Consider the following 54,934-nt stretch of genomic DNA (forward strand, 5'->3'; position numbering starts at 1 on the left):
CGGTAAATCCTCGCTCGTCAACGATGTCACCAACGCCCGCGGCGAGACCGCATCCTATCCCTTCACCACGAAGGGGATCGGGCTCGGCCACTTCGAGCGCGATCACATCCGCTACCAGATCGTCGACACCCCCGGGCTGCTCGACCGCCCGCCGCAGGATCGCAACGAGATCGAATCGCAGGCGGTCAGCGCCATCGAACACCTCGCCGACTGCATGCTCGTGATGGTCGACCCCACCGGAGAGTGCGGCTATCCGATCGGCTCGCAACTCGAGCTCCGGGACGCGATCGCGACCCGGTTCGACGACGTGCCGGTGCTGACGGTCGCGAACAAGGCCGACCGCTTCGAGGCGGACGAGCTAGACGAAGCCGTCGCGGCCGATTACACCATGAGCGTCGAGACGGGTGCGAACGTCGAAGCCGTGATCGCGGCCGCCGTCGAGGCGATCGATCACGAGCCCGAGTTGCCGTTCGAGGGGTGACGGCCGTCGATCGGCGGCCGTCGCGAAGCCGCTTTTCGCTCGCTCTCGCACGGACGCGGCCGATCCCGGTCGAAAACCGGCCGCCGTACCACCGACGGTTGCACTCGAGGGGGTAGCGAGCGACGTTTGCACGCCTATTAGTGCAGTGGGAGTGAGTAGCAAGCATAGATGCTCGAGAAGCCAGATCTGAACGGCCAGACCGCGTTTATTACGGGAACGACTCGAGGAATCGGGAAGCAACTCGCGCTCGCGCTCGCTGAACAGGGATGTAACATCGTCTCGACGGGAAAGACGGTCGACGATTCGGACTCCGACCTCGACGGGACGATCCACAAGACGGCCGACGCGTGCGCCGAGAAAGGCGTCGAAACGCACGCGATCCAGCTGGACGTCCGCGACGAGGAGAACATCGACGCGGCCATCGACGAGGCGATCGACGAAATGGGCGAGATCAACATCGTCATCAACAACGCCTCGGCCATCCAGACGGAGTCCGTCGAGGAGATGCCGGCGAACCGATTCGACCTGATGAACGAGGTCAACGTGCGCGGAACCTACCTCGTCTCTCGAGGCTTCATCGACCACCTCAGAGAAGTCGAGGAAGACACCTGGATTCTGACCAACGCCCCGCCGGTCGCGATGGACCGCGCGCCGGGGCGGGCCGCCTACGCCTGGTCGAAGATGGGGATGTCCTTCATCACGCTGTCGCTGGCCGACGAGCTGGCGGACGACGAGATCGGCTGTAACTCCTTCTGGCCCGTTACCGCGATCGACACGCGCGCGACCCGCTACTTCGGAATGGGGACCGAAGACGACTGGCGCACACCCGAGATCGTCTCGGACACGGTGCTGGAGATACTCGACCGCGACCCGGCCGAGTTCACCGGAAACTACGTCTACGACGAAGACTTCCTCCGGGAGGCCGGCGTCGAGGACTTCTCGCAGTACAATCTCACCGACGGCGATCCGGCCCCGATGTCGGCGCAGATCTTCGATCCCGACTACTCGCGGCCCGAGAGCGGCGACGGGACCTAGGGGCGTACAACCGCCTTCGAACCGACGCGGATCAGTTCACGCAGCGTTGAACACCAGTCGATCCTGGGCGCCGTGAATCGTCACGACAGCGCGATGCTCGCCGGTCACGAGCGACCGATCGATCGTCACCTCGAGCACCGTTCCGACCCGCCACTCGTCGCCGGATTCGAGGACGCGTCTCGAGCGCTCACCCGATTCCACGTAGCTCCCGTCGAGCAGTATCTCCAGTGCAGCAGGCTCGAGTGTCTCGCCGCCGACGTTCTTGACGTACAGTGTGATCTGCCCGTCGGTGTCGTCGTACGTCGCACCCGCTTCGGGATCGTTGATAACGGCGATTTCCGCGTCGATCGTCGCGACCGCCCGGTCGGCCTCCGCCGCGGTCGATTGAGCGAACAGCGACGACTGCGTGACGACCGTGCCGGCGAACGTAGCCGCGATGCTCACCGCGGCGATGAACAACAGCGCCTGGGCGACGGCGGCTCGAACCATCCTCCGTGTTCGAAAGCCAGCGTCGGGGAACGGCATATGCCTGCCGGCCGGTCGGACGGCGGCACACCGACGGGCTGTACGCGCACGGCCGCCGCTCAGTCGAGGACGGTGACGTACCTGACCTCGACTTCCACGGACGCGTCGGCGTGGCGGTTGACTCGCTCGCTGAGGGTCTCGGCCAGTTCGGGGACTGACCCGTTCGGCGGTCCGCCGATCGTCACGACGACCTTCTCGGGGCTCCGGAACGGGTAGTCGTCGCCCATCATCACCTCGAGTTCGAGCAACTGGAACGCCTCGTACTGTTCCTGCGAGAGGGTCGATTCGACCGCTTCGCGGGCGTCCTGTTCGAAGTTGCCCGCTTCGTAGGAGGCGTACGTGATGCCGCCGAGGAACACCGCGAAGACGAGGACGATGACGACGAGGCCGACGATTCGCTGGCGAAGGCGCTGTTCCGTCTCCCCCATCCGGAACAGGTTCTCCGGTCGGTAGCCCGCGTACCACAGCGTCAGGAGGCCGGCGAGGTTCACCGACAGCAGGTTGACGAGGACGAGAACCGTCGCGCCGATGGCGGCCGCGGGCTGGCCCCACGCGAGAGCGATCCCCGCGACGCCCGCGGGCGGGATCAACGCCGCCGCGATCATCACGCCGACGAGCGCGACGGAAGTTCCCGTCGCGATGCTCACGACGCCCGCGACGCCAGCACCGAGCGCGATCGCCAGCGAGAGCAGATCGGGAGCGAGCCGCTCCGAGATCTCGCCGACGTTCGACAGGACGAGCCCAGGCGGCACGATGTTCGTCATTCTGGCGAGCAGGGCGAACACCGCGGCAGCACCGATCGCGAGAACGACGCCGATGATCTGGTAGGTAACGCTCTCGGTGAACAGTTCCTCGTCGTCGATCACCGTCCCGACGCTGGCACCCAGCGCCGGCCCGATCAGCGGCGTGATCACCATCGACCCGACGACGACCGCCGGCGAGTCCAGCAGCAGCCCCGCCGTCGCGACGATCGCGCTGATGATCGTCATCACCGCGTAGACCGGAAACGTCGGCGTCAGATCGTCCGCTTCGGCCTGCAACTCCTGACGCGAGATGCGGTCGGACTCCACGTCGCCGTCCTCGTACTCCTCGCGCAGCGCCTGGAACCGCCGTGAGACGACCGTCTCCGCGTCGACGACGACCGTGTACGCGTCCTCGTCGACCCCTACTTCCTGTAGCTCGTCGAGCACCGGCTCCACGGCCGCATCGGGCAGCGGAAAGTAGACGACCGCCGTGTACTCCCGACTGCTGTCCTCGTCAGTCAGGACGTAATCGATCCTGCGCTCGTCGAGCGTCTCGAGGATCGTCTCCCGCTTGCCCGTTGGGACCGTTAACTGTACGAGACGCACGGTCCGATCTGAAACACCCCGGGGTCATAACTCCGGGGCATTCAGTCCCACGCAACGGGGTCACGGTCCGGCTCCCGCCCCCTCCGTGGCTCGAGGGCGAATCAGACCGATAGCCGTCTCGGTGGGTATTAACCCGCGACGCGCCTACACCAGGGTATGTTCGATACCCGCCCGAATCGGGAGGCCGAAGTCGCCCTCGTCGGCCGCTCGAACGTGGGCAAATCCACGCTCATGCGCGAGCTGACCGGCCACAGCTTCGACACCGGGGGCAAACCCGGCGTCACCCGCTCGCCCAACCACTACGACTGGGCACCGGAGGACTTCGTCATCACCGACCTCCCCGGCTTCGGGTTCATGAGCGGCGTCGACGAAGACCACCGCGAGCAGATCAAGACCGAGATCGTCCGCTATCTCGAGGAGTACGCCGACAACGTCCTCGTGGCGATCCTCGTCGTCGACGGCAAGAGCGTCATCGACATCATCGACCGCCACTCCGGCCCCGACGAGATCCCCTACGACGTCGAGATGTTCCACTTCCTGCGCGATCTCGGCATCCCCACCGTCGTCGCCGTCAACAAGATGGACAAGGTCGACGACCGCGACGAGCGGCTGAACGAACTCTGCGACCGCCTCGGCCTCTACCCGCCGTGGAAACAGTGGCAGGAGACCATCGCCCCGATCACCGCAAAGAACGGGCAGATCACCGCCCTCAACGAGGCCGTCCGCGGCCACCTCCACGAGCAGAATCGGGACGACCTGTTCAAATTCTTCTAACGAAATTTTGCCCTGCGTTCTGAGCGGACGGGTGCCCTGACAGCGCACCCGTCCGCTCGTCACTCGGCAAAATTTCGATGAAAAGCACTCCTCCTTCCCCTCCACGCGAGCGCGGCGCGAACCGCCGCGCTCGCGTTTCGGGTCAGTCGTCGGCCCGCTCGCTCACCCTTCGGGTTCGCTCGCGGTGAATGCCGGTGAGCGCCTGCCCTCCCCCGGGTTGCACGGCTCTCGTGGTACTCGAGCCGCGCGCCCGGCCATCGACCCGTGACCGACCGGCTCAGACGACCCTGTTTTTCAGTTCGTCGTCGCGCTCGAGCCGATCGACGTTCTCGCGGACGATCTCGCCCACGTCCCGGAAGTAATCCCGCGTGTAGGCCGCGCAGTGGGGAGAAACGATGACCTCGTCCATCCCCCAGAGCGGCGACTCATCGGGCAGGGGCTCCTCCTCGAAGACGTCCAGCGCCGCGCCCCGGATGTCGCCGCCCTCGAGCGCGTCGATCAGCGCCGACTCGTCGACGACCGGCCCCCGGGCGACGTTCACGAAATAGGCGTCGTCGCGCATGGCTGCGAACACCTCGGCGTCGAAGAGGTGGCGCGTCTCGTCGGTCAGCGGGACGGTGACGATCACGAACTCGACGTCGGAGACGGCCTCGAGTAGCCGGTCGTTCGCGGAGACCTCGTCGAAGCCGGGGACGGGGTCACCCGAGCGCCGGACGCCAGTCACGCGGGCCCCGAGCGCGCCCAGCGTCTCCGCGACGCCCCGGCCGAGCGTGCCGGTACCGACGATACAGGCCGTCGACCCCGGGAGGGTGAACGCTTCGTCCCACTCGGGACGGTCCCACCGACGCCGTTGCTGGTTCGCGACGTGGTCGTGGAGCCGGCGGGCGAACATGAGCAGGTAGCCCGCGACCGTCTCCCCGACGGTCCGATCGTGGATTCCCGTACTGTTCGTGAGGACGACGCCGCGGTCCGCGAGCGCGTCGAACGGGAACCGGTCGACGCCGGCCTGAATCGAGTGGATCCAGTCCAGATCGAGGAACGCCGCGCGGTGCTCGAGGGTGACGACCGCGTCGCAGGCGGCGATTCCGTCGTCGCCGATCACCGCAACCTCGACCGGCAGGTCGGCGAGAAAGTCCGCGAGTTCCGCCGGCGGAAACACGTCGTCGACGGATTCGTGAATCCCGAGTCGCTCGAGTTCGAACTGCATAGCGGGCGGTACGCTCGAGTCGCGGTTCAAGGTTTGGGCGACGCCGATGCCAGAGGGCGCTCCAGGTATCAGAACGGTGGCTCGGTGAAGGCTATCATCACAAGGGGCTAAGCGGGGGTAACTTTCGTCATCGCCACCGTCTCGGCGTACGAGCGACCGACGCAAAAAACCCCACGAACCGGCCGACACCCGAACCGCTCGGCCATCCCGAGCACCGGTTGTGATTTTATCAGCTTCGGAGACGTCTGTACGAACGATGGCGAAGACAGATATCGAGCGGTATCCGGGCGGCGAATCGGTCGGCCGATGACGGACGGTCGCACGGACGCCGATCGCGGCGGTGACGGGCGTGGTCGCCGATTGCCGTACGGAGACGACGAAACCGCCGTGTTCGTCCGGGATGTCGTGAGCGTCGTCGCGATCGTCGCGGCCGTCGCGCTCGTTCTCTTCGCGGTCAGCGGCATCTGGCCGCCGTTCGTCGCCGTCGAAAGCGGGAGCATGGAACCGAACGTCCACACGGGAGACCTGGTCTTCGTCGTCCAAGAGGAGCGGTTCGTCGGCGACGATCCGGTCGCGGAGACGGGGATCGTCCCGATCGAAAACAGCCGAGGCGGCGACGAACGGCTCGGACGGGCCGGCGACGTGATCGTGTTCCAGCCCAACGGAAACCCGTCGAAAACGCCGGTCATCCATCGGGCCTACTTCTGGGTCGAGGACGGCGAGAACTGGATCCGGACCAGTGCCAACCCGGCCTACACGTACAACCGCCCCTGTGCGGAGATCGAGAGCTGTCCGGCACCCCACGACGGATTCATTACGAAGGGCGACGCGAGCGGCGTCTACGATCAGATCGGCGGCAACGAGCCGAAAACGACCGTCGTTCGCCCCGGCTGGATCGTCGGAAAAGCGATGGTCCGAATCCCCTGGCTCGGAAACGTCCGACTCCTGCTCGAGTCGCTGCTCGGTCTCAGCGTCGTCGGCCCGGTCGCGATGACGACGCTCAGGTGATCGGCAGACCGTTTGTCCTGCTACCCCTGTGGCCAGTCCTCGAGTCGGCCGACTCAACCGACGGCGTCGATCACGGTCGGCGGTCGGTGAAACGGGCGTCTGGTAACAAGTATAAGAAATAGCCACTCACGTTCCGAAATCGTTCGTGCATTTATTCGGGTCCGGTCAGAAGGAGTAGCGAATGGCTGCAATCGAAAACGCATCTTCGTTCGACGAGTTCGACGCCGACGCGATCCTCGAGAAGATACTCGAAATCTGTGGCGATCAGGTGCACTCGTTCGCCGAGTACGATGCCGAGACGTACAATATCATATATATGAGCGAGCAGATGGCCGACCAGTTCGATGGCGAGGACGACATAGCGGAACTCTCCGATCGAATCCACAGCGACTATCGACTCGATTTCACTGAAAAGGAGATGTACGAGGACGTCTACGGCGAACTCGGCGAAGTTCGCGCGTTCAGCGTCTTCTTCGATCAGAACGCTATCTTTCGATTCGTCGGTGAACGGACCGGCCTATACGTCTCGTTGGCTCCAGACGCGCCCTTCAACCAGGTAATCGAAGCGGTGTACGACCTCATCGGGGAGGGGTCGTGGTGATGCGTACCGAAGACGAACAGCGATTGGCGCGGGCCTCAAGCGTCTTGCTTCTCGGGTCGATGCTCGACCGTCCGACGAAACAGTCCCACGAAACGCTGCTGTCGGAGGGGGCCGACGAGCCGACCGACATCCTGGCACTGACGTTCCAATCCCCGGACCAGTGGCTGCGATCGTGGTCGGGTGATTCGGAGACGCACGACGGCCGGATCGGGATCATCACGCTCGACGAGTCGCCCGCTCGGATGCAACGGCAAGCCGACGGGGTGACCTCGATTACGGTCAATCCGGCGGATCTGACCGGGATCGGGATGAAACTGAGCGACTACCTGTCGAGTCAGGTCGAAACGGGCACCGAAACGGCGATCTGCTTCGATTCGGTCACCGGCCTGCTCCAGTACACGAACCAGAAGTCCGTGTTCCGATTTTTGCGGGTGATCACCCGCCGTATCGAGCAAATCGACGGAATCGCTCACTTCCACCTGGACCCGGGCGCACACGACCGCAAAACGATCAATACGCTCAAGTCGCCCTTCGACGCGATCGTCGAGGTAGACGATTCGAACGAGGACGTCTCCGTCTCGACGCGTTACTGAGGCGAGACCGGACGAGTTGCCGAGACGACAACGGCAGTTCGAAACTCCGCCGCCACAGGGAACTCGCGGGGGTACCGCTTCGTCACGGCCGTCGTCGGCTGCTATTCGCCCGAGGGGTCGCGGTCCGTCGTCTCCCGCCCTGCCGAGGCACCGCCGTCGCGCCACTCCTCGAGGCCACGCAATTCCTCGGCCACGGCCTCGATATCGGCCGGCTCGAGCGCGCCCCGTTCAGTGACGACCTCGGTCACGCAGTCGGCGGACGTCACGTCGAACGTCGGGTTCAGGACGTCGATCGGCGCGTCGCCGTCGTACACCGCTGATCGGTCGCCGGACTCGAGGTTCACGTCCTCGCGGGACGAGACCTTGTCCGTGGCCGCGACGACCGAAACCGGAACCCCCTCGCGGTCGGCGGCGATCGCCAGCGCCCGCGTTCCGGTCTTGTTCACGACGGAGCCGTCGGAAAGGACGGTGTCCGCACCGACGACGATGCGATCGACCGACTCGCTCGCGAGGATGTGCGCGATTGCCGCGTCGGTGTGGACCGTCACCGCGCCGTCGATCGCCTCGGCCAGTTCCTCCGCGACGGCGATTCCCTCACGGGCCGGCCGCGATTCGGCGACGAAAACGCGGGCGGGCGCGCCCTCGCGGAGCGCCTCGAGGACGGTCCCCGATCGCGAGAGCGTGGCGACGCTCCCCGAGAGACGCTCGGCGGCGTTTCGAGCGGCGTCCGCGTCGGCCGACAGCGCGCGGTCGATCCCCCTCAGCGCGGCCTCGAGAGCCGCAGGTGCACCCGTCTCCGCTCCGTCATCTCCGTCAGCCTCGGCCATCGCTCGGTTCACCCGATTCCGGAGGACCGCCATCGACGGTCGCGCCTCGAGCAACCGACCGGCGAGTTCCGCGAGTTCGTCCCGCTCGCCGTCCGGGTCGGCGCCGAACTCGCGACGCTCGGCGACGAGCAGCCCCGCCCGATCGCGCAGCACCTCGAGCGCGCGCACCGAGAGATACGCTGCGCCGTGGTCACCGTCGGCGGCGATCGATCGAACGGTGGGCGCGACGCGTTCGTAGGCCGTCCACAGTTCCGGTACCGTCTCGCGGTCGTCGCCGACGCCCTCGAGCAGTTCGGTGGGGGATACCCACTCGAACTCGTCGTGTTCCTCGCTCAGTTCGATCGCACGAGTTTCGCAGTCGAACAGGTAGGGGTGGACGACCCACTCGCGTGCGAGGTCGGGATCCTCGAACTCGACCGGTCGCCCGGAGCGGACGAGCGAGACGGCATCGGCCTCGAGGCCCGTCTCCTCGCGGATCTCGGTGAGAACCTGTTCGTCAGGCTGACCTTCCGCGAAGCCGGAGACGCCGCCCCACTGTCCCGCGTAGGTGCCGACGGCGTCGCTGCGGCGCAAGCAGAGAACGTCACTCCGATGGCGGAGGAACGCGGTGACGACGTGAGCCGACTCGTCGCGCGTGGTGTCGGTGTCCGGGCACATACGATGGCCCACGGCGACCGGGAACGTGTCGCTTTCGAACGCGCCGTTGCGGACCACGAGGCGCTCGACCCGAGACCGTCCTCGAGTGAGCGAAACGGACGACCGGGGATCGTCCGCTGACCAACGCTTTTCTGAACTGGCGGACGAACGCACGGCTATGACGCGTATCGCGATCGTTTCCGATACCCACGTGCCCACTCGAGAGCCGGAGCTTCCCGCGTGGGTCGTCACCGAGATCGAGGCGGCCGACCACACCATACACGCCGGCGACTTCGAGTCGTTCGGAGCGTACGAGCGGGTCGTCGACCTCACGGGTGGCGAGCTGACGGCCGTTCGAGGCAACGTTGATCCGGCGACGCTCGACGTGCCGACGACGGCCACCCTCGAGATCGACGGCGTGACGTTCGTCGTCACCCACGGCGACGGATCGTCGGGCAACTGGCGGGAACGAGTCGTCGAGACGGCCCGCGAGGAAGCGGGCGCGGACGCCGAAACGACGCTCGTCGCCGTCGCCGGTCACACCCACGCGGTGGTCGACGAGACCGTCACGTTCGACGAGTTCCGCCCGGCAGACGAGGGCCGCGCAGCCGGTCGCGTCCGGATACTCAATCCGGGGAGCGCCACCGGGGCTGCACCCACGACTCACGTGACGATGTACGTCGCGACCGTCGACGACGGCGATCTCACCGTCGAGTTACGGACCGACTGACCGTCGGCGGGCGGCCGCGACGGCGCGAATATACTCGCGAGGCGAGTGCGTGAACTATACCTACCTCGGCTACCCCTGTCTGACCATGACACAGCACGTGACGGGATTGCTCGACGGCGAATCGGCCGCGGGCCAGGAGGGGAGAAGGATCGATGACGGGAGGTGAGCCGAGAGCGGACGGAGGCGCGACCGGCGACGGCGAGACGCGGATCGGCGTCGACGTCGGCGGGACGTTCACCGACGTGGCGCTCTCCGTCGACGATCAGCTCGTCACCGCGAAAGTACCGACGACCGACGACCAGCACGTCGGCGTCCTCGAGGGAATCGAGAAGGCCTGCGACCGCGCCGGTGTCGCCCCGAGCGAGATCGACGGCTTCGCCCACGCGATGACCGTCTCGGTCAACGCCCTGCTGGAACGCGACGGCGCGGAGACCGCGCTCGTGACGACCGAGGGCTTTCGCGACGTGATCGAGATCGGCCGCCAGGACCGGCCGGCGCTGTACGACCTCGAGGCCGAGAAGCCCGCGCCGCTGGTCCCCCGCGACCTGCGGTTCGAAATCGACGAGCGGGCGACGGTCGAGGGCGTCGAGCGTCCCGTCGATCCCGAGACGGTCCGGGACCTCGCGGCGACCCTGCGCGAGCGCGAGGTCGAGGCGGTGGCGGTCTGCCTGCTGCACGCCTACGCCGACCCCGAGAACGAGCGCGTCGTCGCGGAGACGCTGCGCGAAGAACTGGACGTGCCCGTCTCGGCCTCCCACGAGGTACTCGCGGAGTTCCGCGAGTTCGAGCGCACGTCGACCACCGCGGTCGACGCCTACCTCCGGCCGGCGATCGACGACTACGTCGGTCGGCTGGTCGACGAGGCCGACGACGCGGGCATCCCCGAACCGTGGATCATGCAGGCAAACGGCGGCATCGCCGACGCCGAGACGGTCCGCGAACAGGCGGTGACGACCACGCTGTCGGGACCCGCTGCGGGCGTCGTCGGCGCGGCGGCCACCGTCGACGAGCCCGACGTAAACGGGCTCGTCACCTTCGATATGGGGGGCACCTCGAGCGACGTGAGCCTCGTTCGCGACGGGCGGGCCGAGCGGACGACCGACGCCGAGATCGACGGACTGCCGATCCGGACGCCGATGGTCGACGTGAACACGGTCGGCGCGGGCGGCGGCTCGATCGCCTGGGTCGACTCGGGCGGTGCGCTCCGCGTCGGTCCGCAGTCGGCGGGAGCCGACCCCGGTCCGGCCTGCTACGGCAACGGTGGCACGAAGCCGACGGTCACCGACGCCAACGTCGTGCTCGGCTACATCGGCCCGGAGACCGCGCTGGGCGGTGAGCTGACCCTCGACGTCGACGCGGCGCAGAAGGCCCTCGAGCGACTCGCCGACGAGGCCGGGCTCGAGGGGGCGCTCGAGGCGGCCCGCGGCGTCTACCGCGTGGCCAACGCGACGATGACCCGTGCGATCCGGTCCGTGACGGTCGAGCGGGGCCACGACCCCCGCGGGTTCGCGCTGGTCGCGTTCGGCGGCGCGGGGCCGATGCACGCCACGGCGCTGGCCGATTCGCTCTCGATCGACCGCGTCGTCGTGCCGCGGCCGAGCGGCGTCCTCTCCGCGTTCGGCCTGCTCGCGGCCGACGAGAGCTACGACGCCGCTCGAACCGTGGGGGCCGACCTCGAGACGGCGGAGCCGGACGCGCTCGAGGCAGTCTACGACGACCTCGTGGCGGACGTGCTCGCGGACGCGTCCGATCCGGACGCGGCGCGAGTCGAGCGGGCGGCGGACTGCCGGTACGACGGCCAGAGCTTCGAGTTGACCGTACCCGTCGGCGATGCGTTCGATGCCGAAACGGTCGCAGCGCGGTTTCGAGAGACCCACGAACAGGCGTACGGCTACGCGATGGACGAAGCGATCGAAGTCGTCACCCTCCGCGCGACGGCGACGGTGCCCGGGTCCGAGCCGGCGGTCCGCCACGAAGGGACGGGAGGCGACATGATCGGCACCCGCCGCGCGCACTTCCCCGGCGTCGGTCCGCGCACGGCGACCGTCTTCGATCGGGATCGGGTCGCGCCCGGTGCGACGATCTCGAGCCCGGCGATTCTCGAACAGGACGAGAGCACGACCGTCGTTCCGCCCGCGTGGACGGGCGACGTGCTCGCGGACGGGACGCTGGTGCTGACCAAAGAGAGCGACACGACGGAGGGAGACCGATGACCGAACATACTGACGGAACGGACGACAGCGGCGGAACCGACGTGGCCGATATCGATCCGGTCACCCTCGAGGTGCTGCGCAACCAACTCGAGAGCGTCGCCGAGGAGATGGGCCAGACGCTGATCCAGGGGGCCTACTCGCCGAACATCAAGGAGCGACGGGACTGCTCGACGGCACTGTTCGACGCCGACGGTCGGATGGTCGCCCAGGCCGAGCACATCCCGGTCCACCTCGGCGCGATGCCCGCCGCGGTCGACGCCGTGCGGGAGCGCGATCCGGAGCCGGGGGACGTGTTCGTTCTCAACGACCCGTTTACGGGCGGGACGCACCTGCCGGACGTGACGATGGTGTCGCCGCTGGCACCCGGAGACGACGGGAGCGGCGACCGCGAGATCGTCGGCTACGCCGTCTCGCGGGCCCACCACGCCGACGTCGGCGGGGCGACCCCCGGCAGCATGCCGGCCAACTCGCAGGAGATCTATCAGGAGGGGTTGCGGCTCCCGCCGACCCGCTTGGTCGGGGGCGGCCGGCTCAGGGAGGAGATCCGGTCGCTCCTCCTCGCGAACGTGCGCAACCCTCGCGAGCGCCGAGCCGACCTCCGCGCACAGCGGGCAGCGAACGAACGCGCCGAAGACCGGCTCGCTTCTCTCTTCGACGAACACGGTCGGGAGACGGTGCTCGAGGCGTTCGACGCCGTGATCGACTACTCGCGCGAGCGCCTCGAAAGCGAGATCGCAGGGCTATCCGACGGCACCTACGAGGCGACCGACGTGCTCGAGGGCGACGGCGTCACCAACGACGACATCGAAATCGCCGTCACGGTGACGATCGACGGCGAGGCGATCGACGTGGACTTCGCGGGAACCGCCGACCAGGTCGCGGGGAACCTGAACGCGCCGCTCGCGGTCGCGAAGAGCGCCGTCTACTTCGTCGTTCGCTGTCTCACGAATCCCGAGATCCCGCCGAATCACGGCTGTTACGAGCCGGTGACGATCAGTGCGCCCGCAGGTTCGCTGCTCGATCCGACCCCGCCGGCGGCGGTCGTCGGCGGCAACGTCGAGACCAGCCAGCGAGTCACCGACGTGGTCTTCACCGCCCTCGCCGAGGCGGCCCCGGACCGCGTCCCCGCCCAGGGCCAGGGGACGATGAACAACCTCACGATCGGCGCGCGGGACGGCTCCGTTACCTACTACGAGACGATCGGCGGCGGCTTCGGCGCGCGTCCCGACCGCGACGGGATGGACGGCGTTCAGGTCGGCATGACCAACACGCTGAACACGCCGATCGAGGCCCTCGAGACCGAGTACCCGCTCCGCGTCGAGCGCTACGCGCTCCGCGAGGGCAGCGGCGGTCGCGGCCGGTATCGCGGCGGCGAGGGCCTCGAGCGCGCGGTGACCGTCGAGACGCCGGCGACGGTGTCGCTGCTGACCGAGCGCCGTCGCCACGCGCCGAAGGGCGTCGCCGGCGGCGAAGATGGCGCGACCGGCGAGAACCTGATCGACGGCGAGGACGTACCCGCGAAGACGACCGTCGACGTGGACGCCGGAACGACCGTCACCGTCAGAACGCCCGGCGGCGGCGGGCACGGTGAGCCGGACGAGGGAGAGTGAGGGGCGCGGTCGTTCACGCCTATTCTCCGGTGACGGTGCCCTTTTGACGCCGCTGCCCCACCCTCCGGTATGGAACTCAACGGCGTGGCGGACCTGCCCGAGATCCGCCCCGGCGACGACATCGCCGCCCTCGTCGCGGATCGGGCCGCCCTCGAGCCGGGCGACGTGCTCACCGTCGCGAGCACGATCGTCTCGAAGGCCGAGGGTCGGACGGCGGACCTCGAGGACTACCCCGTCAGCGGCCGAGCGCAGGAGATCGCCGACCGGATCGAAGAAGTCGCGGACGAGGAGAAGGACCCACGATTCGCGCAGGCGATTCTCGAGGAGAGTGCAGAGCTGTTGATCGACGCCCCGTTCCTGCTGGCAGAGACACGCTTCGGCCACATCTGTCCGAACGCGGGGATCGACCGCTCGAACGTACCGGGCCACGACCTGCTGCTCCTGCCGAAGCGACCCGACGAGAGCGCCGAGCGGATCCGATCGGGCCTCGCCGAGCGCGGTATCGAGGACGTGGCCGTAATCGTCACGGACACCTGCGGGCGGCCGTTCCGCCACGGGCAGACCGGGGTAGCGATCGGCTGGGCAGGGATGCCCGCGAGCCGGGACTGGCGCGGCGAACTGGATCGGGACGGCCACGAACTCGGCGTCACCGTCCAGTCCGTGGTCGACGAACTCGCCGCCGCGGCGAACCTCGTGACGGGCGAGGGGGCCGGGGGCACGCCCGCGGTCGTCGTCCGCGACTGGGAGTTCGGGAACCACGAGGGCAGTAACGAACTCTTTCGGTCCGTCGAGGACGACCTCGTGCGACAGGCGCTGCGGGAGTGGAGGTTCGACGAGCAATGAGCGACGAAGCGTCCTCGAGCGAGCAGACACCGCTCGAGAACGACGTGCCGACCCGGGCCATCGAACTCACTCCCGAACACCCGCCCGATCGGATCGCCGACCTCGCGGCGCTGGCCGAGGACGAAGGGTTCGACGTCGCGTTCACGAGCAGCCACTACTTCAACCGCGACCCGTTCGTCGTGCTGTCGCGGATGGCCGACGCGACCGACGACCTGCGGCTGGGGCCGGGCGTCGTCAATCCGTACGAGACGCATCCCGTGAAACTGGCCGCGCAGACGGCGACGATCGACGAGGTGAGCGACGGTCGCGCGGTCTTCGGCGTCGGCGCGGGCGACCGCTCCTCGCTGTCGAACCTGGGGATCGAGCGCGACCGACCGCTGCGGCGCGTCCTCGAGACGTTCGACTTCGCCCGCGATCTCTGGGCCGGGGAGACGGTCACCCACGAGGGTACCTTCGCCGCGCGGGACGCCTCGCTCAACCTCGAGCCCCCGTCGGAGCGGATCCCGGTCTACGTCGGCGCGCAGGGCCCGCACATGCTCCGGATGAGCGCGAAACACGCCGACGGCGTGCTGATAAACGCCGCCCACCCGCGGGACCTCGAGTGGGCGGCGGGGCAACTCGAGCAGGGGCTGGCAGAACGGCCCGATGAGCAGGGGCCGTTCGAGTCGCTGGCGTTCGCGAGCGTCAGCGTCGCGGGCGACGAGACGGAAGCGCGCGAGGCGGCCCGGCCGCCGGTCGCGTTCATCGTCGGTGGGGCCGCGGAACCGGTCCTCGAGCGCCACGATATCGACCGCGGGGCGGCGACCGCGGTGAGCGACGCGTTAGAGCAAGGGAATCTTACCGAAGCCTTCGGTCACGTTACGCCGGCGATGATCGACGCGTTCTGCATCGCGGGGACGACGGAAACCGTCGCGGAGCGGTTCGAAGCGGCACTCTCCCACGTCGACGGAATCGTCGTCGGCTCGCCGCTGGGACCGGACCTCGAGGACGCGGTCGAACGGGCGAGCGAGGCGCTCGAGCGTGCGATCGAGGAGTAAACGGACGAGAAAAAGCGCGTCAGTTCGACGTAAAGAGGCTGCCGACAGCACCTAGGGTGAGAACGCCGAAGACGGCCATCGAGAAGGCGACGAGAAGCGCACCCATGAGAACGAGCAGCGGTGCGAGCCCCGCACCCGTCGCCACGTCGCCGAAGAGGCTGGTCATTTCGGTGAGATTCTCCACGATAATGTTCAGCGGTGTCACGGTGTTCATAATCGGGGGTTGTAACCGGTCCTACTTGGCCGTGCCGGTCCCGCGGCGGAGCGATTAAGCCGCCGCCGTGCGTATCCTCATCCGTGACCGACGACGCGACGCTCTCGGACTTCGTGTCGGCCGACGGTGAGGAGACGAGCGAGACAGACGACGCCGACGCCCCCCTCGAGTCGACGACGCCCGCCGATTCCGGCTTCTCGACGTACGCGTGGGGTGCGTACACGTGCGGCCGGTGCGAGGAGACGACGACCCGCGTCTGGCGGAACGACGGCGACCTCGTCTGCCCGAACTGCAAGACGTGGTAAACCGTGACTGACAGGGGTAATACCGGGATTCTCGGACCATCCCGGCGAGTGCGCTCCCGAAGCTTTATATTTTCGTCGTGGCTTTATTGACCTGCAATGGCGAAAGGTACGGTCGCATTCTTCAACGACACTGGCGGCTACGGATTCATCGAGACCGACGACGCGGACGAGGACGTGTTCTTCCACATGGAGGACATCGGCGGCCCTGACTTAGAGGAGGGTCAGGAACTGGAGTTCGAAATCGTCGAGGCCGAGAAGGGGCCACGCGCGACCAACGTCGAGCGGCTCTAGGCAGGCGATTCCGCAGGAGGCATCGTTTTCCGATCGTTACGCGGGGAGCGACGGCTCTCGAGCGCGCGGGGCCCGACTCCGCGGCCGATTCACTCTCGAACAGTCTCGACAGGCGCGACAAAGCGTATTTCTCGCGTAACTGGTAGTTCATGTGACACAAAACATATGTTCCGCAGCGACGGATATCTTCGTACCGACTGGGTCGTCCGAGTCCCCCGCAGATACCTTTGAGAGTATGACCAACGCCAATCCGACAGCGGAGACAGGTACCGATCCGACGACCGACGGTGACGCCCTCCCGATAGCTACGGTCGAGCGGCTCTGTGCCGACATCGAATCGAACGTCTCGCGCGTGATCGTCGGCCACGAGGACGTGATCGAACACGTCGTCACCGCCGTCCTCGCCCGGGGACACGTCCTCCTGGACGACGTTCCCGGCGTCGGCAAGACGATGCTCGCCCGATCGATCGCCAAGTCCGTCGACTGCACGTTCAGCCGCGTCCAGTTCACGCCCGATCTGCTCCCGACCGACGTCACCGGCGTCAACGTCTTCAACCAGAAGACCCGCGAGTTCGAATTCCAGTCTGGCCCCGTCTTCGGCAACATCGTGCTGGGCGACGAGATCAACCGCGCACCGCCGAAAACGCAGGCCGCGCTGCTCGAGGCCATGGAGGAGGGACAGGTCACCGTCGACGGAACGACGCGCGAGCTCCCCGCGCCGTTTACCGTCATCGCGACCCAGAACGCCGTCGAGCCGAACCGAACCTACGACCTGCCCTTCGCCGAGATCGACCGGTTCATGAAGAAACTCCACCTGGGCTATCCCGACCCCGACGAGGAGGCCGAACTGCTCGGCCGGACGGTCGGCGATCACCCCATCGAATCGCTCGAGTCGGTGACCGATCGCGAAACGCTCGTCGCCGCCCGCGAGACCGTCTCGACGGTGCAGGTCGCCGAGCCGGTCCGGAAGTACGCAACGCGGCTGGCGGCTTACACCCGAGAGAACGCTCACATCGGCGTCAGCCCCCGCGGGACGATATCGCTGCTCCGGGCCGCGCAGGCCCGCGCCGTCACCGACGGCCGCGAGTACGTGATCCCGGACGACATTCAGATCGAGGCGCCCGTCGTCATGGGCCACCGGATCAAGACGACCGGGCGGGATCGGGACGGTGCGGCGGTCGTCGAGGACGCCCTCGAGCGCGTGTCCGTCGAATGAACGCGCGATTCACGCTTCGGGGCTGGACCGCCGTCGGCGTGATCGCTCTCGCCGTCGCGATGAGCTGGTGGGCCGGCCCACGGGCGCTCAACGCCGTCGTCGTCCCGCTGGCCGTCGTTTTGCTCGCCGGCGTTCTCGCGATCGTCCGGGCCGACCGACCGCGGGTCGACCGTCACCCCGTCAGCGAGGGGTTCATCGGCGAACGGCGGCAGGTCGAAACCGCGATCGAAACCGACGGAACCGTCGCCGCGACCGTCCGCGATACGGTCGGCGACGGGCTCTCGCCGGTCGAGGAGCCGATCGCCGAGACCACCCTCGAGGACGAGGAGACGTTCGTATACGACGTGCGACTCCAGGATCGGGGCGACCGCCGGATCGGACCGCTGTCGGTCGCGGTCAGCGACGTGCTCGGGCTCGTCGAACGCCGGTTCGAGTACGAAGCGACGACGTCCGTCCTCGTGTATCCACGCGTTCGGGACCTGAGCGAGGGTCCGACGGCCGACCTCCAGACGCTCGCCAGCGTCGCGGATCGGCGCGACGCCGAGGAGTTCGACCACCTCCGGGAGTACCGCCGCGGCGACGCCCTGCGCGACGTCCACTGGAAGAGCGCCGCCAAGCGCCCCGACGACGAACTGGCCGTCGTGGAGTACGCCGACGAGGCGGACGCGGGGGCCGTCACGGTCGCCGCCGAGTGCGTTACCGACCGCGACGACGAGATGGCGTCGGCCGCCGCCAGCGTCGCGACCACGCTACTCGAGCTGGGCGCGACGGTCGGCGTCACCGTCCCCGACGGGACGCACCCGCCCGGATCGGGACGTTCCCACCACCGCGACCTGCTGGGGCTGCTCGCTGTCGCCGAGCCCGGCGAGCTTCCGGAGCGAACCCGTCAGGACGCGGACGTGCTGGTCCGAACCGACGCGGACGGGACGACGATCACGGTCGACGGCCGCGAGATTCCCTTCGAGCGGCTCCACGGCGGGTATGACAGCGAACTCGAGGCGCATCGAAATCGATCCGGTCGAGACGGGCGACCCGGCCGCGACGCCGAGAGCGAGACGGAGGTGCACGCGTGAGCACGGATTCGTCGACGCACGCCGGCGACCGGGCGATATCGGTCGGCGAGGGCGGCCCCCTCGAGAGCGACGCGCTCCGCCGCCTGGCTCTCGCCTGCGTGCTCGCCCTGACGGCTTCGTACGTGAGCGTCCTCTATGGCGTAACGCGGGTCGTCGGCGGGAGCACAGCGCTGCTCGCGATCGTCGCCGGGATGCTCATCGGCGCGACGGTGGTCGCGCGAGCGGTTCGCCCGCGGACTGCCGTCGCCATCGCGCTGGTGGCCGCCTGGTTCGGCTTCGCCCACTACCTCACGTCGGCCGGCGTCGAACTCGGCGTCGTCTTCACGTCGACCGACGCCATCGTCTCCGACATCATCGCGCTCGCGACCGGCCTGCCGTTGCTCCGGATGGTCCAGGCCGGGATCTGGACGCTCGGGTTCGCGCCCGCCCCCGTCTTCCTCTCGTGGTACCTCGCTCTCCGAGGCTACTACGGCTCGAGCGCGCTCCTTGGCGGCGGAGCGCTCGGCTTTCTCGTCCTGACCGGCGACGCCGGCACGTTCGCCACGTTAGCCGGCACCCTCGCCGGCATCGGGGCCGTCGCCGTCGGCGAACTCGAGAAACGGGACGGCTCGATCGCACAGGCCGACCTGCTGGCCGCCCTCTTCGCGCTGGCTATCGTCCTCTCGCTGACGGTCACGGTCGTCCCCGGCGACCCGGCCGGGCCAACCCAGCTCGTCCAGGGGAAAGATGGCACGCTCGAGGCGACGCTCGACACCGCACCCGAGCGGTCGGGAATCTCCGGACAGGTCGACCTCTCGCCGGAGGTTCGCTTTACCGTTGAGTCCGAGGAGCCGTCGTACTGGCGGACCGGCGTCTACGACCGGTTCACCGGCGACGAATGGGTTCGGACCGGCCAGAGCAGCCGGTACGACGGCAGCGGGATTGCCTCGCCGCCCGGAAACTACGAGACCGTCGAGTACACCGTCACCGCCGAGACGAAACTGGGCATCATGCCCGTCGCACCGCAGCCGGTGTCGCTCGGTGACAACGCTGCCAAGCGCGCGCTACTCTCCACGCACGGCCAGCCGCGGCCGAACGCGCCGCTCGAGAAGGGCGACAGCTACGGTGCGGAGAGCGCGATCGTCGACCCCGAGCCGGCCGAACTGCGGGCCGCCGGAACCGACTACCCCGACGAGATCACCGATCACTACCTGCAGACGCCGGCGGGGACCTCGAACGAGTTCCGCCAGCGCACCGCCGAGATCACGGCCGGCGCGGAGACGCCGTACGACGCCGCGGTCGCGATCGAATCCCACCTCGAGTCGACGAAGACGTACTCGCTGGACGTCTCCCAGCCCCCCGATAACGTCGCCGAGGGGTTCTTGTTCGAGATGGACGCGGGCTACTGCGTCTACTTCGCGACGACGATGACACAGATGCTCCGCGAAGAGGGGATTCCGGCCCGCTACGTCACCGGCTACACGAGCGGCCAGCAGATCGACGACGACGAGTACCTCGTCCGGGGGCTCGACGCCCACTCCTGGGTCGAAGTCTACTTCCCCGACCACGGCTGGGTCCGGTTCGATCCGACGCCCGGGGAGTCCAGAAGCGAGGTCCACACCGAGCGACTGCAGCAGGCTCGCACGAACGGCAACGAGGCGGCCGACATCGAGGAAAGCGAAGACGTGCCGATCCGCGACGACCCCGACGAGACGCCGAACGAGACCCCCGGCACGGATCCCGGGACGCCGAACGAGTCCCCGTCCGACCCCGGAACGCCGAACGAGACCCCCGGCACGGATCCCGGGACGCCGAACGAGTCCCCGTCCGACTCCGGAACGCCGAACGAGAGCGACGGCGACGACCGGGAGTCGTGGCTCACTCGGATCGCCACGGTCACGCGCGAGACGGCCGCGCTCGGGCTCGTCGTCCTCGTCGGCCTCGCCGCGGGTGCGCGCCGAACCGGCGCGACGGGACGCGCTCGTCGCGAACTCGGCATCTACTGGCACGGCTCCCGCGGCGATCCCGATCGGGACGCCGAGCGCGCGTTCCACCGACTCGAGCGACTCCTGGCCCGTCAGTACCGACCGCGACGTCGCTCGGAGTCGGCTCGCGCGTACCTGACGGCGCTCTCGGAAGCGGCCGACGGGGACGACGACCCGCTCGATCCACGAACCGAGCAGGTGCTCGAATGCTACGAACGGGCGGTTTACGGCGGCGGCGTGGACCGAGCGGACGCGGATACTGCGATCTCGATCGTCGACGAGCTCGCTCGCGACCGACTGCCGGTCGTCCGCCGTCTTCACTGAGCCGGCGATCGATCGGTCGACGAACGTCGGGAACGGGCGCTCGGCGTCGATCACCTACTTCTATCCACCGCCGATCGGCCTGCACACTCAAAAAGAACCACGCGAGGGCATGCGGGTCCCGATAGTGTTTAATATGCCCGTTTCATAGCTACGAACGTAATGTCGGAAGTCTGCTCGACGTGCGGGCTGCCCCAGGAACTCTGCGTCTGCGAGGACGTGGCCAAGGGCCAACAGCAACTCAACATCCGCATTGACGAGCGCAGATACGGTAAAGAGGTAACGATCGTCGAAGGATTCGATCCGAAGGACGTCGATCTCGACAGTCTCTCGTCGGATCTCAAGTCCAAGTTCGCCTGTGGTGGCACCGTCGAGGACGACCACATCGAACTCCAGGGTAACCACACCGGCCGCATCGAGGAGTTCCTTCGGGACCGCGGCTTCAACGTCGCATAATGCCCGCGATGCTCTGAGACGACTTCCGAACCCACGACCGCGCCGTGTGATCACCATCTTTTCGATGCCGATACCGTCCAGTCGCGTCGCCGCCGCTCGAGTTCAGAACGGAGACTCGCGCTCGGCCGATTCGCCGCTCGCCGACTCGTCGCCGTCTTCGCGAACCAGCCCGAACTTCATGCCGTACTTCTCGAGGCCGCCGTCCATACTTTCGACGCGGGCGTCGGCGGTCCCCTCGTAGGAGCCGATGAGCTGGGCCGCCTGGACGCTCGCCTTGCCGTGGGGGCAGACGGTGACGATGCGGTCGGCGTCCTCGAGTTCGTCGATCCGGTTCGTCAGTTCGTGGAAGGGGATGTTCTCGCTGCCGGGGATGTGGCTGTGCGCGAAGTTGCGCTCGTCGCGGATGTCGACGATGCGCACGTCGGCATCGTCCTCGAGGAGTTCCTTGACCTCGTCGGTGGAGATTTCGCCGTCCATTACCGGCGCGTTAGGCCGCGCACCGAATAAGGGTACGGGTCCGGGAGCGGCCGCCGTGGGTCAGAGAGAGGGGCGCTCCCACCGGGACGGGCTACAGGAGGCCGTCTTCTTTCGCCAGCAACAGCCCCGACAGCGTCGCGTCGTTCGTCGGCCCCTCGCGGACCCGCTCGAGCGCGTCGTCGACCGGCACCGTCGTTACGTCCAGAAATTCGTTGTTGTCGAGTTCGCGTTCCCCCAGTTCGAGTCCCTCGGCGTAGACGATGGCGCGGTCGTGGCGCAAGACGCCGGTCGCGACGGCGTACTCCTGGAGAAGCGCCGTGCTCGTCGGCCGAAAGCCGGTCTCCTCCTCGAGTTCGCGCGCCGCGGCCTGCGTGTACGATTCGCCGTCCTCGACGATCCCCGCGGGGAGCTCGAGGTGGGTCTCGCGGATCGTCGGTCGGTACTGTTCGACGAATAGGAGGCGGTCACCGTCCGCGGATTCGTCACCGCCGTCGGCCGCCGCGAGGACGTCGGCATCGATTCGCGCGACCACGACGACCGCGGGCGGCAGTTCGGCCCAGTAGTATCGCTTCTCGCTCCCGTCGGGCTGCTCGAGCAGGTCGTAGCCGCCGTCGTACCAGCCGGTCTCGTACTCGGTGCGCTCCTCGAGGAGGTTCCACTCGTCGGGAACAGTCATAGCGTATCGTGGGTCCGCGAGCGGATAATAGGTGGCGTTTCGACCGGCGTCGACGCGGAGCGCGGTGCCCGTGGGGCTGACGGACGGTACCGCGATATCGTGACTCGCTGGACACTCGAGAAGAGCCGACCCGTCGACGCCTCGGTCGAGCCCCCTACGACCGGTCGACAAGCGGCCGGTACAGCCGTCCGAACGCCTGCCGCCGGAGCGTCGCGATCGCCGCGTCCTCCTCGTTCTGGAACGTCGCCGCGACGGCCTCGCCCTCGGGACCCGCGTGCCAGACGACCCGATCGACGTTCTCGCTGCCGACCGTCGTCACCTCGCCGTCGTAGGACTCCCGCCACTCCTCGAACTCGTCGCGGCTCCCGACGCGGACCTCGAGCAGGCCCGCGAAAAGTGCGTCTCGAGCGGTTTCGACGACCTCGCCGGTGACGCGCTCGTCGTACTCCTCGCGGTCGAACGCCATCGCCTTCGCGACCTCGCGGACGACCGTCTGTGCCGCGGGCCCGACCTCCTCGTACCGCTCGCGCGCCGCTTCGGCCGACGACGGCGAGAGCGTCCCAACCGTGTGCATACCCGTACGGTGGACCGACGGGCAGTTACGCGTTTTCGTTCGTCTCGGCGTCGCCGTCCGAGTTCCCACCCTCGTCCGCGTCATCCTCGGTCGCGCCCTGCATCTCTCGGGTCAACTCGGCCGCCTCCCGCAGGACGTCCTCGGTTTCGGCGGTCATCGAGCCGCGCCCCGGCTGTCGACTCTGTCGGGCGATCCCGCCCTCGAGCGAATCCGGACGGCCGGGACCGTGGCCGTGCTGGTGACCGGCCGTATCGAAATCCGGTGTATCGATCTCTTCGGCGTGTGGACTGACGATCTCGCCGAGTTCTTCGGGACTGCAGTCGCTCCAGTCGGGTGCGTGTTCCTCGAGCCACGCGCGGTGCTCTTCGCGACCGAGCGAAGCAGTGATCGCGAGGTGGTTCGCGAGGTGTTCCGCGTCTGCTTCCTCGGCGTCACAGACCGGACAGGCGTATCCCATAGGTGTGCCTACGGGTCCAGCCGGTAAAACGTCCCGCCAGCGTCTACCCGAGTTTCCGAATCATCACGATCGCGTCCTCGTCGTTCCCGTAGTAGCCGGACACCCGGCGGAGCGGCTCGAACCCGAACTCGCGGTAGAGCCGTTTCGCCCCGTCGTTCGATCGTCGGACCTCGAGTTTGACGGTCTCGGCCCCACGGGCGGCGAGAACACCGAGCGAGCGCGAGAGGAGCGCGGAACCGACACCCGCACCGCGGTGGTCCGCGTGGACGGCGATGTCCTTGACGTGACCGAGCGTGCGGCCGATCTGTTGGGTGACGTCGGCGACGACGTAGCCCGCGATCTCGCCGTCCGTCTGGGCGACGAGAAACCCCGGTTCGCCGAGAAATCGTTCGAACGCGTCGTACGGCCAGGGCTGGGAGAAGGAGTCGTTCTCGATGCGAACGACCGCGAGGAGATCCGCACGCTCTGCGGGTCTGATCGACACCTCGTCGCCGTCCTCGTGAGCGCGCGTCGTCACACGAGAGAGTAACGCACCGAACGATAAAAGCCGTACCGTCCCGGCACCGCTCGCCTTCGGACCGCAGCGCTCTCTCAGTCGGTGCGGGGGGTCGTATGCGGGCGTCTACTCGTCCTCGTCGTTTTCGTCGTCTTCGTCGAGGTCGGTCGTCGGCTCCTCGTCCTGGGTCCCGCCGTACTGCGTCTGGTCGTCTTCGTCGTCCTCGGTATCGTGGTCGTCGGACACGGTGATCACTCGGCCGGAATCGCGTCCATCCCGAACTGTTCGGTCAGCTCCTTCAGTTCGTCGAGAGCGTCCTGTTCTTCCCGGAGGTTCTGCTCGAGGAGGTCGGCAGCCTCGTCCATCCCGAGCTGGTCGGCGAGCGGAATCAGGTTTCCGTAGGCGGCGATCTCGTAGTGTTCGGTCTTCTCGGCGGCCGCCATGTTGTGATAGTCCATCACCTCCTGGGACGGATCCATCGACGTGAACTCCTCGTACTCCTCGAGGATCCCCTCGATTCCCTCACACTCTTCTTTCTCCGGCGGCTCGCCGAACTCGTCGAAGACCCGCTCGAGCCGTTCGATCTGTTCCTGGGTCTCCTCGCGGTGCTCCGCGAACGCCCCCGCAATCTCCTCGCGATCGGTGTTGTGCTCGAGTTCCTCGAGCGCGTCGAGGAGCTGGTGCTCGGCGTGGTAGATGTCCTCGAGGCCGTGTTCGAACAGATCCTGAATTGTGTCCATGCTCATGGTGTGACCGCTCGGTCGTTCAGCTGCCGAGCGAAAAAGCCACGAGCCTGCGACGGCAGGGTTCAGTACGGTCGTCGAGCCGCTACTCAGACGTCTTCTCCACTCGATTGGCGTGTTTCTCGAGGTCCGCCGCCAGCTCACGAGCCTGCGACGGCGTCAGTTCGAGTTCCTGCATGTGCTTCGGCAGGAACTCCTCCGAGAGGTTGTCCAGTTCGAGTTGGAGGCGAACGCTGTCGGGGTCCTCACGGTCCGCGGTCGCGTTCACGACGGCGACCGACTCCCACTCGAACGTCTCGCCGACCGCTTTTCCCTCGACGTAATCCAGCGTCGTGTACGCGTTGACCGTCATCAGTCGATCGGACATGCTACCTCGAGTCTCATGGCGCGATCACTTATACTGCGGCTCTCCCGGACGACGCGACTCGAGGTCAGCCGCTTTTCCCGTGCGGACACGGAACACACAGTCCGTTACGAGCGCACTTTGTAGCGGCAACTGTTGCTGGATTCGGGCCGCAGTTGCTCGACCGTGGTGTCGGGTACGGCGAAATCGGAACCCATCGATCAACTCTGTTCGACGCGACACCGGCTGTGACGAATCGAACCGCCGATACAGACCACCGACGGGCCTGAAGAAGGGCATCCAGGACAGCACGACCGATCGGTCGCTCGCTCGAATAGTCGCCGGTAGCTCCGCCTCGAGCAGCCTACGGCCCATTCGACGGCTTCCTCATCGGCGAATAGAGACGGAGAGAGTGACTGTACGAGCAGTTAGTCGCTCAATTCGACGGGTCCACGACGCTCGAACGGAGATTTCTGTCAGAGATAGCGGCAGAATCAACCCGAATGACTGAACAGAGGTATCGCTTGCGGCCGAAGCGGTACTTATGACGACAGGGTTCGAACGGGTGTCCATGACAGATGCAGCCGAATGTACGCCGGAGCCGGTCGAGCAGGAAGCGGAGGAGCGCGACGACGCTCACCTCGACGATATCGAAGAAGGAGCCGGCTGTACGGAGATCTGGGAGCACCTCGCCGAAAAGCGCGAGGAGTAACACGTATATTCCATCTTGGCAACGATCTTTTTACGGAACGCCGTCTACTGGTATTCATGACCGATAACCGGCCCGGCGACCGTTCGAACCGCCGCGGCGAGAACGGTCGATCGATCCCGACGGACCGCGAATCGCCCGTCGGCGCACCCGTGATCCGGGGCGACGAATCGGTCGCCGGTACTCGCGCCCGCGAGGCCGTCCAGTTCGATCCCGACGACCCTGAGAGTCTCGCAGATGCCGCCGAAACCGTCCGGCAGTTCGCCGGCGGCGAAAGCGGCGACGACCACCTCTACATGCTCCGCGGCGCGGCCGCCTGTGCCGCCCTCGTCCGCGGGGAAGGGTCCTACAAAGCCGCCGCCGAACGCGCCGGCGGTGACGCCACCGTCTCGTTCATCCGAAAATGGGCTCGCGTTCACGACCTCCCCCGATCAGTCCGCAAACAGGTTGCACTCGGCCAGATCGCCCCAACTGCCGCCAAACACATCGCCCGCGTCGCCGGCGAATCTCGGCTCCTCCTCGCATGGGCCACCCTCGACGGCAACCTCACCGTCCGCGACGTCCGCAGCGTCGCCAGCGCCGTCAACGACGACGTCCCCCTCGATCAGGCCCTCGCAGACCACGGCATCACCCTCGGCCAACTCGAGGTCATCCTCTCGCCGAGTACCTACCGCGACCTGCGGCGGCGCGCGTCCATCGACGGCGTCGACCCCGGCCAAATCGTCACCGACGCTCTCGAACAGTACCTCGAGTGAGCCACCCGGCAGCGGAGAAAGAAACGTTTAACCGCTACTCACCGAAAAGGGAAACTACGGGGCCGGTAGCTCAGTCTGGCAGAGCGTCTGGCTTTTAACCAGACGGTCGCGTGTTCAAATCGCGCCCGGCCCGCTTTCCTGTCGCGAACAACTCCGTGAGCGACAGGTAACGGAACCGGCGGGGTCTGAATGCAGGGAGAGTGCAGTCTCACGAGCGAAGCGAATGAGGAAGCGATCGACCGTGTGTTCAATTCGCGCTCGGCCTGCCACCCTGCTGCGAGCGTATTCTTGGAGAGCCACAGCTACGGGATGAAACGCAGGAAAACAAGTCCTACGAGCGTATACGAAAGCAATCGAACGTGTGCCCCCAGTCGCTTCTTTGAACGAAATCTCGTCGTGACAGCACAACTCCGAAATGAAGCGTTCACACAGAGCACGACGGGGAGCTGACCCGAAAGCCAATCCGCTACAGTTCGAGAGAGCAACGGCTTAGAAACGAATTGTCGTGAAGGAAAGCCAAGGGCCGGCTTCTAGGCAGAACCTTACAAGCCATTAGCCCGTCTGCCACAGTATGGCAGGGGCCGACCCGCGCGCAGAAGTTGACGATCTCCGGGATCAGTTACGGGGGCGGGGTGCCGACCAGCGCTACGTGCAATACGACGCGGACCGAGACCACCTCCTGAAGATGTCGGACAACATCCGGCTGGTCCCGTCGAAGATCGGGGAACACCGGCACCTGAAACTGTTGCGGCACACGAGCCGGATGGCAGCGCTCGCCCCACCGCCGACGATCGAGGACTTCAGGGATAACGGCGAGGCTGCTGCAGCCGACATCGCAGACGCGGATGACGTCGAGGCAGTCCTCGAGGAGCACGGGCTGCTGGGTGCCGCGCTCGACTACCGGGCCGCCGCCGAAGCGATCGTCCGCTGGATTAACGACGAGTACGCCAACGAACATACGAACCAGGACTACCGGACCGCCCTGCGGTCGTTCGGCCGGTACCGGTTGAAACAGGATGAGCCCCCGGCCGTCTTGAGCTGGATCCCGACGGGGACCAGCAACGACTTCAATCCGGTGCCCTCTGAACGCGATCTCCTCCTGTGGGAGGATGACGTGGTGCCGATGATCGATGCCGCGCACAACTCGCGAGACAAGGCATTGTTCGCGGTCCAGTTCGAGGCCGGGCTCCGAAGCGGGGAACTCTTCGACCTGCGCGTCGACGACGTGTTCGACGCCAAACATACCGTCGGCGTGCACGTCGACGGGAAACGCGGGGAGCGGCCGGTCCATCTCATCATGGCGGTGCCCTACCTGCAGAAGTGGCTCGACGACCACCCGGGCGACGGGAGTGACTACCTGTGGACAAAGCTCAGCATCCCCGATCGGCCGTCATACAACACGTGGCGGGACTACTTCCGGGACGCCGCCGACCGCGCCGGGGTCACAAAGGACGTGACCCCGACGAACTTCCGTAAAGCGAACACCCGCTGGCTGGTGATGCTCGGCTATGCCCAGCCACGGATCGAGGACCGGCAGGGCCGGAAACGCGGCAGTGAGCATACCGCCCGGTATATGGCCCGGTTCGGTGAGGAGAGCAACGAACGCGTGTACGCGCGCCTCCACGGTATCGAGGTCGAACCGGAAGAGGACACGGAGATCGGACCGGTCGAATGCCCGCGATGCCACCGGGACACTCCGCAGCACGAGGAGTTCTGTGTGTGGTGTCACTTCGCCTTGACGCCCGACGCCACCGACCAAATAGAGGCACAGGACGATCGGATCTTTGCATCCGCCGCTCAGGCACCGCGCACCGGTGACATGACTGATGACGAGGAGGTGACGACCGAAGACGTGATGGAAGCCCGCCAGTTGATACGGGAACATCCGGCCCTCCGCCGGCTTCTTCTTCCTGATCGGTAACTTCGTAAATAGGAGTACTCCGATGAGGGAAACGGGAACGCGTCAGGATTGATCCCGGGTTCGTCAATCTCGCCGTTCACAAGATAGCGGAATGTTTCAACCGTATTCTGACCGCTCCCCGTCGCCGCGACAAACCGGTGGCGACCCCGTTCGGCAGTGAGGTACTCCTGCTTCAGCAGCGGTCTAGGCTCTATTGAAATTATCTCCTTTATATACCTAACCTAGTGAAAATACTGTCCCACTGACCTAGTTCAGTCTCCCTCATACAAATGAAAACATCCTATCTTGCTGAAAACACCTTCTGTATCATGCACGCACCTCCTGCCAACTGCTGGGGAGATTGAACAAGCCGTGCAAGATACATGGCGCAAATTCAGCAGAGCCGGCTGATGCGAGTGATCGGTCGGCTACTTACTCGATGAACCCCCGTCAGTCGGGAGCCGTCGGGCTATCGACATTCACTACGAGCGGGCCCGAACCAACAAAGTTGATGATACTTACCTGCTCTGTATCGGCGGGATTGATATCACGGTGGACGATTCCAGGCGGAATCTGCGCAAATAGAGGAGCGGTTCCTTCGAGTCGCTGGTCGCCGTCGGGACCGTGCTCGAGAACTACGCTCCCTTCGACCAAATAGATGTAGACGTGGCGGTCTCCATGGTGGTGCCAGTCGGTTGCTGTGTTTCCGGCGACGCGCGATTGCACCATCACGTTATTCTCGGTCTCGAAGGCCATTCTTCTGTCAACACCCGGCGTCTCGGCAGCCGATTGGAGATCGGCAGGCGTGACGAACTCGGGGCTCGCCGATCCCCCATCAGGGACAAGGCCCCCATCTCTGATCACTGGCGAATTATCGACCATATGTGCCACACGTTAACAAATCGAGTGGCGGCCTGAAAAATCTACCTCCCGGGTAGCTACTGACGCGACATACGGCAGCGGGTTTCCACCGTGTACACTGCTGATGGCCTGTCCTGATGAATATACGCCCTATATATTCCACATCGTTTCTAGCAGAATCCCTATATTTAGTGGAGTCGATACAAGATACAAGGCGCGAATGTGGCACGATATTCGGCACGGTTTGCGAAGGTGGTGATCGCTCAGTACAGAGTAAAGATGGAGCGCGGGTATCTCGTGGAAAGTTACTTTCCCCGGTACGATTACTCATACGTATGAGCGAAGGTCCACTTGACGACCTTGACCGGCGTATCGTCCATAGTCTTCAACAAAACGCTCGGAAAACATCGGCAAGCGAGATTGCAGAACAAGCAGGTGTCTCGGCCAGCACAGTCCGTAATCGCATACAAAATTTGGAGGCAGCAGGCATCCTCACTGGCTACCGCCCTGAGGTAAACTATGAGGCAGCCAGCTATCAACTACAGACGCTCATCGTCTGCACTGCGCCGGTTCCCGAACGAGAAGTGCTCGCGAAGAAGGCCTTAGAGGTGCCAGGCGTCGTCGCCGTTAGGGAGATTATGACCGGAACCGAGAACGTCCACGTCGAAGCGATTGGATCGGACGGCGATGACCTCAGTCGAATCGGCCGCGATCTGGATGAGATCGGCCTCGAAGTCGTTGACGAGGACCTTATACGGAACGAATACGAGTGCGCATTCCATGGGTTCGACGTTAAGGACGTGTAGGCGTACTTATGACATGTTCAGTATCGAAAGCAGTTCGTACTCCTCCCTACCGGTCAGTCCAGGCAGCTCACAACGGTAATCTAGGACAGGTGAGCAATATATATGGGGAAATATTCTCGGTTCCGCAATTAGACCGGCTAGTTTATGCTGATCCGGGACGGATGCAGCCATATGGACGCACTCATGAACCGACAGTTCACTACGATTTATTTCGATCCCGTCGGCAACGCACAGTTTTTGAGTCACATCCCGAAGTTCATCGTCGCGAGGGACCATGGCTAACTCGACGGTCCGCCTCGAGCGCTCCACTCCGATTCTTCAGCGGGCGTATATCGTCATCGACGACAGCGTTGGTCTCTTCCTCGCAGAGAGACTGGCTTCACACGTCGAAACGATAGTCGTCAACGCAGATGACAAGACGGCGGCGAGCGCAGAGCGTGTCGATCTCGAGACCCGGCAAGCCGACGTAACGGATTCGCGCTCGCTCGCCCTCGCTGGCCTCTCGGACGCGGAATTGGTGATCGTCGCGTCCGAATCGGATGCGCGGAACATTCTCGTCGCGCAGATATGCCGGACGACGTTCGGCGTCACTGACATCGCCGTTCGCCTCTCCGATCCGCGCAACGCGAACGCGTTCAAAGATATCGACGTCGAGACGGTCTGCATAGCCTCAACGTTAACCGATGCGATCGTAACGCAATTGGGAATTTAATCAATGCCGAAAGAACTCGAGCGAGATCTCGGCCTATTCGCGGTAGTCGCTATTAGTATCGGCGCGATGATCGGCAGTGGTATCTTCATTCTCCCCGGGCTGGCGCTGAAGACGGCCGGGCCGGCGGTTATCCTCGCATACCTGCTTGCGGGCGTCCTCGTGGTGCCGGCCGCCCTGAGCAAGGCGGAGATGGCGACGGCGATGCCGGAAGCAGGTGGGACGTACATCTTCATCGAGCGTGGCATGGGGCCGCTGCTCGGAACGATCGCCGGCGTTGGGACGTGGTTTTCTCTGTCGTTCAAGGGTGCACTCGCGCTGGTCGGTGGCGTCCCCTATCTGTTATACCTATTCGACCTGCCGGTAAAGCCGGTCGCGCTCGCCTTGGCGACCGTACTCGTGCTCGTCAACATCGTCGGCGCGAAACAGACGGGGCGCTTGCAGATCGCCATCGTCGCGGTAATGTTGGCGGCGATGGTGTGGTTCGTCGTCGGCGGCTTTCCGTCGACCTCAAGCGGCCGCTACGGCGAGTTCTTCGCGAAGGGGGCAGACGGCCTCCTCGCCGCGACCGGGCTTGTCTTTGTGTCGTACGCGGGCGTGACCAAGGTAGCAAGCGTGGCCGAGGAAGTGGAGAACCCGGACCGAAACATCCCACTCGGGATTCTCGGCTCGCTTTTGTTCACGACACTCTTGTATGTCCTCATCGTCGTGGTGATGGTCGGCGTGACACCCCCTGAACTGTTGAGCGACTCATCGGTGCCGATGATCCACGCGGCTGAAGCAACGCTCGCGTGGCCGGGCGTGGTTGCCGTCATCATCGCGGCCGTCCTTGCGCTTATCAGTACGGCCAACGCGGGAATCCTCTCATCTTCGCGCTATCCATTTGCAATGGCCCGGGACGACCTCGCACCGCCGTCGTTGACGGCAATCCACGAGAAGTGGGGGACCCCTGTCCAGGCGATCACGCTCACTGGTGCCGTGATGTTGCTGCTCATCGCGTTTGTTCCGATCCTCCAGATTGCGAAATTGGCGAGTGCGTTCCAGATCGTCGTGTTCGCGCTGGTCAACGGCGCGGTTATCGCGTTCCGAGAGGGTGACGCCGAGGAGTACAATCCCAGTTTCACGTCACCCCTATATCCCTGGATGCAGCTCGCCGGCATCGCCGGCGGCTTCCTCCTCATTGGATACATGGGAACGATCCCGCTCGTCGGTGCCGCCGTTATCACGGCGGGATCGATGCTCTGGTACGCCTATTACGCTCGGAATCGCGTCCAGCGCGAGGGCGCAGCTACGGATGTCGTCCGGCGGACCGTCGGTCGAAAGGCCGTCGAACAGACGAAATCCATCTTCGATGCGAGCGACGGCTATGAGGTGCTCGTCGCGATCACCGAAGAGACGAGCGAGCGGCGAGAACAGACTCTGCTACGGATCGCCGCCGATATCGCCCGCGAAAACGACGGGAGCGTCACCGTCGTTCAATTCGACGAAGTTCCCGACCAGGTGTCGCTCCGACAGGCGTCGGAAACGAAGTCACCGGCGGACATCAAGTTCGAAGAGTGGACGGAACACCTTACTAAGGAGTTCGACGTGCCGGTCGCCTACGGGGAGATTGTCAGTCACGACGCGAAGCGAGCGATCGTCAACTTTGCCGACCACGAAGGAGCAGACTTCCTCCTGTTAGAGCGCAGTGACGAGCCGCTCTACGCCCCGATATTCGGGACGACCGTCGAGTGGATCACTCGGAACGCGCCGTGTGACGTTTTGCTTGTTGAGGATCGCGACGTAGAGCAGATTGACTCCGTCACGGTCGTCACCGATCGTGGCCCCTTCGATCCGCAGAAGATCACCGTCGCCAATGCGCTAGCGAGTGAAGCTGGAGGTCACATCGACCTAGTGTATCCGCTTGGGACCACAGCGACCGCAACCCAGCGCGGGACGGTAAACGAGTACCTCGCGGAACTCGAATCGCTCTGCTCGGTCCCCGTGAATCGTTCGATCATCGAAACCAACGACCCCGAGCGGGACTTCGTCTCCGTGACCACCGCCGACGAGATACTCGTCATCGGGACGGACGGCGGACGAATACGGGGAAACCTGTTTGGACGGCCGGCGGATCGGATCATCGACGGCGTCGATTGCACAGCAGTGCAAGTGAAGTCGAAACAAAACAAATCTGGTCTGCTCCGCCAACTTGTCGAACGTTTGGTGTTTTAACAGTGGTCGTCAGAAATAACATGCTAGTTATCGCTGAGTGTACCCGATGCGGTGAGCCGTTGGTTCAGCAGGCTGCCGAATTCACTAGGGGTGATGTATTTAAGTGTGAGAATGACGACTGTATCCGCATTTTGGCGGTATGTGACGTTGGCGAAAATTCTTATAGAATAATAATATGATTCCCGATAGACGGTAGGTTCGCAGACCTACCGAACGGTTGATTCAGTAGATTGGGCGTGAAACAAGCGAGGTCATCGTGCTGCATAGAGTCTCTACCTTGCAGGCTCCTGCTATAAGTTGTTGAGAATTTCAACAGAGCCGTGATCTGATGTTCTGCGGTTGACGACGACGAGACTTCCCGCGGATCTCGTCTATGACGGCCGACACATCGTAATAGGTGATAACTGGAAGGTCGGCGGCCTCACCGTGTTCAGTAAGGTGTTTCCTGGCTATGGAACCTAACGGTTCGAGAAGGGAGATCTGCTGGGGTTCTCGGCTCCGGAACACGGCATATGCCACTTTATCGGGTGGACCGTCTGGAGTCGTCTCCTTGCTCCTGTTCCAATAGCCGGAGTGCCCGCTGGGCATCTTCAGCAATCGGCAATTCCGATGCGGCAAGCCGGCGAAACAGTTCTTCGTGCTCTTCAAGAACGGTGACGAGGTCTGACCGATCCGGGTCGGAAGTCGTCTTTGCGGTCATTGTCACCGCCGTGCTGGTCCCTGACGTGGGCGATCTAATCCGTTTCTGTTCCACATCCCTGTGCATTGGTACCATGCCATTATGCTTAAGCATGTGGGTCACAACCTATACCATGGTGAAATAGCCTATGTCAGCAACCGATCCGTCCCGGCCGCGCGGGCTGTTGAACGAGCGGGAGCGCCGCTACCTGCTCGGGCAGACCGATATCGAGCCGAAATCCCAGGCTGAACGCGACATCCGGGCGACCATCCGAAACCGCGTGCGACACGCCATCCACGACTTTGCCCTCCTCTTCTACCAGCTGGAGGACCGGGATATCGAGCAGGTCTTCGATCCACGGGCGGACGATGTCGCCGAGATGCGAACGGCGCTCGAGGAGACGCTCGGATTGCTGTATCGGGCGACCATCAACTACCATCCGCCGTTCCCCTATCTTGCCAAAGAAGGGATTCAACGCGCCGAACAGACCCACTTCGACCGGTACGTGAAGGCCACAGTCGACGTCGAACCGACCGCGCCCGTCGACCCGACAGTCATCAAGGAGAAGGTCGAGGCACAACGGCCGCAGGACCTCACCGTCGAAGAGGCAGCCTGGATCGCCGAGACCATCGTTGCATCCGACGCCGTCTCGTTCACCGAGCTGAATCAGGCTCACGACCAGGTGCGCGACCAGCACGCCGGCCGCGACGATACATCCCCGTCTGGTGACACTGATCATGACTAACAGTGCAGCCCGCGGCCATGGCTGACCGGGACGATACTCCCCGGCCACGGGAAGTCGACCAGCTCCAGGAGTTGCTGGACCGGGTCGGGGAAGACGAGGACCGAAAAGACCGGCTGCTGCAGATCGCTGCCCTCGACCGGGAGACGTATACCGATCTGATGGATCTCTACCAGCGGCAGGCGGCACAGGTCGTTTCAAAGGATGTGTTCTACCCGTACGAGGCGATACCCGGTACCTTCCGTATCGGAACGGATCCTGACGGCCAGCCGATCGGGCTCACACACGACCAATTGAACGAACACCTGCTCTTGGTGGGAATGACCGGGAGCGGGAAGACGACCTTCTTCTACAACCTGATGGACACGTGCGCCGCGATGGACCTGCCGTACATGGTGTTCGACTTTAAGAACGACTATCGCCATCTGGCAGCGGAGCAGGACCTGCTGGTGATCAACTGGCGGGACTTCAAGTTCAACCCGTTGCAGCCACCGCCCGGCGTCCAGCCGGGAAAGTGGGGCGAGATCCTGGCGGACACGTTCGCTCACGCCACCGACCTCTTAATCGGTTCAGAAAGCTACTTCCTGGAACAACTGCGGCTGCTCTACAGTCTGTACGATGCCGATACCGCGACCGAGCACTGGCCGTCGGTATTCGAACTGCGGGATCTCGTGGCCGCGGACGAGATCACGAAGGCCTCACCCAAGTTCAAGTACAAGGAACGGGTCGCCAGCCGCTTATCGATGATGACCGGGTTCTCCGGCGATATCTTCGACTGTAGTACGGGCTACCCGCTCGCCGACCTGCTGGAGCGGAACGTCATCTTCGAACTGAAGGAACCGAACCAGTATGTGACCAACTTCGTGGTCGAAGCTCTTCTGACGTGGATCTTCTACTATCGGGACGCACACAGTCAGCGTCAGGAACTGCGGCATCTGATCATGTTTGACGAGGCCAAGCGTGTCTTCGACGTCAACCGCGGCCGGCAGCCCGCCTCCGGCTATCCACCGATCGACGACCTCGTGGGGAAAGTCCGCGAGTTCGGGGAGGGCCTGATCGTCGGCGACCACGAACCGTCGAAGTTGACGGACAGCCTCAAGGCGAACACGAACGCCAAGCTCTGGCTGACGCTGGGTAGCGGGACCGATATCACCGAGATGGCACGGACGTTCGGTCTGGAGCGGGACGAGACCGATTTCACCCGGACGATGGAGAAAGGGGAAGCCCTGTTCAAGCTGGCTGATCGGGAGCCCGTCCCGATTCATTTGCCGGACTACACCGTGGAGAAGACGCTGACCGAGGCGGACATCCGGGCACGCATGGAGAACGAGCTGGCGGCGCTCGAGTCCCAGGCGCGGTCCCGGCCTGACCGCTTCACGGAGTATCTCGGGATCCACGAGGAGGACCGCACGGATGATACCGCGGCTGTCGGCGAGGTCGCGGAAACCCTGCTCGCCAGCGTGATCGAGGCACCGTTCCTGTCGATGGCGAAACGGTACGACGCGATCGATGTCGACTCGAAGAAAGGGACGCAGGCGAAGAACGAGTTGCTGACACTGGGACTGGTGCGGGAAGTCGAGGTGGCGACCGGGACGCCGGGACGGAACCCAAAGCTGCTGGAACTCACCGCAGAGGGCCGAACAGTGCTCGAAGACCGTGACTACGATGTTGAGGACACCGGCCGACGGGGGATCGAACACCGGTACTGGCAACAGCAGATCGCGGACTACTACGCCGACCGGGGATTCACGACGGAGACCGAGTTCTCCATCGGGACCCAGCGGATCGACGTGTACGCCGTGCAGGGGAACGAAGCGGTTGCGATTGAGGTCGCCCGCAGCCCGGAACACGAAGTAGACAACATCAAGAAATGTCTCGACTACGATGTCAACCAGGTGCAAGTCGCATACCTCGAGGAACACGTCAAAGACCGGATAGAATCCGCGGTTCGTGAGGACCTGGGCCATATTCCAGGCCGAGTTGAATTCATGCCGGTATCATCCTTCACCTAGCCAGATCATACGGATACTGAGCCCGGCGATTGATTATTTCCGGGAGTGAAAATAAACCTCACACCCATATTCGAATGCGTCATTGAAAGAAATACAGAGGTGGAATAATAGTCCCTCTAAGGTTGTTTAGTGCATTCATTCAAATGCAGCCGATTATTTTCCCATACTGCGGTTTCAGGATCCTCCATAGGCGGTCTAATTGGTTCTCGTGATTCTTGCGCTGCCGAATAGAGAAGGGGAGGAAAAGAAGAAAAGAGAGGGAGAAAAGGGAGGAGAGAAGAATGGTAAGGAAAGGGAGAGGAGGGAGGGAGCGAGGAGAGGGGGGAGTACTGATCGGGGGACGTGGTTGCCGATCAGCGAAGGGAGGGGGGGTGACGCGCCGCGAGGGAGAGGGGGCGGTCATACCAAGAGGGGTAGGACGATGCGTTCACTCATCGCGTGGTGATTGAACCGGAGTAGGATACGAAAAGGGGGCTAAAAGGGAGAACAGTGCCCGAGACCGGGCGTGTTCGGGGGGCGCATGCAGTGGTCTGAGACGGGAGGATGGACAGGGTGACGAGACTGCAAGCAACGCGTCCCGGGCGTTTGGCGGCGGTTGCTTTGTGCAGTGGGAGGGGCAGGAGGTGACGGTGGCGGGATGCACCGTCTCCGGTGAAGGTGGTGTTTGCGGCTGTGAGCAGCAGCGGGCCGGGGGGGCGCTGGAACGGCGCGGGGTTGTTTAACCGGAGCGGCAGAGAAGGAGGGCGGCGGAGGCGAAAAGCCGCCGCGGGGAGTGGGTGTATGGTGGTACGCAGGAGAGTTGATGGACGGTGAGGGGGATGCATATCTGGAGTAAAGGGGGAACGGTGGTGGCGCCGCGGGAGGCAAGGGAAGGGACAGAGAGGGCGGGGGCGGAAGGAGAGCAGTGAAGCCGGGAAACGTGTGAGCAAGGGGGATCCGGTGCCCGTGATTCACTTATCAGGGGAGAGGGTCTGTAAGGTCTGAATGTGGAGGATGGGTGGGGGAGCGGTGGACGGAATATACGCGGGGCTTCTGCGGTGGGAGCAGTGGCGGGAGATCGTCGCTCTGTGTCTATTGCGGCGAGGGGTGCGGGCAAGACCCACGGACGGGCCTCGGGAGCGACCGCGTGTCATGTGGTTCGTTCCATCGCGACCCCAGCAGGTGGGAGACTGGTGGTTCGCGATGGACTTCACACACATTCCAGCGGTTCTTAAGGCCGAGGCCCAGTGGGTCTGCTGGCGTACCGAGGACCGCGATGGCGAGGCGACGAAGGTGCCAATTGACGCGCAAACCGGTGTATACGCGAGCGTGGCGGAGCCGGCGACGTGGGCGGACTTCGCGACGGCGCGGGAGTACGCCCGTGAGGTGGACGGTATCGCGGGGATCGGGTTCGTGTTTACGGCGGCCGATCCGTATGCAGGCGTGGATCTCGATGCCTGCCGTGATCTGGCGACGGGCGAAGTCGAGGACTGGGCGATCGATGTCTTGCGGCGGCTGGACTCGTACACGGAGCGGAGTCCGAGCGGCACCGGCTTCCACGTGCTCGTGCAGGGTGCGGTACCGGCCGGTGGGCACCGGGCGGGGCAACTGGAGCTGTATGATCGTAACCGGTACTTTACGGTGACGGGTGACCGGGTGCCGGGTGCGCCGACGGTGGTTGCGGTGCGTGATGTGGAGTTGCGGGCGGTTCACGCGGAGTATATCGCCTCGTCCGGGAAAGCGGATGACACGGCGACCAGGGGAGACGCGGTGACGGCGCGGGCGACGGACGTGGATCTCTCGGACGAGGCGTTGCTCGAGCGGGCGATGAACGCGGCGAACGGGGAGAAGTTCCGGCGGCTCTGGGCCGGTGATACGTCGGGGTATCCGAGCCATTCGGAGGCGGATCTGGCGTTGTGCAGCCTACTGGCGTTCTGGACGGGCGGCGATGCAGAGCGGATTGAACGCCTGTTCGACCGGAGCGGCCTGGTGCGGGAGAAGTGGCGGGAGCGGCCTGACTACCGGCGGCGGACGATTCGGACGGCGATCCGAGGCTGCGGTGCCTTCTACAATCCCGGTACGGAGGAGTAAGGCATGTGCCTCGCTGCTCTGCCTATCGTGGCCCCGGATGTAGGGGGAGAGATCCCCAAGGGCCGTGTTCGCCGGGAACGTGACCGTGTGTGTTGAGCGGGATTTGCGGTGTTACGGCTACCGCGCAGTGCGGTAGAAGAGGGCAAATTTGTTTCCTAGAGACTATCCAGATATCGCATAGATGCATGAAAAGCTATGATGTTTTGTGGCGGACACAAGCGTATGGCCGGGACTGATCCGCAACGTGACCGTGGCCGTGTGGATGACCGGGATCGGTCAGTGGCGGGGACGGTGACGTTTGCGACGGGGGAGCCGGGCCGATATGCAAGACTTCATCGGGGCGTATTTTTCTTTATCGGGGTGTTCACTGGTGGTTTGGGACTGATATTTCTGTTTGCTTCGGGCGGGGGATCGCTCACGCGGGAAGCGGTGGCGTTTCTGGGGCTGGTGGGAAGTACAGTGGTGAGTTGGTATGGTGTTGGCCAGGGATATGCGGTGGCGGCGGTGCCAGGAGTGGTTGCTGCGGTTCTCAGTCTCGTGTTAGGTATTTGGATGGTGATGTTGGCGGTTGTTGAACTGGGTGCTGTGTTCGTAGTGATGGGTGTGACCGCCGCGATGACGAGCGTGGCGGCGTGGATGGAGTTGCTTGCTAATCCGGAAGCCGAGGACGGAGCAGCGGTGCCGTGACGAGAGAGGGGGGGAGACCGGGGGCGAATCCTGTGGCCGTAGCACTAACGTGGTTCGAGGTTCCCACTCCTGTTCACGATTGGCGGAGAGATCTGCACGCGGAACGTGCTTCTTGGCTGGTTTGCATGGTTGACTCTCACTGGCAAAGGGAGGAGCCGGTAGTACGATTGTTGTTCGTTACCAAGTAGTATATATTGGTATGGGGGGACGTGCCGGGAACGGAGAGGCCGGGCAATGGGGACGGGAGAATGCGATAGTGGTGGCTGTGCAGGATGATATCGATCACGGCGTATCGGTCTACGATGCGGTGTTCCGGCGGCAGCGGGACCGGTTCGGGGAGGCGTTTGTCGCAGAGTATCTCAGTGAGGTGGCGACCCATATGGCGGTCCAGGTCGTGCGGGCGTTCGAGGCGCACGACCGGAAGCAGTACGCGCGGTGTGCCCGGGCGTTCGGGGAGGTGTACATGTTTCTGTGTCCGGTGGCGGCGACGGAAGCGCATGCTGCGGGTGCCGGGTACGCGTTGGCGTTGAAGCAGCATGACGTGATCGAGGACGGGGTAGACGCGGTAACCGCGGACGACCCGATCACCACGTGGTATCGCGAGGCCACGACAGATGGGCCGGTGCGGGCGCGAGCGATCCTCGAGCATCCGTACTGGAACGCGGTTCTGTGCGGGTTCGAACTGGTGGCTGATTTTCTGGGCTTGCCGAACGTGTATGCGGTGGAACAGACCGAGTTTTTCCGGTACCATACGGCGGCATATGAGGCCCGGGACCGGGCGGCGGTGCGGAACCAGGAATTGGAAGAGAAGGCGATGGTGCACGCAAAACGAGCGCAGAAGACCAAGTTCGGTGTCTTTATCGATGATGCGAAAACGCTTGAAGCGATCGCGGAGCGATACTTGGCGGCAGTCCGATCGCACGACACTCACACGATGGCCGAGCAGGAGACGAACATCGGCCGGATGACCTGTGTCTATGACCGGGTGTTGGCCAACGTCGTTGGGGGCGGAGCCGCTTGCGTGGTGAGTGTCTAGTATCGATGATACAGCGTAGGCCTAGGAGAATAGGTTAGAGGTTTGAAGAGGATCTGTTCTAGCAGTCCGTTTAAGAGGGGAGATGAGGTTTGAGCGGGGCATTGCCGGAACAAGGATCATCTCCGGATTCGCATTCGCCCTGTTCGGATCTTGAAGCAGGTGTCAATCGATCTCTTTTGAGACGGAAACTGCCTGTTCTCCATCACGGTTCCATCAGACCGTGGTTTGGAACTATCGAGTGGAAATTTAATGGTTTTCTTCGAAAGGGGTCGGATGGTGAATGAGGTGGCTGATGTTGAAACGGTCTATACGACTATTTTGACTGCGGACTACAATGAAGAACAGGATACGTTTGATGTTGTTCTTCATTACCAGGAAGAACTGCCAGCAGAGCCGTCCAAGCCAATATGTGGGTGGTATCCGGTCGGTCCATTAGCCGCTCAACTGGAGGGGAAGCGAGAGACGGCGTTCTCGGCCTATGGTATACCGTACGACTTGATCGTGTATAATGCGATGAGAGGTGTGTTTGACGAACTGCTGGGCCGCGGGACGCTCTGGACGACATGGTTGGAGGAGGAAGGATACGGGGAGTTCGTTCACCGGCTCAGTGAGGCAGAGAAGGCGGGTGAAGTATATCTTCTGGGAAGGAGGGACAAGGTCTCAGAGGCGGTGATTCGGGATGAAGCGTGTGCCTATCTTCATGAGGCTCGGGAACAACAATGGACAGATGGAGAGAGCCTGCGCTCCTTCTAGCCGGTTCTCCGGCGGGCACGACTTGCCGCCAAGTGGTCCTCGCCCGGCACGTCCGTCGCAACGAAGTCGTCTACGACTGCTGCTGTTTTCCCGAAATAATCTTCCCAGTCTGCGGCACCTGCCATGTTCTTCGTGTGTCGTTTGAGAACGGCGTCCCAGGCGCAGTTGCCTTGCCGAGGATCGTGGCGTTCGCTACAAAACGGACAGTGGAGAGGCGTCCGAATCCCGTTGACCGACTGTCCAATCGCTTGATTGAGCATGTTCTGTGCGGCAAATGTGTCACAGAATACATGGAAATACCGCCGTCCTCCGATGAGTGTCGTGCTTAAATAGGGGTTGGGCAGGTAGCACAGCGGCTGGGTATACTCCGTGCAGAGGATCACACAGCCGCAGTGGCCGTATGCCAGGGCTGCATCACACAGGATTTCTTGGGTGACGAATGGCTGGGACAGGAACCGGTCGTCATGGATGAGGTTCTCGTACCGTGTGTACAGCGACGGTGTCCGCCGTGCAGGCGCATCGAGCAGTGGGAGGGAGACACTGTTGCGGCAGCCGAGCGCAGTATCAATCGCCAGTTCCTGGATACAGTCATTGAAGAGGGTGAAGAAGCGCTGACGGTAGGCATCGGTCATCACGTAGTGGTGCAACCCATCGTCCCAGGTCATATCGGCATCGGTGACCGTGAGGGAGACCGCCTCGGTGTCGTCTATTAAGGTATTGAAAACCTCTTCAAATCGGTCTTCAAAATCGATGGCGGCGATCCTCTCTGCACGCGTTGCTGCTGCGGCCTCCATATCGGGCAGCGGTATATTCAGTGCCAGAAAAGCAGCATATAATGGGACCAGCGGTGTCCCGTACCGGGCCGCCAATTGGTGCAGTTTCGCGTCTAACGTAGTGCTGACCGGGTCACGCCCCATAAACTCGTGTTGTATGATATTTCTTCCGAACGCCATCCACTGCTTGACAAGAGGTGTCTCTGGCCCGGGATCAAAGCAGTCGAATATCGTTTGTACCAGGTACTGGTCTCTGGCCTCCATGAGGTCTGCGCAGTTGCGGTAGATTGCTTCACATGCCCGTTCGTTGTGGACGATCCTTTCTTTCGCGGTCGAAATATCTTCACGCTCGTTGATGAGCGCTCGGAAGGCCTCGCGGCTGTCGTGTTCAAGCCACGCCATGGTCCGAACATGGCCTGAAGATGCGTGTCGGAAGTGTTCGACTTCTTCCGGCAAACCACAGAACGCGTACGACCAGCTTCGCACCGGGTCTTCGTACGTGCCTGCCTTGACCTTGAGCACGCTCATTGACGGAACCGCGCGTGCCTGCTCACTTCCGGTGGGAAACGATCGGTGACCTGTCCTAACAGTCATTCTTCCTGGTTTGTCGTTTCTTTCCAGATGTCAACCACTTCCTCAGCAGAGAGAGTCGACTCTGATGCAAAGCTCCGCAACTGCTCTCGTTCGGTCTTAGTCAGGCCGAGTTCTTCGGCAACCGCTTCCCCGGTCTCAGTAAGGGAGTATAACGTCATGCGGCGGCTTCCCTCCGTCCTATCCACGATCGTATCGGTCAGGGCCCGCAGGTTTTGGTAGAAGTTTTCCTTCGTCGTATCCGTCCGGGGATCAATGCGGTCATAGATTTCGGACGGTCGTAAGTGACCGTCAGTGGACAGTTCGCGAACGATCTCCTCACGCACCTTTGATTTCCGTACTTCGACAATCGCGGTCTCCAGATTATCTGGCATAGGTATGAGGGAATTGTGGCGGGATCGCGGTTGAACTATCTCTAGAACAGAGTGGCACCCAACCGAGAATAAAGTTTATGGTCCTTGCTAACGTCTCCCTCACTTAATGAAGTGAGACTAAATCGAGGATCACCCTAGAGATGGGTCGGCCCAGCCAGTCCCTGCGCGGAGAGGGACAGAGGGGCCCTGACGATGTTCCAGTGGCACGGAGCGAAACCTGATCCCGTCCCATGGCCCAACACCGACTTCACCGGGAGATCGCAGTCCTCGAACACCAATTCGAGGTCCACTACGAGCCGGCAGCGCGGACGGTGGTCGTCACCGACCTGGCGCTCCCTGACGGATTTACGCCGAGCACTGTCGAGATCCGGATCCGACTCCCGGAGCACTGGCCGGCAACGCCACCCCACATCGAACTGCCGTGGACAGTCCGCTACAACGGGCTCGTCCCGCGGCGCTGGCTCATCGATACCCGGTGGCTCGTCCGAGCAAGTCACCTCGGTGATCCGTTCGTGTACTACCCGGAGGCGACCAGTCTGCCCGCGGCGGTCAACGAGGTCGTCGACGACTGTGCGGCGTGCACGGATACGCCGGCTATGGACACGGAAACAGACAATCAACATGCGGAGAGAGACCAATGACAGAAAACAAGCAAGTGAGCGTGACGATGCCGGGAAGCGGGAAAACACAGGGAGTGACGGTCCAGCCGGGTGATCGGCCACGGGACGTGCTGGCGCGGACGGTCGACACCGACCCGGATGGCTACAGCCTCCGAAGCGGGAGCGGCACCGCGTTCGACCCAGACACGAACGTCTTCAAGGCCGTCGACGACGGCGATGTCCTCTACGGATCATCCCCGATGGTCGTCGGGACCGCGGGCACCTGCCCCAGCGGGGTCCATCGACCGTGATCACCATGTCACACCGTCGCTGTTCACGCACCGGGACGCACCGACCAGCAGGGTGCCGGGAGCACACCCGGCGGCCGGAGGTGAGGTAGATGGAAGACGTCCTCGTTGTCCTGTTGGTCGGCGGCGGCATCCTCCTCCTCACGTTCCTCAGCGACGTCGCCCAGCACGCAAGACGGTCGATAACCACGTCCTCTGCATCAGCACCGACCGCGCCGACTGCAACGGAGGCAGGTGCGTCCTCACAGGGCACTGATGCCGCGTTTGCGGATCCGAAGGATATGCCGTACTACCTCGCGCAGCGGGGCTGGAAGCAGGTCAGCGACAAGCCGGAACGCTACATCGGGCAATACCAGACAGGCGGCAAATCGATGGACGGCGGACTGCAGCGGACAGCGAGCGGTCGCCGCAAGTTCTACGTGCATGACCCGCCGCGGACGTTCGTACGCCGGGCGCGACGGGGCCGATGTCTGGCCGACCGCCCGCACCTGGCCGACAACGTGTACGAGGTACATTTCGATGCGGCACCGGACTCGTTCGGGGACGGCATCGACCACATCGAAGCCATGCTGGAGGGAGCATCATGATCCGCCGGCTCTGGCGCCATGCAGAAACAGAGCCGGCGCAACCAGCGGCGGGCGACACCGCCGATCAGGCAGCGCGGGACACAGACGGACAGCGATACGCCCGGCGCCTGATCGCGGCGGAGCTCGAGACGGCGGAAGACGCGTTCACCACGCGGTGGGAGAACGAGGCCGACCTGCCGGGAAGCATCGACGCGTTGAAACGGTGGCACGCCTGGCGGACGGCGCTCGCCTGTCTCGAGCAGGCCGAGACACCCGGGGTGACGTTCCACGTCGACGGAGTCGTGCTCGCAGACTGTTACACGGCGGTGTGTACCGCGCCGGACACGGAGACGCTGACGTACCTGACCGGATTGACAATCGAGCCGACCGTTCGGACCCTCAACCGGTGTCTCCGGGTCGACCACATAGAACAGTCCCGGGGCGGTGCAGCGGCCGATCCCGATGACTCGTTCGCGGTCCTGCAGGAACTGGACGCGACCGGCCGGCGGCTCATGGCGTACTGTCACAATCATCCCGGCCGCGGCGCGGCGGCGACAGCGCCGTCATCGACCGATCGCCGCTGCCAGCACCGACTGGAAGCCGCCGGCTACGACGTGATCGGTATCATCATGACGCGGGACGGCTACGTCCGCTGTTTCAGCAACGACCTCGACTTCACTGTGAACCTTCATGGGAACCATGTCCAAGAAATCCGACCACACCTCTTCCGACTCGACGAACCCGTTCGCACCGGATCACTCGGCCACGCGGCCTGAAACGTACATCGCCACGGCCGTGACGCCGGACCGGCCCGACCAGGCCGGGGTGACCGACCGCCAGGAACGGATCCCCGGATTCGACCAGTCCACGGTATCAGGGGCGACGGTGCTTCTCGTGGGCGCCGGCGGGGTTGGCGGCCTCGTCGGACGCTACCTCACCTGGAAAGGCGTCGGCACCCTCGAGATCCTGGACGAAGACATCGTCGACTATGCGAACCTGTCTCGACAGCCGTACCGGGACGCGGATGTCGGCCGGAACAAGGCGGTCGCACTGGCCCGGCTGCTGGCACAGGACGGGGCCTGCGACGCCATCATCACGGGATATCCATATCACTTCGAGGACGCGGTCGCACTCGGCTACACGTTCGACCCTGATATCGTCGTCTGCTGCCCGGACAACGATATGGCGCGACTGGCGGTCGCCGCCCGGTTCTACGGCGAGACCCCGGTCGTCATCACCGGCCTCGACGACGAGGCGAACGGCGGCTACGTCTTCGTCCAGGACCCGGACAGTGCCTGCTTCCAGTGCTTCCGGCCGGACGCCGGTGGCGCCGGTGCGTGTCCCGGAGCCCCGGCCGTCGTCGATCCCGCGCTGGTCATCGCCGGGCTCGCCCTGTACGCGGTCGACTCGACGCTCATGGACCGGGCCCGAACCTGGGACGTCACTGAACTCTGGCTGTCCGGGGAGCTTCCCCCGGTCGTGGCGACCGTCGACCAGCGGCCTGACTGCACCCTCTGTGGAGGTGGGTGACCGTGGCAACCGGTGCTCAGTCAGGACTGATGGACTGTGGGCACAGCGGGGAGTGGGAGTTCACCGGGATCTGCCGGTACGATGCGTGTGCCGCCAAAACCTGTCCCGAATGTACCTGTATCTGTCAGCAGTGTGGACGTACGCTCTGCCCGGATCATCAGGTCTGGCTGGATGACCGGCGGCGAGTGTTCTGTCCGAGTCACAGTACGCGGTACGTGCTCCTGAAAGTGGCACGGAAACTCCTGTTCGGAGGGGGATAAGCGATGGGCGAGGAGTTCACGAAAGACCATATTAAGAAGTTCGGGGCGCGCGGGGCACCGGTCTACGAGCAGGAGAAGTCCAAGACGGACCTCGATGATCTCACTACCCGGGTGGTCGAGACCGGGCACCCGTTCTGTACGTGTGGGGCACCGATTTCGGCCGTGACCGATGCGCCGCCGGCGGTCTACCGGTGTACGCGGTGCGAGCTGATCTCCTGTCAGCGCTGTGTGATACGGATGCGGAGACAGTCGCTTTGCCCGACTTGTGCGCGACGGGAGTACGTGGACAAGCGGACGTTCTTGGCGCTGACCTTCCTCGACAAGGGGGTGATGGAGCCGGACGACCTGGTGACCGTTGAGACGGTCGGGGACGAGCCGGTCGAAGTCACGATCGATCCCGCGACGAATCCCTTGTTCGAGAACGACTATCTGACCGACGACGGCCAGTTGTCGTACAAGGGGCAAGAGGCTGCCGCCGTTGGCAGACAGCTCTACGGCGACGACGCAGACATTCAAGCGGTCATGGGTCAGCTCCGGATCCAGGAGGTGGTCAACCGATGAGGGGGACGTTCGTCTTCCCCGGGACTGACACCGACTTCATCCAACTCATCGAGCTCCGGGGCAACAACGGGGCGCAGGACGACGTCGAGACGGTGTTCGTGCTGACGGGGGAGACGTACTACGTGCCGACCCGGCTGTTCGCGTTCGACGATCCAACGCATTACCGAGAGGCGACACCGACAGCGGTCGATATCGATAACCGGGCTGTGGCACAGACCATCGCCGACTTTTATGAGGAGCGAGTGGGTCCCCGGCTTGTTGCGCGATTTCATACCCATCCCGGTGGCAACCCGATGCCGAGTACGAAGGATAAACGGAACGCCGCCAAGAAGCAACGCGTGTTCGACCGGTACTTCGACGATTATGAACTGTTCCTCGGGATTCACGTCCTCGGGGAGCCGTGTGATCTCGATCCGGACTGGCTCCGCCGCCCGGAGCAGACCGCCACAAACGCGGTCTCGTGGCGGGGCGAACACCGCACGCATACACTTGCCCTCTATAACGGGAGGTATGAGTCCCGCTCCGTGGTCGTGGGATGACCCACCCGGGGCGGCCATGCACGTGTCCCGCAGTGCCCGGCCGGACCGGGGAGGCCGGTAATGCTTGAGCTGCTGTTCACCCTCGTCCTGTTTGCCGCCGTAGTAGCCGTCATCTATAACGTGTACCGGGAAGTGGTGCTTGCCGGCGCGCTGCTCATCACGGTCTGGGAGGCCGTCCAAGTCATGGGACCGAACCCCGTCTTCGCCGTCGCGGTCCTTGTCATCGTGGCACTGTTCTGCCTCTTCAGCGAGGCGATGGCCGGAAGGGACCAGGAGTCGACATCGCTGACCGTCTTGCTGGACGATCTCTTGACCGCGCGTGACGATCCACCGGGTGAAGGACCACGCCGAATCTGGACGGATGAAGAGGATGAGACATCCGACAATGACGAGCGGTGACGCCCGGGTCGCACCCGTCCCCGTACGATGCCGGCCGGCATCCGAACCAGGGCCTTCCCTGACCGGTTTCAGCAGCGGGCGACCCAGTGTCGAAGGATCGGTGAGCCACGATGGTTGATACGGACTACGTTCCCGATGCCTTACAGGATGAGGACCAGTGGGTCTGCTGGCGTACCGAAACACGGGACGGGACCACGACGAAGGTCCCGGTCGAACCGGGCACCGGGTGTTACGCGCGCGTGTCGGCGCCGGAGACCTGGCGGGACTATCGTACGACCCGGGAGTACGCCCGGCAGACCGACGAGGTGGACGGCATCGGGTTCGTGTTCACCGCGGCCGATCCATATGCAGGGGTCGATCTCGATACCTGCCGGGACGCCGATACCGGCGCGGTGGAGAACTGGGTGACCGATGTCCTGCAGCGACTGGACTCGTACACGGAAGTAAGTCCAAGCGGGACAGGGTTCCACGTGATCGTCGAGGGCACGGTGCCGGGTGGCGGCAACCGCAGCAACGGGCTCGAACTGTACGACCGGGACCGATACTTCACCGTGACGGGCGACCGGGTGCCAGGTACGCCGACGGAGGTTGCGGAGCGGTACGACGCACTCGCGGCCCTCCATCACGACTACATCGCGGAGACCGGCGTGGAGACGCCAGCCCCGTCCCGGACCGCAGTCCCGGTTTCTGACGAGGAACTGCTTGAAAAGGCCCGGACCGCGGCAAACGGCGACAAGTTTGAGCAGCTCTACTACCGCGGCGATACCTCGGGATATCCGAGCCATTCGGAGGCGGATCTGGCGCTGTGCAGCCTGCTGGCGTTCTGGACGGGCGGTGACCCGCAGCGGATCGAGCGCCTATTCGATCAGAGCGGGCTCGCGCGGGAGAAGTGGCGCGACCGGCCCGACTACCGCGAACGGACAATCCAGACCGCTATCGAAGAGTGTACCACGTTCTATGAGTCCGAAAAACGATAGGTCATAGTAGTGCCGCTTACTGGATTAGTTTCCCCCGGTATCCGTGTGCGCCGGCCAGGCGGTGGTTCTGAGATTTCGGTCAGATAACAGACGGTATTGCAGGACCAGGGCTGTGTACACGGAGTTGGCATCGGAGGGGGCGTTTTACTCCTGGGTCTCTGTTTCGTCGAGAACCTCGTCGACGATCGCTTCCGCGTCGTCACGGCTGACCGCGCTGTCCTTGAGCGCTTCCCGGATCGTGAACCGGAGGACATCGTCGTTACTGAGATCGCTCTCCGCCAAGGTGTCACGGAGACGGTGTGCAAACGCCTCTTCTTCCAGGTCACCACATTTCGCGTCGATCTCCGTCAGCAGGTCGTGGACGGCACGGCCGTACGCCGTCAGGTCGTGGGAATCCTCCTCGAGGTAGTTCCCGTCACGCCAGTCCGTGATCCAGTGTTGGACGCCACTCCGCGTCAAGTCAAGGTCCTCGACGATGGTGGCAACGTCGTCACCCTGTGCTAACCGGTCAAACGCCATCAGCCGGTGCTCGCTGTTGAAATCGTCGAAGATCGCACCGAGCAGACGCGGATGCTCCAACCCCGAGTTATCCATATCAGATCCTCAACGGAACACGTTGAAAAAGCAGTGAAGTCGGATATCGATATTCGAAATTCGGTATTCGAGATCTGAAATTCGTTCAAAATTCAGAAATTGTTAACAGGGTGCGGCGCGTAGAAGGGCGATAGGCCCATGACACTGCTCACACGGCGTGCGGTTCTCGCCGCCGGCGGGGCCACGGTGACGGGGATCGGAGCGTATTCGGTCAACGGCAGCAGAGGCAACGAAACCAGCCACCAGAGCGTTGGGGCACAGGAGAATGATAGCGACCGGTCGGCGGACACGGGGGCGTCCGCCAGTACCGCGCCCCGACTGACGCTTACCGTTCCCGACCAGGTGTCCGTGATACCGGACGAAACCGTTGCCGTCGAGTTCGGCATCCATAACGAGGGGGACGCGCCGTGCGAAGAAACGATCGCCCTCCGGTTCCTCGAGGGGTTGCCGGCAGAGCTAGAACTGGCCGACCGGTACGGCGACGGCGCAACATGGGAACCGCAGTCGACACCCGGTGCCACGGCGGACGGGTTCGTCTGGCAGGCAGCCGCGTTCGACGGCGGTTTCGCTCCAGGCCAGCGACTGTCCCCCGAACTCGGGTTTTACGCACCTGCATCGAGCGAACGGGGCACCAGTTCCGTCACCGCGGCACTGATTGTCGGTGAGAACTTCGACCAGGAACAGGTCACGATCGCCATCCGTGAATAGGCTGGCACACGACCGTGCCTCCTGTCAGCCGTTTCCTACGGTGTAGAAGGTTGGAGGGCAGAACCCGATGCAAGGTCCGAATGTCCGGACCACTAAATAGGGTGATGCCAGAGCACGTAGTCACGCATTGGAAATAGGAGGTGCTTTTGAAGCGGTGTTGGGGGGTTAGCACTGACGAAGATGCACGACAAAAAGGATGAATCGGTGAAGTTAGAGCTGGAATTAATGTCCTGAGAGAGATGGGAGTCGGTGGAAGCTTTATAAATTGTGAGGGCGATTATATTACTTGAAGCGGATGTCCCCTCATGAGTTCCTCTGATGTGGCTGTGACGGAACTGGGCGATGATCAGTACCCACTGACTCTGGAGGGCTATGGGGACGACTACTACAGTTCATTTTGGCCATCGGAAGTAGAGTACCAGTCGGTATTGACGTTTTGTGAGGAAAACCCGCCGACAAAGTTTGCGGAAGCAATTGTGCGGCCGGTGCCGGACGAAAAGGGGACAGTCCCATATGACGTTGTTGAGCAGTACTTGTCATCTGAAGTTGAACTTTTACGGATTAATGATCGGGAGTACAATGTGACATGGCAGGAGCGGGAGGGGATGAATCAGGTAGGATTCATCTCTGACGAAGCGAATCCCGAAATGGTGGAAGAGTTCTATCAGCAGACGACGGGACAGGCGCTGTCTTCAGACGAACGAGAGGAATTGTATTCATTTCTAGAGCGATACTAACAAGCAGTGCAGAGGACCCAGCATGATTCTCATGCCGATCTGTCGAAACCGGGTCACGGCGCAATCTGTCATCGATGTTGTGATGGAGACACGGCGAAATAACTCGGGGAAAATTCAGTGTAAATTATCTGGAAATCGGGGTATAGACCTCTGCCACGGTGTGGATATCGTGAACCATAGTCCGTGCCGGGTTTCAGCGGAAATTCGGCGAGGTACGGTCGGTAAGCGAGTTGAGTTTGAAGCGAAGGGGTCGGGAAACCGGTATGTGAAAGCCCAGGTAGAGACGGTAACAGTAGGGGCACGGATGTGTAAACCTGGTCCATTTCAGTCGCCACGACCGCGGAAAGCGGATTTTGATATCGGGATCCGTGTTGTCTCGTGTGCTCCGCCAATGGATATCATCGAGACCGCAGTAGATTATCAGGAAGATGGATCTTCGGGCGAATCGGGAGTTGTTGATGGAGATATCGCGGTTCGGCTGTAGATGCGTACGGATCTTATCTCGGTGGCGCCATTTCTCCTTGTCATCGTTATCGAGGCTTTCTCTCCCCTGACAGCCTACTATTGGGAGGAAGAACTGCGTTCAGAAGCATGCGGTATTGGAACGGCAGGAGAGGTGGAAAACCTGGTTGATGTATTGCGGTATGCAACTGACACGGTGCGGATGTTGACAACATCACTGGTGACGATTGTTGCAGGGATTATCGAACTCACCCCACCCACAGTGTATCTTGTTCCAATGTTCGTAGTGCTCCTCTTGTTGTCGTGCATACCGTTTTTCTATGAACACCGCCGACTTCCATCGAAATATGCGACAAAAGGTATTCGAGGATACACCCCCGCGTCCCTGTTGATCATCTTGATAAATAGTATCTTCATCATAGCCATTTTTCTCGGATAAAGAAATATTATTTTGAATTTTGCTAAATATTTTTAATGGTTGCGTGATTGAAGGTGGGTTCCGACTGCCCGAACGTTCGGACAGCATTCGAACCACGGCCTCTCCACACGATGAAGACAGTCCGTAGGCCGTACCCTGTCCAGGTGACAACCGATTACAGCGAATTTGTATACGTTCGACGGGATTGACGAACTCCGTGACACCAAACAGGAGCTGGCCGAGATCGAGCGCCACGACATCTACGCCCACAACGCGGACCACGACGAGTGGGCGGACCTGCCGTACCGCGACTCGTTGTGGACCGCGGACAGCACCCCGGTCGGCGACGTATCCGCGAACACCGATCATTACCACGTGTTCCAGCCGGCAGACATCATCGACTACGAGGCCCAGGCCCTCGAGCAGTACACCGACACGGTCCGACCAAAAGGCCATATCCGTGAATCGGGGGACGGCCGCAAGCTCACGGTCTACACGGATCTGGACGGGCTGGAGGTCGAACCGTTCGACGGCGACGTCTACGAACTCGGAAAGCGGACAACGCATGCCCACACCGGGATGCACGGCTTACATCACGACATCGGGGCCGTCCGCATGGTCTGCACGAACGGGATGGTCGCGTTCGATTCAGAGAAGCAGTTCAGCCAGACGCACAGCAAACCGTTGGACTACGCGTTGTTCGAGCACGCATACGACAGTATCGTCTCCGGCGTGGACGAGGTGGAGGATCGGATCCAAGCCGCGGCCGATCAAGAATTCGTGAACCGGGACGAGGCCCTCTTGGTGCTGACCGACCTCGGGATCGACACCTACCTCCCTGATGATCCGCTGGACACGCTGCGGGACGCCCTCGAGGAAGAACTCGACACGTATCAGGAGCAACCCTCGTTGTACGACACGTACAATGCGGCGACCCGGGCGCTGACCCATGCTGACAGGATGGACGCGGACACTCGGGACCGCGGCCTCGAGCGAGCAGCGCGGCTCCTAGACCATGACGGCGACGTGCCCGACGCAGCAACGGTGGGTCAGCAGGCCGTGGAGCAGCGGGTCGACCAGTACACGACGGACAACGAGATCGAACCGTACTGGGACAACGAGGAAGAAACGTTGCACGATCTGATCGCGGCGCACAACGGGTGAGACCCGGTGGCCGACGAACCCGGGCACCGAGCGGCCCTGAACCCGATCCAGCACCTGGCACGGGAATACGCCGAGGCCCGACGGAACGGAACAGAGCGGCGGTACGTCCGGCAGCCGCGTGACGGGGCACTCCAGTACGCGACGTTCAGCTACGTGCCCGTCCACCATTTCCAGCAGGCGTACGACACGATCGTAGCAGACCAAGCCTTTGAACCGGACGGCGGCTACGAGACGCAGTACGCGGAACCGAATTGGACTCCGGATTCCCACAAGTCAGCGCACGAGGCCGTCCACTCTGATGTATGCGACGTGCTCCACCTGTTCTTCCCCGAGGAGGACACGGTATGGGACTACCTGGAAACGCGGGACGATACCGGCAACCCGGACCGATACCAAGGACGGGAGTTGAGCATGGCAGCGACGTGGGCCGTGGACAACGCTGATCCTCCCGACTACCGGAGACAGCGAGGACCGGATCATACACAGGTCATGGAAGCGATCGAATATACACAGGCGGAGCAGTCACGCAGTCGGGACACCGATGAGTCGGCCTCAACTGCACGGACCGAGTGTAGTGATGGAGGTGATGGACGATAAGCGACGAGGATCCGGATGCCGCGGCGCGCGGCGGTGCAGTGGGCGGGGTGGCCCGTGACGATCTCCCGCAGGTCATCGCCGACTTGGTCGTCGACCAGGAGCAACCTCTCGAGATCTGGATCCGGCCGGAGCGCGTCGGCTACGGCTACACTGTGGAGTGGACGCCGGTCACGTTCGACGCCGAAGAGCAGGAGTGGCATCCAGCAATGTCGAAACGCGATGAATCTTACCGGACCACGGCGAGACAACTGTTAAACGACCTCACGGGGAATATTCGCAGGAAGATGCCGACGTTTGACGTGGACCGCGAACCGCTCTACGTGTTCTTGGTCGGTGATCGGTACCTGTTCAAAGCGTATTTCGACGAGGACAACATGTTTGACGCACTCCGACCCTACTACAACGAGGACGACTACCGGTTCGAAGTCCCACAGGACGCGTTTAATGACGTCAAGGAAGTCCTTGAGGACCATTTTTACGAACCGGTTGTAGTTCGGGACCTGGAGCCGTTCTGCGTCGTCTACCCGAAGTACACGGAGCACCCGACCGTTCTGTTCAAGGCCGCGGTCTTGCAGCGGAGCCGCAGCGACAAACACATCTTCCTCATGAAGGACCAGCGATCGGTCGAGCAGGCCGTGAACCGGGGTGCGATACCCTTGACCGAGTCCGATATCGATGGTCCCCGTTTCTAACACGATCGTGATAACTAAGGTGGTGGTGTGGCCTGCAGCCCCGGCAGACGACCGATCTGCGAAGCAGTGACGGATCTGGTATTGAGAAGAGCTAGCGCCGACCGCAAATGAGGGCTATCTGTGATACTCAAGAGAGGCCTGAGTATCAAGAAACTACCGTTTGTTTATGTTGACGGTTGGATGCCAGCAGGTTGAAAATGCAGCAATATCGCTCACCGCAATAATATCCATTATATATAAACCAGTATCAAACCATGAAGCAGTTGTGAATGGCCGACATTGGATACTGGTCTAGGGACTACTTCATCCATTACCACAGATAAGACCCATGACTAAAAGACGGCGACAACGCGGTTCACGAACGCACGGCGGCGGTAGCCATAAGAACCGCCGTGGGGCTGGTAACCGTGGCGGCCGGGGAAAGGCTGGCAGATCAAACCATGAATTTCATAAGCAGGAATCTCGGGGGAAACACGGGTTCAATCGCCCCGAGAAAGCCAAAGAAGAGGTAATCTCAATTAATATACAGGAGCTTGATGAAGATATCGAGATATATCGGGCCGAAGGGCTGGCCAAGGAAACCGAGGAGGGCATTTGGATTGATATCAGAGAGATCGTTGAAGACGCATACGAAGCAGATATCGTTAAGCTACTTGGCGGCGGCCAACTCCGACACACTATTAATGCAGTTGTTGATGACTTTTCTCAGGACGCCTATTCGCTTATCCAGGAACAAGGTGGGAATATCTATCTTTCTGAACGAAGCCCGTTAACGATGGTTAAAAAGCGGGTTCGCGACCGTTATAAAGATTCGAACAAGGGTAATAACCAAGAGGTGGAGAAACGGTTGGAGCGATATGCCGGGAAAGTGGAGGAGGGAACCCCTTTAGAATTCTACGAAGTAGAAGACGTATTAAAGATCGGTGAAGAGCACACTTATCCCGATAAAGCAACAGATATTTTGAAGAATCATTACCGTTTGATCGATGACTTGTCAGCCCTTGATGCAGTAAACCTTTTTCAGACGCGTTCCTTCATGGAAAAGTACGGGATAGACCACTCGGAGCTTGACGCCAA

The 54,934-nt window shown here is 63.3% G+C and carries 60 protein-coding genes, 1 tRNA gene and 1 pseudogene (1 of these 62 cut by a window edge); 46 read left to right on the forward strand and 16 right to left on the reverse strand.

Annotated elements, in window-relative coordinates; translation table 11 throughout:
- On the forward strand, positions 1-481 hold the 3' end of the coding sequence (locus NDO75_RS17525; RefSeq protein WP_310907904.1) for an NOG1 family protein. It extends 509 nt beyond the left edge of the window; 481 of the gene's 990 nt are visible here — the last part of the coding sequence; its start codon lies beyond the left edge, outside the window; the stop codon is at positions 479-481.
- Between the two features lie 168 nt (positions 482-649).
- Positions 650-1,516, forward strand: coding sequence for an SDR family oxidoreductase (locus tag NDO75_RS17530; protein WP_310907905.1), 867 nt, complete (start codon positions 650-652; stop codon positions 1,514-1,516).
- 36 nt (positions 1,517-1,552) lie between these two features.
- Here NDO75_RS17530 and NDO75_RS17535 read toward each other — a convergent pair whose 3' ends face one another.
- Positions 1,553-2,005 (reverse strand): archaeal flagellar protein G, encoded by a 453-nt coding sequence (locus NDO75_RS17535; RefSeq protein ID WP_310907906.1) that lies wholly within the window; start codon positions 2,003-2,005, stop codon positions 1,553-1,555.
- Positions 2,006-2,100: 95 nt separating this feature from the next.
- Entirely contained in the window at positions 2,101-3,390 is a 1,290-nt protein-coding gene (locus tag NDO75_RS17540; RefSeq protein ID WP_310907907.1) for a TIGR00341 family protein, read from the reverse strand.
- A gap of 156 nt (positions 3,391-3,546) precedes the next feature.
- Between NDO75_RS17540 and engB the strand changes: the two genes are divergently transcribed.
- The gene (engB, locus tag NDO75_RS17545; RefSeq protein ID WP_310907908.1) at positions 3,547-4,164 is read left to right on the forward strand and encodes a GTP-binding protein EngB; all 618 of its coding nucleotides are present in this window, start codon (positions 3,547-3,549) and stop codon (positions 4,162-4,164) included.
- Between the two features lie 277 nt (positions 4,165-4,441).
- Here engB and ddh read toward each other — a convergent pair whose 3' ends face one another.
- Positions 4,442-5,371: a D-2-hydroxyacid dehydrogenase gene (gene ddh, locus NDO75_RS17550; RefSeq protein WP_310907909.1), complete on the reverse strand. Its 930-nt coding sequence runs from the start codon at positions 5,369-5,371 to the stop codon at positions 4,442-4,444.
- 306 nt (positions 5,372-5,677) lie between these two features.
- Here ddh and NDO75_RS17555 point away from each other — a divergent pair, with 306 nt between their 5' ends.
- From NDO75_RS17555 to NDO75_RS17565, 3 genes are all read left to right on the forward strand, one after another.
- Entirely contained in the window at positions 5,678-6,379 is a 702-nt protein-coding gene (locus NDO75_RS17555; protein WP_310907910.1) for a S26 family signal peptidase, read from the forward strand.
- Between the two features lie 181 nt (positions 6,380-6,560).
- On the forward strand, positions 6,561-6,980 hold the full coding sequence (locus tag NDO75_RS17560; RefSeq protein WP_310907911.1) for a hypothetical protein: 420 nt from the start codon (positions 6,561-6,563) through the stop codon (positions 6,978-6,980).
- On the forward strand, positions 6,980-7,573 hold the full coding sequence (locus NDO75_RS17565; protein WP_310907912.1) for a hypothetical protein: 594 nt from the start codon (positions 6,980-6,982) through the stop codon (positions 7,571-7,573). The genes NDO75_RS17560 and NDO75_RS17565 overlap by 1 nt, the downstream gene beginning before the upstream one ends.
- A 101-nt stretch (positions 7,574-7,674) precedes the next feature.
- Here NDO75_RS17565 and NDO75_RS17570 read toward each other — a convergent pair whose 3' ends face one another.
- Entirely contained in the window at positions 7,675-9,057 is a 1,383-nt protein-coding gene (locus NDO75_RS17570) for an NUDIX domain-containing protein (protein ID WP_310907913.1), read from the reverse strand.
- A gap of 157 nt (positions 9,058-9,214) precedes the next feature.
- Between NDO75_RS17570 and NDO75_RS17575 the strand changes: the two genes are divergently transcribed.
- The 5 genes from NDO75_RS17575 (at position 9,215) to NDO75_RS17595 (ending at position 15,469) form a co-directional block, all read left to right on the forward strand.
- Positions 9,215-9,766 (forward strand): YfcE family phosphodiesterase, encoded by a 552-nt coding sequence (locus NDO75_RS17575; protein WP_310907914.1) that lies wholly within the window; start codon positions 9,215-9,217, stop codon positions 9,764-9,766.
- A 152-nt stretch (positions 9,767-9,918) separates the two neighbouring features.
- On the forward strand, positions 9,919-11,979 hold the full coding sequence (locus tag NDO75_RS17580) for a hydantoinase/oxoprolinase family protein (RefSeq protein WP_310907915.1): 2,061 nt from the start codon (positions 9,919-9,921) through the stop codon (positions 11,977-11,979).
- Complete coding sequence (locus tag NDO75_RS17585; protein ID WP_310907916.1) at positions 11,976-13,589, forward strand: hydantoinase B/oxoprolinase family protein; 1,614 nt, start codon at positions 11,976-11,978, stop codon at positions 13,587-13,589. The genes NDO75_RS17580 and NDO75_RS17585 overlap by 4 nt, the downstream gene beginning before the upstream one ends.
- Before the next feature lie 69 nt (positions 13,590-13,658).
- Positions 13,659-14,432, forward strand: coding sequence for a coenzyme F420-0:L-glutamate ligase (locus NDO75_RS17590; protein WP_310907917.1), 774 nt, complete (start codon positions 13,659-13,661; stop codon positions 14,430-14,432).
- Positions 14,429-15,469 (forward strand): 5,10-methylenetetrahydromethanopterin reductase, encoded by a 1,041-nt coding sequence (locus NDO75_RS17595; RefSeq protein ID WP_310907918.1) that lies wholly within the window; start codon positions 14,429-14,431, stop codon positions 15,467-15,469. Before NDO75_RS17590 ends, NDO75_RS17595 begins: the two co-directional genes overlap by 4 nt.
- 19 nt (positions 15,470-15,488) lie before the next feature.
- On the opposite strand, the gene NDO75_RS17600 is transcribed toward NDO75_RS17595, so the two are convergent.
- Positions 15,489-15,683 (reverse strand): hypothetical protein, encoded by a 195-nt coding sequence (locus NDO75_RS17600; RefSeq protein WP_310907919.1) that lies wholly within the window; start codon positions 15,681-15,683, stop codon positions 15,489-15,491.
- An 83-nt stretch (positions 15,684-15,766) separates the two neighbouring features.
- Between NDO75_RS17600 and NDO75_RS17605 the strand changes: the two genes are divergently transcribed.
- From NDO75_RS17605 to yciH, 6 genes are all read left to right on the forward strand, one after another.
- Positions 15,767-15,988, forward strand: a complete 222-nt coding sequence (locus tag NDO75_RS17605; RefSeq protein ID WP_310907920.1) for a hypothetical protein — start codon at positions 15,767-15,769, stop codon at positions 15,986-15,988.
- Between the two features lie 96 nt (positions 15,989-16,084).
- Complete coding sequence (locus NDO75_RS17610) at positions 16,085-16,279, forward strand: cold-shock protein (RefSeq protein WP_049991716.1); 195 nt, start codon at positions 16,085-16,087, stop codon at positions 16,277-16,279.
- A 235-nt stretch (positions 16,280-16,514) separates the two neighbouring features.
- Positions 16,515-17,495 carry a MoxR family ATPase gene (locus tag NDO75_RS17615; protein WP_310907921.1) on the forward strand — a complete coding sequence of 327 codons (981 nt, stop codon included), beginning with the start codon at positions 16,515-16,517 and terminating at the stop codon, positions 17,493-17,495.
- Positions 17,492-18,568, forward strand: a complete 1,077-nt coding sequence (locus NDO75_RS17620; RefSeq protein WP_310907922.1) for a DUF58 domain-containing protein — start codon at positions 17,492-17,494, stop codon at positions 18,566-18,568. The genes NDO75_RS17615 and NDO75_RS17620 overlap by 4 nt, the downstream gene beginning before the upstream one ends.
- Complete coding sequence (locus NDO75_RS17625) at positions 18,565-20,856, forward strand: transglutaminaseTgpA domain-containing protein (RefSeq protein WP_310907923.1); 2,292 nt, start codon at positions 18,565-18,567, stop codon at positions 20,854-20,856. The genes NDO75_RS17620 and NDO75_RS17625 overlap by 4 nt, the downstream gene beginning before the upstream one ends.
- A gap of 159 nt (positions 20,857-21,015) precedes the next feature.
- Positions 21,016-21,309, forward strand: a complete 294-nt coding sequence (yciH, locus tag NDO75_RS17630) for a stress response translation initiation inhibitor YciH (protein WP_310907924.1) — start codon at positions 21,016-21,018, stop codon at positions 21,307-21,309.
- 102 nt (positions 21,310-21,411) lie between these two features.
- Here the strand turns inward: yciH and NDO75_RS17635 are convergent, their stop codons facing one another.
- The 7 genes from NDO75_RS17635 to NDO75_RS17665 form a co-directional block, all read right to left on the reverse strand.
- Positions 21,412-21,786, reverse strand: coding sequence for a rhodanese-like domain-containing protein (locus NDO75_RS17635; RefSeq protein ID WP_310907925.1), 375 nt, complete (start codon positions 21,784-21,786; stop codon positions 21,412-21,414).
- A 91-nt stretch (positions 21,787-21,877) separates the two neighbouring features.
- Entirely contained in the window at positions 21,878-22,462 is a 585-nt protein-coding gene (locus tag NDO75_RS17640) for an NUDIX hydrolase (protein WP_310907926.1), read from the reverse strand.
- Between the two features lie 154 nt (positions 22,463-22,616).
- The gene (locus tag NDO75_RS17645; RefSeq protein WP_310907927.1) at positions 22,617-23,036 is read right to left on the reverse strand and encodes a DUF5809 family protein; all 420 of its coding nucleotides are present in this window, start codon (positions 23,034-23,036) and stop codon (positions 22,617-22,619) included.
- A 25-nt stretch (positions 23,037-23,061) separates the two neighbouring features.
- A complete protein-coding gene (locus NDO75_RS17650; protein WP_310907928.1) occupies positions 23,062-23,493 on the reverse strand; it encodes a DUF5810 domain-containing protein in 432 nt (143 codons plus the stop codon).
- A gap of 43 nt (positions 23,494-23,536) precedes the next feature.
- The gene (rimI, locus tag NDO75_RS17655) at positions 23,537-24,010 is read right to left on the reverse strand and encodes a ribosomal protein S18-alanine N-acetyltransferase (RefSeq protein ID WP_310907929.1); all 474 of its coding nucleotides are present in this window, start codon (positions 24,008-24,010) and stop codon (positions 23,537-23,539) included.
- Between the two features lie 230 nt (positions 24,011-24,240).
- The gene (locus tag NDO75_RS17660; protein WP_310907930.1) at positions 24,241-24,735 is read right to left on the reverse strand and encodes a ferritin-like domain-containing protein; all 495 of its coding nucleotides are present in this window, start codon (positions 24,733-24,735) and stop codon (positions 24,241-24,243) included.
- 82 nt (positions 24,736-24,817) lie between these two features.
- Complete coding sequence (locus NDO75_RS17665; RefSeq protein WP_310907931.1) at positions 24,818-25,099, reverse strand: DUF6360 family protein; 282 nt, start codon at positions 25,097-25,099, stop codon at positions 24,818-24,820.
- A 547-nt stretch (positions 25,100-25,646) separates the two neighbouring features.
- Between NDO75_RS17665 and NDO75_RS17670 the strand changes: the two genes are divergently transcribed.
- From NDO75_RS17670 to NDO75_RS17685, 4 genes are all read left to right on the forward strand, one after another.
- The gene (locus NDO75_RS17670) at positions 25,647-25,787 is read left to right on the forward strand and encodes a hypothetical protein (protein ID WP_310907932.1); all 141 of its coding nucleotides are present in this window, start codon (positions 25,647-25,649) and stop codon (positions 25,785-25,787) included.
- A gap of 56 nt (positions 25,788-25,843) precedes the next feature.
- Positions 25,844-26,539 carry a hypothetical protein gene (locus NDO75_RS17675; RefSeq protein ID WP_310907933.1) on the forward strand — a complete coding sequence of 232 codons (696 nt, stop codon included), beginning with the start codon at positions 25,844-25,846 and terminating at the stop codon, positions 26,537-26,539.
- Between the two features lie 59 nt (positions 26,540-26,598).
- Positions 26,599-26,672, forward strand: a tRNA-Lys gene (locus NDO75_RS17680).
- A gap of 438 nt (positions 26,673-27,110) precedes the next feature.
- On the forward strand, positions 27,111-28,460 hold the full coding sequence (locus NDO75_RS17685; RefSeq protein ID WP_310907934.1) for a tyrosine-type recombinase/integrase: 1,350 nt from the start codon (positions 27,111-27,113) through the stop codon (positions 28,458-28,460).
- A gap of 429 nt (positions 28,461-28,889) precedes the next feature.
- Here NDO75_RS17685 and NDO75_RS17690 read toward each other — a convergent pair whose 3' ends face one another.
- Positions 28,890-29,321 (reverse strand): cupin, encoded by a 432-nt coding sequence (locus tag NDO75_RS17690; RefSeq protein ID WP_310907935.1) that lies wholly within the window; start codon positions 29,319-29,321, stop codon positions 28,890-28,892.
- Positions 29,322-29,635: 314 nt separating this feature from the next.
- On the opposite strand from NDO75_RS17690, the gene NDO75_RS17695 reads away from it, so the two are divergent.
- The 9 genes from NDO75_RS17695 to NDO75_RS17735 all read left to right on the forward strand — a co-directional run bounded on the left by NDO75_RS17695 (position 29,636) and on the right by NDO75_RS17735 (position 41,008).
- Positions 29,636-30,106 (forward strand): Lrp/AsnC family transcriptional regulator, encoded by a 471-nt coding sequence (locus tag NDO75_RS17695; RefSeq protein ID WP_310907936.1) that lies wholly within the window; start codon positions 29,636-29,638, stop codon positions 30,104-30,106.
- A gap of 274 nt (positions 30,107-30,380) precedes the next feature.
- Entirely contained in the window at positions 30,381-30,818 is a 438-nt protein-coding gene (locus NDO75_RS17700) for an NAD-binding protein (protein ID WP_310907937.1), read from the forward strand.
- 3 nt (positions 30,819-30,821) lie between these two features.
- Positions 30,822-33,029 carry an amino acid permease gene (locus NDO75_RS17705; RefSeq protein WP_310907938.1) on the forward strand — a complete coding sequence of 736 codons (2,208 nt, stop codon included), beginning with the start codon at positions 30,822-30,824 and terminating at the stop codon, positions 33,027-33,029.
- Between the two features lie 827 nt (positions 33,030-33,856).
- Positions 33,857-34,453 (forward strand): hypothetical protein, encoded by a 597-nt coding sequence (locus NDO75_RS17710; RefSeq protein WP_310907939.1) that lies wholly within the window; start codon positions 33,857-33,859, stop codon positions 34,451-34,453.
- 17 nt (positions 34,454-34,470) lie between these two features.
- The gene (locus NDO75_RS17715) at positions 34,471-36,462 is read left to right on the forward strand and encodes a DUF87 domain-containing protein (protein WP_310907940.1); all 1,992 of its coding nucleotides are present in this window, start codon (positions 34,471-34,473) and stop codon (positions 36,460-36,462) included.
- 1,182 nt (positions 36,463-37,644) lie between these two features.
- Positions 37,645-38,532, forward strand: a complete 888-nt coding sequence (locus tag NDO75_RS17720) for a hypothetical protein (protein WP_310907941.1) — start codon at positions 37,645-37,647, stop codon at positions 38,530-38,532.
- 222 nt (positions 38,533-38,754) lie between these two features.
- On the forward strand, positions 38,755-39,219 hold the full coding sequence (locus tag NDO75_RS17725) for a hypothetical protein (protein ID WP_310907942.1): 465 nt from the start codon (positions 38,755-38,757) through the stop codon (positions 39,217-39,219).
- A 199-nt stretch (positions 39,220-39,418) separates the two neighbouring features.
- A complete protein-coding gene (locus NDO75_RS17730) occupies positions 39,419-40,255 on the forward strand; it encodes a hypothetical protein (RefSeq protein WP_310907943.1) in 837 nt (278 codons plus the stop codon).
- Positions 40,256-40,504: 249 nt separating this feature from the next.
- Entirely contained in the window at positions 40,505-41,008 is a 504-nt protein-coding gene (locus tag NDO75_RS17735) for a hypothetical protein (protein WP_310907944.1), read from the forward strand.
- On the opposite strand, the gene NDO75_RS17740 is transcribed toward NDO75_RS17735, so the two are convergent.
- Both NDO75_RS17740 and NDO75_RS17745 read right to left on the reverse strand, forming a co-directional pair.
- The gene (locus tag NDO75_RS17740) at positions 41,005-42,309 is read right to left on the reverse strand and encodes a hypothetical protein (protein ID WP_310907945.1); all 1,305 of its coding nucleotides are present in this window, start codon (positions 42,307-42,309) and stop codon (positions 41,005-41,007) included. The two genes, NDO75_RS17735 and NDO75_RS17740, sit on opposite strands and share 4 nt — an antisense overlap.
- A 62-nt stretch (positions 42,310-42,371) precedes the next feature.
- Positions 42,372-42,746, reverse strand: coding sequence for a hypothetical protein (locus NDO75_RS17745; protein ID WP_310907946.1), 375 nt, complete (start codon positions 42,744-42,746; stop codon positions 42,372-42,374).
- A 230-nt stretch (positions 42,747-42,976) separates the two neighbouring features.
- On the opposite strand from NDO75_RS17745, the gene NDO75_RS17750 reads away from it, so the two are divergent.
- From NDO75_RS17750 to NDO75_RS17790, 9 genes are all read left to right on the forward strand, one after another.
- A complete protein-coding gene (locus NDO75_RS17750) occupies positions 42,977-43,387 on the forward strand; it encodes a hypothetical protein (protein ID WP_310907947.1) in 411 nt (136 codons plus the stop codon).
- Positions 43,384-43,656: a hypothetical protein gene (locus NDO75_RS17755; protein ID WP_310907948.1), complete on the forward strand. Its 273-nt coding sequence runs from the start codon at positions 43,384-43,386 to the stop codon at positions 43,654-43,656. The genes NDO75_RS17750 and NDO75_RS17755 overlap by 4 nt, the downstream gene beginning before the upstream one ends.
- 89 nt (positions 43,657-43,745) lie before the next feature.
- The gene (locus NDO75_RS17760) at positions 43,746-44,240 is read left to right on the forward strand and encodes a hypothetical protein (RefSeq protein ID WP_310907949.1); all 495 of its coding nucleotides are present in this window, start codon (positions 43,746-43,748) and stop codon (positions 44,238-44,240) included.
- Entirely contained in the window at positions 44,237-44,995 is a 759-nt protein-coding gene (locus NDO75_RS17765; protein WP_310907950.1) for a Mov34/MPN/PAD-1 family protein, read from the forward strand. Before NDO75_RS17760 ends, NDO75_RS17765 begins: the two co-directional genes overlap by 4 nt.
- Positions 44,919-45,749, forward strand: a complete 831-nt coding sequence (locus NDO75_RS17770; protein WP_310907951.1) for a ThiF family adenylyltransferase — start codon at positions 44,919-44,921, stop codon at positions 45,747-45,749. Before NDO75_RS17765 ends, NDO75_RS17770 begins: the two co-directional genes overlap by 77 nt.
- A gap of 263 nt (positions 45,750-46,012) precedes the next feature.
- The gene (locus NDO75_RS17775) at positions 46,013-46,570 is read left to right on the forward strand and encodes a hypothetical protein (RefSeq protein ID WP_310907952.1); all 558 of its coding nucleotides are present in this window, start codon (positions 46,013-46,015) and stop codon (positions 46,568-46,570) included.
- The gene (locus NDO75_RS17780; protein WP_310907953.1) at positions 46,567-47,109 is read left to right on the forward strand and encodes a Mov34/MPN/PAD-1 family protein; all 543 of its coding nucleotides are present in this window, start codon (positions 46,567-46,569) and stop codon (positions 47,107-47,109) included. Before NDO75_RS17775 ends, NDO75_RS17780 begins: the two co-directional genes overlap by 4 nt.
- 60 nt (positions 47,110-47,169) lie before the next feature.
- Positions 47,170-47,508 (forward strand): hypothetical protein, encoded by a 339-nt coding sequence (locus NDO75_RS17785; RefSeq protein ID WP_310907954.1) that lies wholly within the window; start codon positions 47,170-47,172, stop codon positions 47,506-47,508.
- A 110-nt stretch (positions 47,509-47,618) separates the two neighbouring features.
- On the forward strand, positions 47,619-48,485 hold the full coding sequence (locus tag NDO75_RS17790) for a hypothetical protein (protein ID WP_310907955.1): 867 nt from the start codon (positions 47,619-47,621) through the stop codon (positions 48,483-48,485).
- A gap of 144 nt (positions 48,486-48,629) precedes the next feature.
- Here NDO75_RS17790 and NDO75_RS17795 read toward each other — a convergent pair whose 3' ends face one another.
- Positions 48,630-49,079, reverse strand: a complete 450-nt coding sequence (locus tag NDO75_RS17795) for a hypothetical protein (protein WP_310907956.1) — start codon at positions 49,077-49,079, stop codon at positions 48,630-48,632.
- 138 nt (positions 49,080-49,217) lie between these two features.
- Here NDO75_RS17795 and NDO75_RS17800 point away from each other — a divergent pair, with 138 nt between their 5' ends.
- The 7 genes and pseudogenes from NDO75_RS17800 to NDO75_RS27780 all read left to right on the forward strand — a co-directional run.
- Positions 49,218-49,787 (forward strand): hypothetical protein, encoded by a 570-nt coding sequence (locus NDO75_RS17800; RefSeq protein ID WP_310907957.1) that lies wholly within the window; start codon positions 49,218-49,220, stop codon positions 49,785-49,787.
- Positions 49,788-50,092: 305 nt separating this feature from the next.
- Entirely contained in the window at positions 50,093-50,524 is a 432-nt protein-coding gene (locus NDO75_RS17805) for a hypothetical protein (protein ID WP_310907958.1), read from the forward strand.
- Between the two features lie 484 nt (positions 50,525-51,008).
- Positions 51,009-51,425, forward strand: a complete 417-nt coding sequence (locus NDO75_RS17810; protein ID WP_310907959.1) for a hypothetical protein — start codon at positions 51,009-51,011, stop codon at positions 51,423-51,425.
- Between the two features lie 165 nt (positions 51,426-51,590).
- Positions 51,591-52,568, forward strand: coding sequence for a DUF932 domain-containing protein (locus NDO75_RS17815; RefSeq protein ID WP_310907960.1), 978 nt, complete (start codon positions 51,591-51,593; stop codon positions 52,566-52,568).
- A gap of 6 nt (positions 52,569-52,574) precedes the next feature.
- A complete protein-coding gene (locus NDO75_RS17820) occupies positions 52,575-53,165 on the forward strand; it encodes a hypothetical protein (RefSeq protein ID WP_310907961.1) in 591 nt (196 codons plus the stop codon).
- An 83-nt stretch (positions 53,166-53,248) separates the two neighbouring features.
- Positions 53,249-53,857: a hypothetical protein gene (locus tag NDO75_RS17825; protein WP_310907962.1), complete on the forward strand. Its 609-nt coding sequence runs from the start codon at positions 53,249-53,251 to the stop codon at positions 53,855-53,857.
- A 328-nt stretch (positions 53,858-54,185) separates the two neighbouring features.
- A pseudogene (locus tag NDO75_RS27780) lies at positions 54,186-54,620 on the forward strand (uL15 family ribosomal protein); the annotation flags it as partial.
- Positions 54,621-54,934 lie beyond the last annotated feature (314 nt).

The organism is Natrinema sp. 1APR25-10V2 (assembly GCF_031626495.1).
In the GTDB taxonomy this organism is placed as follows: Archaea; Halobacteriota; Halobacteria; order Halobacteriales; family Natrialbaceae; genus Natrinema.

What these genes read in the sequence shown, in the direction of transcription:
- NDO75_RS17530 (WP_310907905.1), top strand. Translation starts at nt 650, where the DNA reads ATGCTCGAGAAGCCAGATCTGAACGGCCAGACCGCGTTTATTACGGGA.
- NDO75_RS17535 (WP_310907906.1), bottom strand. Translation starts at nt 2,005, where the DNA reads ATGGTTCGAGCCGCCGTCGCCCAGGCGCTGTTGTTCATCGCCGCGGTG.
- engB (WP_310907908.1), top strand. Translation starts at nt 3,547, where the DNA reads ATGTTCGATACCCGCCCGAATCGGGAGGCCGAAGTCGCCCTCGTCGGC.
- ddh (WP_310907909.1), bottom strand. Translation starts at nt 5,371, where the DNA reads ATGCAGTTCGAACTCGAGCGACTCGGGATTCACGAATCCGTCGACGAC.
- NDO75_RS17555 (WP_310907910.1), top strand. Translation starts at nt 5,678, where the DNA reads ATGACGGACGGTCGCACGGACGCCGATCGCGGCGGTGACGGGCGTGGT.
- NDO75_RS17560 (WP_310907911.1), top strand. Translation starts at nt 6,561, where the DNA reads ATGGCTGCAATCGAAAACGCATCTTCGTTCGACGAGTTCGACGCCGAC.
- NDO75_RS17565 (WP_310907912.1), top strand. Translation starts at nt 6,980, where the DNA reads ATGCGTACCGAAGACGAACAGCGATTGGCGCGGGCCTCAAGCGTCTTG.
- NDO75_RS17570 (WP_310907913.1), bottom strand. Translation starts at nt 9,057, where the DNA reads ATGTGCCCGGACACCGACACCACGCGCGACGAGTCGGCTCACGTCGTC.
- NDO75_RS17575 (WP_310907914.1), top strand. Translation starts at nt 9,215, where the DNA reads ATGACGCGTATCGCGATCGTTTCCGATACCCACGTGCCCACTCGAGAG.
- NDO75_RS17580 (WP_310907915.1), top strand. Translation starts at nt 9,919, where the DNA reads ATGACGGGAGGTGAGCCGAGAGCGGACGGAGGCGCGACCGGCGACGGC.
- NDO75_RS17585 (WP_310907916.1), top strand. Translation starts at nt 11,976, where the DNA reads ATGACCGAACATACTGACGGAACGGACGACAGCGGCGGAACCGACGTG.
- NDO75_RS17590 (WP_310907917.1), top strand. Translation starts at nt 13,659, where the DNA reads ATGGAACTCAACGGCGTGGCGGACCTGCCCGAGATCCGCCCCGGCGAC.
- NDO75_RS17595 (WP_310907918.1), top strand. Translation starts at nt 14,429, where the DNA reads ATGAGCGACGAAGCGTCCTCGAGCGAGCAGACACCGCTCGAGAACGAC.
- NDO75_RS17600 (WP_310907919.1), bottom strand. Translation starts at nt 15,683, where the DNA reads ATGAACACCGTGACACCGCTGAACATTATCGTGGAGAATCTCACCGAA.
- NDO75_RS17610 (WP_049991716.1), top strand. Translation starts at nt 16,085, where the DNA reads ATGGCGAAAGGTACGGTCGCATTCTTCAACGACACTGGCGGCTACGGA.
- NDO75_RS17615 (WP_310907921.1), top strand. Translation starts at nt 16,515, where the DNA reads ATGACCAACGCCAATCCGACAGCGGAGACAGGTACCGATCCGACGACC.
- NDO75_RS17620 (WP_310907922.1), top strand. Translation starts at nt 17,492, where the DNA reads ATGAACGCGCGATTCACGCTTCGGGGCTGGACCGCCGTCGGCGTGATC.
- yciH (WP_310907924.1), top strand. Translation starts at nt 21,016, where the DNA reads ATGTCGGAAGTCTGCTCGACGTGCGGGCTGCCCCAGGAACTCTGCGTC.
- NDO75_RS17635 (WP_310907925.1), bottom strand. Translation starts at nt 21,786, where the DNA reads ATGGACGGCGAAATCTCCACCGACGAGGTCAAGGAACTCCTCGAGGAC.
- NDO75_RS17640 (WP_310907926.1), bottom strand. Translation starts at nt 22,462, where the DNA reads ATGACTGTTCCCGACGAGTGGAACCTCCTCGAGGAGCGCACCGAGTAC.
- NDO75_RS17645 (WP_310907927.1), bottom strand. Translation starts at nt 23,036, where the DNA reads ATGCACACGGTTGGGACGCTCTCGCCGTCGTCGGCCGAAGCGGCGCGC.
- NDO75_RS17650 (WP_310907928.1), bottom strand. Translation starts at nt 23,493, where the DNA reads ATGGGATACGCCTGTCCGGTCTGTGACGCCGAGGAAGCAGACGCGGAA.
- NDO75_RS17660 (WP_310907930.1), bottom strand. Translation starts at nt 24,735, where the DNA reads ATGAGCATGGACACAATTCAGGATCTGTTCGAACACGGCCTCGAGGAC.
- NDO75_RS17665 (WP_310907931.1), bottom strand. Translation starts at nt 25,099, where the DNA reads ATGTCCGATCGACTGATGACGGTCAACGCGTACACGACGCTGGATTAC.
- NDO75_RS17670 (WP_310907932.1), top strand. Translation starts at nt 25,647, where the DNA reads ATGACAGATGCAGCCGAATGTACGCCGGAGCCGGTCGAGCAGGAAGCG.
- NDO75_RS17675 (WP_310907933.1), top strand. Translation starts at nt 25,844, where the DNA reads ATGACCGATAACCGGCCCGGCGACCGTTCGAACCGCCGCGGCGAGAAC.
- NDO75_RS17685 (WP_310907934.1), top strand. Translation starts at nt 27,111, where the DNA reads ATGGCAGGGGCCGACCCGCGCGCAGAAGTTGACGATCTCCGGGATCAG.
- NDO75_RS17690 (WP_310907935.1), bottom strand. Translation starts at nt 29,321, where the DNA reads ATGGTCGATAATTCGCCAGTGATCAGAGATGGGGGCCTTGTCCCTGAT.
- NDO75_RS17695 (WP_310907936.1), top strand. Translation starts at nt 29,636, where the DNA reads ATGAGCGAAGGTCCACTTGACGACCTTGACCGGCGTATCGTCCATAGT.
- NDO75_RS17700 (WP_310907937.1), top strand. Translation starts at nt 30,381, where the DNA reads ATGGCTAACTCGACGGTCCGCCTCGAGCGCTCCACTCCGATTCTTCAG.
- NDO75_RS17705 (WP_310907938.1), top strand. Translation starts at nt 30,822, where the DNA reads ATGCCGAAAGAACTCGAGCGAGATCTCGGCCTATTCGCGGTAGTCGCT.
- NDO75_RS17710 (WP_310907939.1), top strand. Translation starts at nt 33,857, where the DNA reads ATGTCAGCAACCGATCCGTCCCGGCCGCGCGGGCTGTTGAACGAGCGG.
- NDO75_RS17715 (WP_310907940.1), top strand. Translation starts at nt 34,471, where the DNA reads ATGGCTGACCGGGACGATACTCCCCGGCCACGGGAAGTCGACCAGCTC.
- NDO75_RS17720 (WP_310907941.1), top strand. Translation starts at nt 37,645, where the DNA reads ATGGACTTCACACACATTCCAGCGGTTCTTAAGGCCGAGGCCCAGTGG.
- NDO75_RS17725 (WP_310907942.1), top strand. Translation starts at nt 38,755, where the DNA reads ATGGCCGGGACTGATCCGCAACGTGACCGTGGCCGTGTGGATGACCGG.
- NDO75_RS17730 (WP_310907943.1), top strand. Translation starts at nt 39,419, where the DNA reads ATGGGGGGACGTGCCGGGAACGGAGAGGCCGGGCAATGGGGACGGGAG.
- NDO75_RS17735 (WP_310907944.1), top strand. Translation starts at nt 40,505, where the DNA reads ATGGTTTTCTTCGAAAGGGGTCGGATGGTGAATGAGGTGGCTGATGTT.
- NDO75_RS17740 (WP_310907945.1), bottom strand. Translation starts at nt 42,309, where the DNA reads ATGAGCGTGCTCAAGGTCAAGGCAGGCACGTACGAAGACCCGGTGCGA.
- NDO75_RS17745 (WP_310907946.1), bottom strand. Translation starts at nt 42,746, where the DNA reads ATGCCAGATAATCTGGAGACCGCGATTGTCGAAGTACGGAAATCAAAG.
- NDO75_RS17750 (WP_310907947.1), top strand. Translation starts at nt 42,977, where the DNA reads ATGGCCCAACACCGACTTCACCGGGAGATCGCAGTCCTCGAACACCAA.
- NDO75_RS17755 (WP_310907948.1), top strand. Translation starts at nt 43,384, where the DNA reads ATGACAGAAAACAAGCAAGTGAGCGTGACGATGCCGGGAAGCGGGAAA.
- NDO75_RS17760 (WP_310907949.1), top strand. Translation starts at nt 43,746, where the DNA reads ATGGAAGACGTCCTCGTTGTCCTGTTGGTCGGCGGCGGCATCCTCCTC.
- NDO75_RS17765 (WP_310907950.1), top strand. Translation starts at nt 44,237, where the DNA reads ATGATCCGCCGGCTCTGGCGCCATGCAGAAACAGAGCCGGCGCAACCA.
- NDO75_RS17770 (WP_310907951.1), top strand. Translation starts at nt 44,919, where the DNA reads ATGTCCAAGAAATCCGACCACACCTCTTCCGACTCGACGAACCCGTTC.
- NDO75_RS17775 (WP_310907952.1), top strand. Translation starts at nt 46,013, where the DNA reads ATGGGCGAGGAGTTCACGAAAGACCATATTAAGAAGTTCGGGGCGCGC.
- NDO75_RS17780 (WP_310907953.1), top strand. Translation starts at nt 46,567, where the DNA reads ATGAGGGGGACGTTCGTCTTCCCCGGGACTGACACCGACTTCATCCAA.
- NDO75_RS17785 (WP_310907954.1), top strand. Translation starts at nt 47,170, where the DNA reads ATGCTTGAGCTGCTGTTCACCCTCGTCCTGTTTGCCGCCGTAGTAGCC.
- NDO75_RS17790 (WP_310907955.1), top strand. Translation starts at nt 47,619, where the DNA reads ATGGTTGATACGGACTACGTTCCCGATGCCTTACAGGATGAGGACCAG.
- NDO75_RS17795 (WP_310907956.1), bottom strand. Translation starts at nt 49,079, where the DNA reads ATGGATAACTCGGGGTTGGAGCATCCGCGTCTGCTCGGTGCGATCTTC.
- NDO75_RS17800 (WP_310907957.1), top strand. Translation starts at nt 49,218, where the DNA reads ATGACACTGCTCACACGGCGTGCGGTTCTCGCCGCCGGCGGGGCCACG.
- NDO75_RS17805 (WP_310907958.1), top strand. Translation starts at nt 50,093, where the DNA reads ATGAGTTCCTCTGATGTGGCTGTGACGGAACTGGGCGATGATCAGTAC.
- NDO75_RS17810 (WP_310907959.1), top strand. Translation starts at nt 51,009, where the DNA reads ATGCGTACGGATCTTATCTCGGTGGCGCCATTTCTCCTTGTCATCGTT.